The organism is Bacillus sp. LUNF1 (assembly GCF_011008975.1).
GTDB classification, from domain to species: Bacteria; Bacillota; Bacilli; order Bacillales; family Bacillaceae; genus Bacillus; species Bacillus velezensis.
On sequence record NZ_CP048876.1, the window covers coordinates 1,839,651 to 1,897,321 of the forward strand.

Annotated in this window: 56 protein-coding genes (1 of these 56 only partly in view); 37 read left to right on the plus strand and 19 right to left on the minus strand. The window is 44.4% G+C overall.

The genetic code is table 11. The features are described 5' to 3' along the window. Window positions 1–25: 25 nt before the first annotated feature. Window positions 26–175, plus strand: a complete 150-nt coding sequence (locus G4O42_RS08945) for a hypothetical protein (protein WP_007410334.1) — start codon at window positions 26–28, stop codon at window positions 173–175. Further along, window positions 162–992, plus strand: coding sequence for a prohibitin family protein (locus G4O42_RS08950; protein ID WP_007611716.1), 831 nt, complete (start codon window positions 162–164; stop codon window positions 990–992). The genes G4O42_RS08945 and G4O42_RS08950 overlap by 14 nt, the downstream gene beginning before the upstream one ends. A 27-nt stretch (window positions 993–1,019) precedes the next feature. Here G4O42_RS08950 and G4O42_RS08955 read toward each other — a convergent pair whose 3' ends face one another. Further along, a complete protein-coding gene (locus tag G4O42_RS08955; RefSeq protein WP_003154009.1) occupies window positions 1,020–1,469 on the minus strand; it encodes a YndM family protein in 450 nt (149 codons plus the stop codon). Between the two features lie 153 nt (window positions 1,470–1,622). On the opposite strand from G4O42_RS08955, the gene G4O42_RS08960 reads away from it, so the two are divergent. After that, entirely contained in the window at window positions 1,623–2,051 is a 429-nt protein-coding gene (locus tag G4O42_RS08960) for a hypothetical protein (RefSeq protein ID WP_032875041.1), read from the plus strand. Between the two features lie 338 nt (window positions 2,052–2,389). On the opposite strand, the gene lexA is transcribed toward G4O42_RS08960, so the two are convergent. Next, a complete protein-coding gene (lexA, locus tag G4O42_RS08965; RefSeq protein WP_007611720.1) occupies window positions 2,390–3,010 on the minus strand; it encodes a transcriptional repressor LexA in 621 nt (206 codons plus the stop codon). A 156-nt stretch (window positions 3,011–3,166) separates the two neighbouring features. Here lexA and yneA point away from each other — a divergent pair, with 156 nt between their 5' ends. From yneA to G4O42_RS08995, 6 genes are all read left to right on the plus strand, one after another. After that, a complete protein-coding gene (gene yneA / locus G4O42_RS08970) occupies window positions 3,167–3,478 on the plus strand; it encodes a cell division suppressor protein YneA (RefSeq protein ID WP_003154001.1) in 312 nt (103 codons plus the stop codon). 15 nt (window positions 3,479–3,493) lie between these two features. Next, the gene (locus G4O42_RS08975; protein WP_003153998.1) at window positions 3,494–4,144 is read left to right on the plus strand and encodes a YneB family resolvase-like protein; all 651 of its coding nucleotides are present in this window, start codon (window positions 3,494–3,496) and stop codon (window positions 4,142–4,144) included. Between the two features lie 68 nt (window positions 4,145–4,212). Then, on the plus strand, window positions 4,213–4,446 hold the full coding sequence (locus tag G4O42_RS08980; protein ID WP_003153997.1) for a DUF896 domain-containing protein: 234 nt from the start codon (window positions 4,213–4,215) through the stop codon (window positions 4,444–4,446). A gap of 165 nt (window positions 4,447–4,611) precedes the next feature. After that, on the plus strand, window positions 4,612–6,615 hold the full coding sequence (tkt, locus tag G4O42_RS08985; protein ID WP_032875043.1) for a transketolase: 2,004 nt from the start codon (window positions 4,612–4,614) through the stop codon (window positions 6,613–6,615). 151 nt (window positions 6,616–6,766) lie between these two features. Further along, window positions 6,767–7,213, plus strand: coding sequence for a sporulation inhibitor of replication protein SirA (gene sirA / locus G4O42_RS08990; RefSeq protein ID WP_003153995.1), 447 nt, complete (start codon window positions 6,767–6,769; stop codon window positions 7,211–7,213). Window positions 7,214–7,298: 85 nt separating this feature from the next. Then, a complete protein-coding gene (locus G4O42_RS08995; protein ID WP_003153994.1) occupies window positions 7,299–7,517 on the plus strand; it encodes a YneF family protein in 219 nt (72 codons plus the stop codon). A gap of 73 nt (window positions 7,518–7,590) precedes the next feature. Here the strand turns inward: G4O42_RS08995 and G4O42_RS09000 are convergent, their stop codons facing one another. Next, entirely contained in the window at window positions 7,591–7,764 is a 174-nt protein-coding gene (locus G4O42_RS09000) for an aspartyl-phosphate phosphatase Spo0E family protein (RefSeq protein ID WP_012117647.1), read from the minus strand. Window positions 7,765–7,965: 201 nt separating this feature from the next. On the opposite strand from G4O42_RS09000, the gene G4O42_RS09005 reads away from it, so the two are divergent. From G4O42_RS09005 to G4O42_RS09015, 3 genes are all read left to right on the plus strand, one after another. Then, window positions 7,966–8,673 (plus strand): cytochrome c biogenesis protein CcdA, encoded by a 708-nt coding sequence (locus G4O42_RS09005; RefSeq protein ID WP_087920767.1) that lies wholly within the window; start codon window positions 7,966–7,968, stop codon window positions 8,671–8,673. Window positions 8,674–8,757: 84 nt separating this feature from the next. Then, on the plus strand, window positions 8,758–9,120 hold the full coding sequence (locus G4O42_RS09010) for a response regulator (protein ID WP_032875045.1): 363 nt from the start codon (window positions 8,758–8,760) through the stop codon (window positions 9,118–9,120). 79 nt (window positions 9,121–9,199) lie between these two features. Beyond that, on the plus strand, window positions 9,200–9,691 hold the full coding sequence (locus G4O42_RS09015; protein ID WP_007611735.1) for a CcdC family protein: 492 nt from the start codon (window positions 9,200–9,202) through the stop codon (window positions 9,689–9,691). Window positions 9,692–9,718: 27 nt separating this feature from the next. Here G4O42_RS09015 and G4O42_RS09020 read toward each other — a convergent pair whose 3' ends face one another. From G4O42_RS09020 to sspO, 4 genes are all read right to left on the minus strand, one after another. Next, window positions 9,719–10,147 (minus strand): DUF2621 domain-containing protein, encoded by a 429-nt coding sequence (locus tag G4O42_RS09020; RefSeq protein WP_007410325.1) that lies wholly within the window; start codon window positions 10,145–10,147, stop codon window positions 9,719–9,721. A gap of 233 nt (window positions 10,148–10,380) precedes the next feature. After that, the gene (locus tag G4O42_RS09025) at window positions 10,381–10,752 is read right to left on the minus strand and encodes an Hsp20/alpha crystallin family protein (RefSeq protein WP_007410324.1); all 372 of its coding nucleotides are present in this window, start codon (window positions 10,750–10,752) and stop codon (window positions 10,381–10,383) included. Between the two features lie 95 nt (window positions 10,753–10,847). Then, window positions 10,848–10,994, minus strand: a complete 147-nt coding sequence (locus G4O42_RS09030; protein WP_003153984.1) for a small acid-soluble spore protein P — start codon at window positions 10,992–10,994, stop codon at window positions 10,848–10,850. A gap of 30 nt (window positions 10,995–11,024) precedes the next feature. Next, a complete protein-coding gene (gene sspO / locus G4O42_RS09035; protein ID WP_032875047.1) occupies window positions 11,025–11,171 on the minus strand; it encodes an acid-soluble spore protein SspO in 147 nt (48 codons plus the stop codon). 231 nt (window positions 11,172–11,402) lie between these two features. On the opposite strand from sspO, the gene acnA reads away from it, so the two are divergent. The 7 genes from acnA (at window position 11,403) to G4O42_RS09070 (ending at window position 16,199) form a co-directional block, all read left to right on the plus strand. Continuing rightward, window positions 11,403–14,129 carry an aconitate hydratase AcnA gene (acnA, locus tag G4O42_RS09040; protein ID WP_032875049.1) on the plus strand — a complete coding sequence of 909 codons (2,727 nt, stop codon included), beginning with the start codon at window positions 11,403–11,405 and terminating at the stop codon, window positions 14,127–14,129. A 61-nt stretch (window positions 14,130–14,190) separates the two neighbouring features. Beyond that, complete coding sequence (locus tag G4O42_RS09045; protein WP_032875051.1) at window positions 14,191–14,700, plus strand: TlpA family protein disulfide reductase; 510 nt, start codon at window positions 14,191–14,193, stop codon at window positions 14,698–14,700. Between the two features lie 78 nt (window positions 14,701–14,778). Continuing rightward, on the plus strand, window positions 14,779–14,904 hold the full coding sequence (locus G4O42_RS09050) for an FbpB family small basic protein (RefSeq protein ID WP_012117651.1): 126 nt from the start codon (window positions 14,779–14,781) through the stop codon (window positions 14,902–14,904). A 63-nt stretch (window positions 14,905–14,967) separates the two neighbouring features. After that, the gene (locus G4O42_RS09055) at window positions 14,968–15,114 is read left to right on the plus strand and encodes an acid-soluble spore protein N (RefSeq protein WP_003153977.1); all 147 of its coding nucleotides are present in this window, start codon (window positions 14,968–14,970) and stop codon (window positions 15,112–15,114) included. 24 nt (window positions 15,115–15,138) lie between these two features. Next, window positions 15,139–15,381 (plus strand): small acid-soluble spore protein Tlp, encoded by a 243-nt coding sequence (gene tlp / locus G4O42_RS09060; RefSeq protein ID WP_032875053.1) that lies wholly within the window; start codon window positions 15,139–15,141, stop codon window positions 15,379–15,381. An 86-nt stretch (window positions 15,382–15,467) separates the two neighbouring features. Then, the gene (locus G4O42_RS09065) at window positions 15,468–15,884 is read left to right on the plus strand and encodes a YbgC/FadM family acyl-CoA thioesterase (RefSeq protein ID WP_003153973.1); all 417 of its coding nucleotides are present in this window, start codon (window positions 15,468–15,470) and stop codon (window positions 15,882–15,884) included. A gap of 15 nt (window positions 15,885–15,899) precedes the next feature. Then, the gene (locus G4O42_RS09070; RefSeq protein ID WP_007611759.1) at window positions 15,900–16,199 is read left to right on the plus strand and encodes a hypothetical protein; all 300 of its coding nucleotides are present in this window, start codon (window positions 15,900–15,902) and stop codon (window positions 16,197–16,199) included. Window positions 16,200–16,230: 31 nt separating this feature from the next. Here the strand turns inward: G4O42_RS09070 and G4O42_RS09075 are convergent, their stop codons facing one another. Both G4O42_RS09075 and plsY read right to left on the minus strand, forming a co-directional pair. After that, complete coding sequence (locus G4O42_RS09075) at window positions 16,231–16,518, minus strand: HesB/YadR/YfhF family protein (RefSeq protein ID WP_007410318.1); 288 nt, start codon at window positions 16,516–16,518, stop codon at window positions 16,231–16,233. Between the two features lie 88 nt (window positions 16,519–16,606). Further along, a complete protein-coding gene (plsY, locus tag G4O42_RS09080) occupies window positions 16,607–17,188 on the minus strand; it encodes a glycerol-3-phosphate 1-O-acyltransferase PlsY (RefSeq protein WP_032875054.1) in 582 nt (193 codons plus the stop codon). Between the two features lie 152 nt (window positions 17,189–17,340). Here plsY and G4O42_RS09085 point away from each other — a divergent pair, with 152 nt between their 5' ends. From G4O42_RS09085 to parC, 3 genes are all read left to right on the plus strand, one after another. After that, the gene (locus tag G4O42_RS09085) at window positions 17,341–17,748 is read left to right on the plus strand and encodes a CoA-binding protein (protein ID WP_007410316.1); all 408 of its coding nucleotides are present in this window, start codon (window positions 17,341–17,343) and stop codon (window positions 17,746–17,748) included. A gap of 423 nt (window positions 17,749–18,171) precedes the next feature. After that, entirely contained in the window at window positions 18,172–20,139 is a 1,968-nt protein-coding gene (parE, locus tag G4O42_RS09090) for a DNA topoisomerase IV subunit B (protein ID WP_032875055.1), read from the plus strand. A 2-nt stretch (window positions 20,140–20,141) separates the two neighbouring features. After that, on the plus strand, window positions 20,142–22,565 hold the full coding sequence (gene parC / locus G4O42_RS09095; protein WP_032875056.1) for a DNA topoisomerase IV subunit A: 2,424 nt from the start codon (window positions 20,142–20,144) through the stop codon (window positions 22,563–22,565). A 53-nt stretch (window positions 22,566–22,618) separates the two neighbouring features. On the opposite strand, the gene G4O42_RS20090 is transcribed toward parC, so the two are convergent. After that, on the minus strand, window positions 22,619–22,744 hold the full coding sequence (locus G4O42_RS20090) for a hypothetical protein (RefSeq protein ID WP_007410313.1): 126 nt from the start codon (window positions 22,742–22,744) through the stop codon (window positions 22,619–22,621). A 24-nt stretch (window positions 22,745–22,768) separates the two neighbouring features. After that, the gene (locus G4O42_RS09100; RefSeq protein WP_003153956.1) at window positions 22,769–23,122 is read right to left on the minus strand and encodes a hypothetical protein; all 354 of its coding nucleotides are present in this window, start codon (window positions 23,120–23,122) and stop codon (window positions 22,769–22,771) included. A 376-nt stretch (window positions 23,123–23,498) separates the two neighbouring features. Between G4O42_RS09100 and G4O42_RS09105 the strand changes: the two genes are divergently transcribed. The 14 genes from G4O42_RS09105 (at window position 23,499) to G4O42_RS09165 (ending at window position 36,617) form a co-directional block, all read left to right on the plus strand. Continuing rightward, the gene (locus G4O42_RS09105; protein ID WP_007410311.1) at window positions 23,499–24,917 is read left to right on the plus strand and encodes an alanine/glycine:cation symporter family protein; all 1,419 of its coding nucleotides are present in this window, start codon (window positions 23,499–23,501) and stop codon (window positions 24,915–24,917) included. A 203-nt stretch (window positions 24,918–25,120) separates the two neighbouring features. Then, window positions 25,121–26,077 carry a sugar kinase gene (locus G4O42_RS09110; RefSeq protein ID WP_032875057.1) on the plus strand — a complete coding sequence of 319 codons (957 nt, stop codon included), beginning with the start codon at window positions 25,121–25,123 and terminating at the stop codon, window positions 26,075–26,077. Between the two features lie 29 nt (window positions 26,078–26,106). Beyond that, window positions 26,107–27,126 (plus strand): zinc-binding alcohol dehydrogenase family protein, encoded by a 1,020-nt coding sequence (locus G4O42_RS09115; RefSeq protein ID WP_032875058.1) that lies wholly within the window; start codon window positions 26,107–26,109, stop codon window positions 27,124–27,126. Window positions 27,127–27,139: 13 nt separating this feature from the next. Then, on the plus strand, window positions 27,140–27,775 hold the full coding sequence (locus tag G4O42_RS09120) for a bifunctional 2-keto-4-hydroxyglutarate aldolase/2-keto-3-deoxy-6-phosphogluconate aldolase (RefSeq protein ID WP_014418028.1): 636 nt from the start codon (window positions 27,140–27,142) through the stop codon (window positions 27,773–27,775). A gap of 1 nt (window position 27,776) precedes the next feature. Further along, on the plus strand, window positions 27,777–28,853 hold the full coding sequence (uxuA, locus tag G4O42_RS09125; RefSeq protein ID WP_032875059.1) for a mannonate dehydratase: 1,077 nt from the start codon (window positions 27,777–27,779) through the stop codon (window positions 28,851–28,853). After that, the gene (locus G4O42_RS09130) at window positions 28,850–29,686 is read left to right on the plus strand and encodes an SDR family oxidoreductase (protein WP_032875060.1); all 837 of its coding nucleotides are present in this window, start codon (window positions 28,850–28,852) and stop codon (window positions 29,684–29,686) included. Before uxuA ends, G4O42_RS09130 begins: the two co-directional genes overlap by 4 nt. 83 nt (window positions 29,687–29,769) lie before the next feature. Beyond that, on the plus strand, window positions 29,770–30,771 hold the full coding sequence (locus tag G4O42_RS09135) for a substrate-binding domain-containing protein (RefSeq protein ID WP_032875062.1): 1,002 nt from the start codon (window positions 29,770–29,772) through the stop codon (window positions 30,769–30,771). 77 nt (window positions 30,772–30,848) lie between these two features. After that, the gene (locus tag G4O42_RS09140) at window positions 30,849–32,120 is read left to right on the plus strand and encodes an MFS transporter (protein ID WP_029325933.1); all 1,272 of its coding nucleotides are present in this window, start codon (window positions 30,849–30,851) and stop codon (window positions 32,118–32,120) included. Between the two features lie 118 nt (window positions 32,121–32,238). Beyond that, window positions 32,239–33,054 (plus strand): hypothetical protein, encoded by an 816-nt coding sequence (locus G4O42_RS09145; RefSeq protein ID WP_032875064.1) that lies wholly within the window; start codon window positions 32,239–32,241, stop codon window positions 33,052–33,054. Then, window positions 33,051–33,659, plus strand: coding sequence for a DUF4166 domain-containing protein (locus G4O42_RS09150; RefSeq protein WP_032875066.1), 609 nt, complete (start codon window positions 33,051–33,053; stop codon window positions 33,657–33,659). The genes G4O42_RS09145 and G4O42_RS09150 overlap by 4 nt, the downstream gene beginning before the upstream one ends. Continuing rightward, window positions 33,653–35,281, plus strand: a complete 1,629-nt coding sequence (locus G4O42_RS09155; protein WP_032875068.1) for a YndJ family protein — start codon at window positions 33,653–33,655, stop codon at window positions 35,279–35,281. Before G4O42_RS09150 ends, G4O42_RS09155 begins: the two co-directional genes overlap by 7 nt. A gap of 180 nt (window positions 35,282–35,461) precedes the next feature. Next, entirely contained in the window at window positions 35,462–35,722 is a 261-nt protein-coding gene (locus G4O42_RS19820) for an MFS transporter (protein ID WP_032875070.1), read from the plus strand. Beyond that, on the plus strand, window positions 35,685–36,203 hold the full coding sequence (locus G4O42_RS19980; RefSeq protein WP_223204439.1) for an MFS transporter: 519 nt from the start codon (window positions 35,685–35,687) through the stop codon (window positions 36,201–36,203). The genes G4O42_RS19820 and G4O42_RS19980 overlap by 38 nt, the downstream gene beginning before the upstream one ends. Window positions 36,204–36,347: 144 nt before the next feature. Next, window positions 36,348–36,617: a hypothetical protein gene (locus G4O42_RS09165; protein WP_014418037.1), complete on the plus strand. Its 270-nt coding sequence runs from the start codon at window positions 36,348–36,350 to the stop codon at window positions 36,615–36,617. A gap of 269 nt (window positions 36,618–36,886) precedes the next feature. Here G4O42_RS09165 and G4O42_RS09170 read toward each other — a convergent pair whose 3' ends face one another. Beyond that, window positions 36,887–38,023, minus strand: a complete 1,137-nt coding sequence (locus tag G4O42_RS09170) for an alpha/beta hydrolase (protein WP_032875073.1) — start codon at window positions 38,021–38,023, stop codon at window positions 36,887–36,889. 244 nt (window positions 38,024–38,267) lie between these two features. Continuing rightward, window positions 38,268–39,767: a cellulase family glycosylhydrolase gene (locus G4O42_RS09175; RefSeq protein ID WP_032875077.1), complete on the minus strand. Its 1,500-nt coding sequence runs from the start codon at window positions 39,765–39,767 to the stop codon at window positions 38,268–38,270. A 460-nt stretch (window positions 39,768–40,227) separates the two neighbouring features. Here G4O42_RS09175 and G4O42_RS09180 point away from each other — a divergent pair, with 460 nt between their 5' ends. Further along, a complete protein-coding gene (locus tag G4O42_RS09180; RefSeq protein WP_032875078.1) occupies window positions 40,228–40,539 on the plus strand; it encodes a magnetosome magnetite crystal formation protein family in 312 nt (103 codons plus the stop codon). Between the two features lie 47 nt (window positions 40,540–40,586). Here G4O42_RS09180 and G4O42_RS09185 read toward each other — a convergent pair whose 3' ends face one another. The 6 genes from G4O42_RS09185 to G4O42_RS09210 all read right to left on the minus strand — a co-directional run. Then, the gene (locus tag G4O42_RS09185; RefSeq protein WP_032875079.1) at window positions 40,587–41,987 is read right to left on the minus strand and encodes a sensor histidine kinase; all 1,401 of its coding nucleotides are present in this window, start codon (window positions 41,985–41,987) and stop codon (window positions 40,587–40,589) included. A gap of 2 nt (window positions 41,988–41,989) precedes the next feature. Next, complete coding sequence (locus G4O42_RS09190; RefSeq protein ID WP_032875080.1) at window positions 41,990–42,697, minus strand: response regulator transcription factor; 708 nt, start codon at window positions 42,695–42,697, stop codon at window positions 41,990–41,992. A 143-nt stretch (window positions 42,698–42,840) separates the two neighbouring features. Further along, window positions 42,841–44,112 carry a glucuronoarabinoxylan endo-1,4-beta-xylanase XynC gene (gene xynC, locus G4O42_RS09195; RefSeq protein WP_032875082.1) on the minus strand — a complete coding sequence of 424 codons (1,272 nt, stop codon included), beginning with the start codon at window positions 44,110–44,112 and terminating at the stop codon, window positions 42,841–42,843. Between the two features lie 51 nt (window positions 44,113–44,163). Further along, window positions 44,164–45,702, minus strand: a complete 1,539-nt coding sequence (locus tag G4O42_RS09200) for a glycoside hydrolase family 43 protein (RefSeq protein WP_032875084.1) — start codon at window positions 45,700–45,702, stop codon at window positions 44,164–44,166. Window positions 45,703–46,026: 324 nt separating this feature from the next. Continuing rightward, window positions 46,027–53,877: a non-ribosomal peptide synthetase gene (locus tag G4O42_RS09205; protein WP_032875086.1), complete on the minus strand. Its 7,851-nt coding sequence runs from the start codon at window positions 53,875–53,877 to the stop codon at window positions 46,027–46,029. 88 nt (window positions 53,878–53,965) lie between these two features. Next, window positions 53,966–57,671 carry the end of a non-ribosomal peptide synthase/polyketide synthase gene (locus tag G4O42_RS09210; protein ID WP_032875088.1) on the minus strand. The gene runs 12,380 nt beyond the window's last position, so the window shows 3,706 of its 16,086 coding nt (coding positions 12,381–16,086); the start codon falls outside the window, past its right edge; its stop codon occupies window positions 53,966–53,968.

Consider the following 57,671-nt stretch of genomic DNA (forward strand, 5'->3'; position numbering starts at 1 on the left):
AGGATGAAAGAAAAGAGGTGGGCAAATGAAAGTGATGATCGGGTCTATCATTCTTCTTGTCATCATCGGATTCGGTTTATGGCTGATGCTTAGTCCAATCTTTAAACAAGTGGGAAGCGGAGCCAAAAAATTCAAAAAGTCATGGGAGGAAGAAGATCAGCATGAGCGAAAATAAGCGCGGAAACACAAAAAAAATTCTCGGCGGTGTGATTATAGGTGCAGCCCTTTTAATTGCGGGCGTTACAGCGTCACTATTCATTGAAAAAATACCGAACGGTTATGTCGGGGTTGTATACTCACCGAATGGCGGGGTAAAATCCGACACATTGGACCAAGGCTGGCACTTAGTCGGATTATTTAATAAAGTAACGGAATATCCGGTGCGTATGCAGACAGTGAATAATGAAAATATAAAAGTGGCAACCTCAGACGGTAAAAATATAGAAATGGATATCGCTTACAACTATGTCGTGCAGCCTGATAAAGTAGTCGATCTGTTTAACAAATTCGGCGCGGTAGACGTTGAAACGATTGAAAATACATATTTAAAAACAAGGCTGTGGGATGCGGCGCGAAAATCAATCAGCAAATACTCGGTTATTGACACATACGGGCAAAAATCTGCAGAAGCCGCTGCTGATGTCCAAAAACGGTTTGCTGATGATATGAAGAGTCTTGGATTTTTAATTGACGATCTGACGCTTGGCGTACCGAAGCCGGATAAAGCCACACAGGAAGCTATCGATGCAAGGGTGAAGTCTTCACAGGAACTTGAACGGACACAAACTGAAATTAAAATAGCCGAAGCCGAAGCGAAAAAGAAAAAAATTGAAGCGGAAGGGATCGCTGATTACAACCAAATCATAAAGAAATCAATGTCAGATGAAATGATCAAATATAAATGGATTGAAAAATGGGACGGAAAAACGCCGAAAGCGACAGGCACAGACTCACTGCTGCAGCTGCCGCTGGACGATCAGAAGCAAAAATAAAAAGAGAAGGAGGCGAATGCCTCCTTTTTATGTTTTTTCCTGAGGGTCTTTTTCCGGCACTAATTCTTCAGACGCCTCGGTTTGATAGCTCCATAGCGTGCTATCCGTCTCTGTTGTGTCCTGATAATCTTCGGGAAGTACATATTGCTGCAAATACCGGTGAAAAAATGCCTCAAAAACAGAAATGCAAAGTGCAGAGATAACCGATGCCGCGGCAGGCGAGACATTAAATCCGCCAATATTCATAAGGAATATCCATAATATAATGAATGAAATTCCGAAATCAGCTGCAACGGCTGTGAAATTGCTTGTTCTCGGCAGAATCATGCAATCACCCGCAAAATAAGTGATTAAACTTAAGATCACTGTAATAAACAGAACGTTTAAAAAGGTTACTTGGTACATAAGATCCAGAACAATGTACAGTAAAGCAAGTGTGAGCGCCGTTTTAGAAGCGAAAGCAATTACGTGTTTCATTTGAACCACCTTCGTTATTTCGTTTAGTCTTCATTGTAAGCAATCCGCAAATTTTTAAACTGGTATATAGTGGTTATAAAGTATACGTTTTAATAAAATGTGAATAGACATCACAGGATTCGCAAGTTAAAATATGTAAAAAGGGGGATGCAAATGAAAAAATACTGGATATGTATTGCTGTTTTTTTATTATGTTTTAGCGGAATACACTCAGCTAAAGCGGCTACCACTGAATTTGGATCAAAAACAAGCTTCACTTTGGAGGGAAATGCAAAAGAGTTTCATATTGAAAATCCGGGGGCTGTAGCTGCCGACGATTACTTTTTAGGATATAAGTTCACCATAATGAACAACTCTTCGTGCGGTTTAAGCATGAAACTCCAGCGGATGGCGCTGAACGGAAATTTTTATACATTAAGCTCTAAAACCTACAGCGGCAGCTGGTTAAACCTCAGTGCCCAGGATAAAAAATCAATTGATCCGTATCACAAATACAGGATTCTGGTTGAAAGTTCTTCAAACGTCTGTGGCCCCGTCTATATTAAAGGGTTATACGGTGTAGAATATTATCATTTTGATTGAAAATAGATACTCGCTAAAGGCAGCGGGTTTTTTTATATTTAAATATAACTTATCGTACTATGTACTAAATATTCATATATAAATTTTGATGCACCCGCCCAAAAAAAAGATAAACAAAAGCAAATTCATCACGCACTAATATACAAAGTTGAAAAATGGATGAAAAGTTTCTCAAGGGAAACATTATTAGTTGACTTCAAAAGTGTGATGTCGGATAATAAGAATGTAAGTTTTTCCTCCTTAGCAGATTCGTTTCTTAAGCCAGGGCGAATCTGCTTTTTTTATGCAAAAAAACCCCTTACAGAGGGGTTTTTTACGATAAATGAAGTTTAATAGAATTAATGTACGGCTCTGAATACGCCGATAACTTTCCCCAAAATGCTTACGTTTTGCAGGATAATCGGCTCCATCGTCGGATTTTCCGGCTGCAGCCGCACATAATTGTCTTCTTTATAGAAGCGCTTGACCGTCGCTTCATCATCTTCGGTCATAGCTACGACGATTTCTCCGTTATTGGCCGTGTTCTGCTGTTTGACGATGACGTAATCTTTGTCAAAAATGCCGGCGTCGATCATACTTTCTCCCATGATTTCTAACATAAAGACATGTTCGCCCGGAGGAACCATCCGGTCAGGAAGCGGAAAATACTCGTCGATATTTTCAACAGCCGTAATCGGAATACCCGCCGTCACTTTCCCGATGACCGGAACGTTTACGACCTGGCTTTTCGGAATTTGGACTTCTTCTTCATCCAATACCTCAATCGCCCTCGGTTTAGTAGGGTCCCGTCTGATCAGGCCTTTTGTCTCCAGCCGCGCCAAATGGCCGTGCACGGTTGAACTGGAAGCCAGTCCTACTGCTTCTCCTATCTCTCTTACAGAAGGCGGATATCCTTTCGTTTTTACCTCTTCTTTAATAAAACGCAGGATATCAAGCTGCCTTTTTGATAGCTTCGTCATATTTCGCACCTCAAAACGTCGATTTTAAGTAGATTATAGCATGATTTTCCTGACAGTACAAACATAGGTTCGAAAAAAACGATTGACAGAAACGTTTGTTCGTATATACTGAAAGGTATAAAAAGCGAACAAACATTCTTATCGGAGGTTGTTTACATGGCGAAAGAATCTATTATATTTGTCGGGCTGTTTACTGCAATTTTAAGTGCCGCTATTTTACTTGTCTCATGTGCGGGGAATGATCAGTCCCTCAGCCAATATGTTAAAATAAAGGTTCAGGACGGCGATACACTCTGGTCACTTGCGGATCATGTAGCAGAAAAGAAACACATTAATAAAGAAGATTTCATTGAGTGGGTGACGGAGAATAATCATCTCCAAACTGCTGATATAAAGCCCGGAGACGAGCTTATTCTTCCGGTTAAGAAAAAGCATCCGGCCGTATATCAGCTGGCCATTGTCAATTAGAGAGGAAAGAGAGAAATGAAGGCGCTCATTTATGCCCGCGTAAGCACAAACAAAGAACAGCAGCAAACATCATTAAAAAGACAGGAAGAGGAGCTCAGTGAGATCGCTGCTGCAAACGGCATGGAAGTCGTGAAAGTCATTTCTGAGAAAGCCAGCGGTTACGAAATGGACCGCGACGGAGTATTTGAAATGCTTGATGAAATTAAAAAATCACATATTGACGCGATATTGGTGCAGGACGAAACGAGATTGGGAAGAGGAAACGCCAAGATTGCGCTTTTGCATTGTATTTACAGGGAGAATGTGAAAATATATACGACGGCTCATAAAGGTGAACTGGAGCTTTCTGAAGCTGATTCGATGGTACTCGAAATCGTCAGTATTGTTGAGGAATATCAAAGGAAAATTCACAATATGAAAATCCGGCGGGGAATGAAAAGAGCCGTAAAAAACGGCTACAAACCTGAACGGAATCTGAAAAACAGGCATGAAAACAGCGGAAAAGAAAAAAAAGAGGTTCCGGTTTCGGAAATTATCAGGCTGAGAGCCAACAAGCTTACCTTTGCAGAAATCGCAGCGACCTTAAGGGGATTCGGCTATGACGTGTCCAAAGCCACGGTTCACCGGCGGTTTCAGGAATATACCGCAGACACAGAAGGCAGCTGACGCGCATCAGTTGTAAAAAAGACTGCGTTTTAGTAGTATATAATCAACACGCACCAAAGGAGCTTATTATGATTTCTAAAGAAAAAATCGCAAGAATTAACGAATTGGCTCAAAAAGCTAAATCAAACACGATAACGGATGAGGAAAAAGCTGAACAGCAAAAGCTTCGCCAGGAGTATTTGAAAGGATTCCGCTCCTCAATGAAAAATACGTTAAAGAGCGTAAAAGTGATTGATCCGGAAGGCAACGATGTCACCCCTGAAAAATTAAAAAGAGAACAACAGAAAAATAATCTTCATTAAACAGAAAGAATACGGCAATACGTATTCTTTTTTCGTATATACTAATATCAGGATGTGTTTACGACAATTTTCAACAAGTTTATCTCAAATTTAAGCTGAAAGAGTTGAGAAAAAGTCAGCATCGCTTTATGATGAAAAGGTACAACAATATGGAAGGGGATTATAATGGATACAATTGAAAAGAAATCAGTTGCCACCATTCGTACACTATCTATAGACGCAATTGAAAAAGCGAATTCCGGACATCCGGGCATGCCGATGGGAGCTGCTCCGATGGCATACACGCTGTGGACGAAATTTATGAATGTAAATCCGCAGAATCCGGGCTGGTTTAACCGCGACCGCTTTGTTTTATCAGCAGGCCACGGTTCAATGCTTTTATACAGCATGCTGCATTTAAGCGGATATGACCTCAGCATTGAAGACTTGAAACAGTTCCGTCAATGGGGAAGCAAAACACCGGGACATCCGGAGTTCGGACACACAGCCGGAGTAGACGCAACGACCGGGCCGCTTGGACAGGGTATTGCAATGGCAGTGGGAATGGCAATTGCAGAACGCCATCTGGCTGAGACATATAACCGTGATTCTTTCAACGTAGTTGATCATTATACATACAGTATTTGCGGAGACGGTGATTTAATGGAAGGCATTTCTTCCGAAGCCGCTTCTCTTGCAGGCCATCTTGAATTAGGCCGCCTGATCGTATTATACGATTCTAATGACATTTCTTTAGACGGCGATTTAGACCGTTCTTTCTCTGAAAATGTAAAGCAGCGTTTTGAAGCAATGAACTGGGAAGTTCTTTATGTTGAGGACGGAAACAACATCGCTGAATTGACGGCTGCAATTGAAAAAGCGCGCCAGAATGATAAAAAACCGACTTTGATTGAAGTGAAAACCACGATCGGTTTCGGTTCTCCAAACCGCGCGGGCACATCCGGCGTTCACGGCGCTCCGTTAGGACTAGAAGAGAGCAAGCTGACAAAAGAAGCGTATGCTTGGACGTTTGAAGAAGATTTTTATGTTCCGGAAGAAGTATACGGGCATTTCAATAAAGCGGTAAAAGAAGCCGGCTCGAAAAAAGAACAGGAATGGAATGAACTGTTCGCGGCTTATAAAGAAAAATATCCTGAGCTTGCTGAACAGCTGTCACTCGGCATGAAAGGCGAGCTTCCTAAAGACTGGGATCAGGAAGTTCCCGTTTATGAAAAAGGCAGCAGCCTTGCTTCCCGCGCATCTTCAGGTGAGGTGCTGAACGGGATCGCTAAGAAAATTCCTTTCTTTGTCGGGGGATCTGCTGACCTTGCGGGTTCAAATAAAACGACAATCAAAAATGGAGGAGACTTCACGGCCAAAGACTACGCCGGGAAAAACTTCTGGTTCGGTGTCCGTGAATTTGCGATGGGCGCTGCATTAAACGGAATGGCGCTTCACGGCGGCCTTCGCGTATTCGGCGGCACATTCTTTGTGTTCTCTGATTATTTAAGACCTGCCATTCGTCTGGCGTCATTGATGGGTCTTCCCGTCACTTATGTATTCACACATGACAGTATTGCCGTAGGAGAGGACGGGCCGACTCACGAACCGATTGAGCAGCTTGCTTCTTTACGCGCACTTCCTAACCTTTCTGTGATCAGACCTGCTGACGGAAATGAAACCGCAGCTGCATGGAAGGTTGCCGTTCAAAGCCAAGATCATCCGACAGCTCTTGTATTGACACGCCAAAACCTGCCGACGATTGATCAGCAGGCTGAAGAAGCGTATGCGGGCGTGGAAAAAGGGGCTTATATCGTTTCCAAAGCCCAAACGGAATCACCAGCCGCTCTTCTTTTAGCGACAGGTTCTGAAGTCGGACTTGCGATCGAAGCTCAAGCGAAACTGGCTGAAGAAAACATTCACGTATCTGTAGTCAGCATGCCGAGCTGGGACCGCTTTGAAAAACAATCGGCCGAGTACAAAAACAGCGTGCTTCCTCCGAATGTGACGAAACGTCTTGCGATCGAAATGGGTTCAAGCTTCGGATGGGGCAAATTTACCGGTCTTGAAGGAGACGTTCTCGCAATTGACCGTTTCGGTGCTTCAGCTCCGGGAGAAACAATTATGAAAGAATACGGGTTTACTGCAGAAAACGTGGTTGACCGCGTGAAAAAACTTTTAAACAAATAACGAGACAAAAGAGGATGAGTCAAATCATCCTCTTTTTCCTGATTATGCGACAAAAATAGAAGGGGCGGCATAACAGTAATAGACAATTCTTTTTTTTCTCCTTTTGTATAATAGAAAGCAATAACGAAGCGCTGTAAAAGGGGATGAGGAAATGGAACGTCATTACTATACGCACCTGATAAAGGATGAGTTTGCGAACCACTACTTCGGGCGGGAAACGGCTATGTTTGAGTTGTTTCGAGACTATCATTGGACAGACCTGACACCCCAGGAATATCAAATGACAGAAAAGCAAGTTCAATATATAACGGAACCGATTCCGGTGATACATATGCATCAGCGTCTCCAGCTGCATTTAAACCGAATGAGTTACAGCCGTTTGGATTCCATTTACCGGCTTACACTGCCCGGAGAAAAGGGCCGCGCCACCTTCATGATGAAAGACAGTTTAATTGAGATTGCAGCTTCGGGAGATTATGAGGCGGAAACGATTTTCTTTGAGATTCTGCGTAAAATCAGCCCCTGTTTTCTTGCAATGGATTTCAAGACACGGCGCTACGGGTGGTTAAATCCGGTCAGAGAAAGAAATTTTGTCTAAAAACGAGGAAAAAGAGATGTAAATGTTGTATAATAGCCTTTGGTTTAGTACACTTTAAACTAGACAACATGAAGGAGGAAATAAAATGACTTTATGGGTTGGCATCCTAGTGGGCGTTGTCGCATTGCTCATAGGTGTTGCACTCGGGTTTTTTATTGCTCGTAAATATATGATGAGCTATTTGAAAAAGAATCCGCCTATTAATGAACAAATGTTACGCATGATGATGATGCAAATGGGAATGAAACCTTCTCAAAAGAAAATTAATCAAATGATGAAAGCCATGAATAATCAAGCGAAATAATACGTACAGATTATGATATAGAGATACATGGTTATAAAAATAAAAAACCCGGAGAGGGTTTTTTATTTTGGCGTCATGTTTCACCCCAACTGCCGGTGTGCAGTTCTTTTTGGTATTGTATGAGAAGGTGGTCAAGCTCCTGGCTGAGTTCTATCGTAATGTTTGATGTCATTCCGTTTGTCATGACGATTTTAAGCAGCTCTGCCCGTTTTTTTTCAATTTCATTTAATAGATGCTCTCTAATCACAGGGATATATCCTTTCATACATAAATCTTTCACCTGAGTCGCTATTATTATATCCACATTTATACTGTTTTTCAAATAAGAAGGAGTATAATATCTCGATGTCAAATTAAATTATATAAGCTTTTTCTATAAAAAGTAATCCTTCTCGGGAAAGTGTTAAAAAAATGAAATGATTTTGTCATAACTCGAAGGGAGTGTGTCATCGTGAGTTTTAATTACTTTCTGACGTTTGGGGCCGGATTTCTGTCTTTCATTTCTCCATGCTGCCTGCCGTTGTATCCCGCTTTTTTGTCTTACATAACTGGTGTCAGTATGGACGAGGTGAAAACAGAAAAGGTGATGCTGCAAAAGCGCGGCCTCGTGCATACACTTTGTTTTTTGCTTGGTTTCTCCGTGATTTTTATCGCATTGGGATATGGAACTTCGTTTATCGGCAGTTTTTTTACCCAATATCATGAAGCGATCCGCCAGTTTGGCGCTATCATGCTGATTCTTTTCGGGCTGGTTACTGCCGGTGTGTTTCAGCCGAAATTCATGATGAAAGAGCGGCGCATTCACTTTAAGCGCCGTCCGGAGGGGTTTATCGGTTCGGTTCTGATCGGTCTTGCGTTTGCAGCCGGCTGGTCGCCGTGCAGCGGGCCTATTTTAGGAGCCGTGTTTTCGCTGGCCAATACAAATCCTTCTTCAGCAGTGCCGTATATGTTTTTATATGTTCTCGGATTTGCGATTCCTTTTCTTGTTCTTTCATTTTTTATTACCAGAATGAATTGGATTCGCAAGCATCAGCTGCTTATCATGAAAATCGGCGGCATTCTTATGATTCTGATCGGAGTTATGCTGTTTTTTAACTGGATGAGCTACATTCTGATCGTTCTGTCAAATCTTTTCGGAGGATTTACGGGTCTGTAACGGATTAATAACTTTTGAACTATTATATACCCTTTTGTTTTTGGTACAATAAGACTAGTTAATGTTAAATATGTGGAGGGGAATATGACACGAGTTTTAGTTGTAGATGACGCCAAGTTCATGAGGGTGAAAATCAGAGAGATTCTGGAATCGGCGAATTTCACAGTGGCCGGGGAAGCGGCTGACGGTGAGGAAGCTCTGGCAGTATATCAAAAAATCCGTCCCGACCTGGTGACTATGGATATTACCATGCCGGTCAAAAACGGTATACAGGCGCTGCAGGATATTTTAGCTTTTGACCCGAAAGCCCGGATCATCATGTGCACCGCCATGCGGCAGCAGCGGATCGTTCTGGAAGCGATTGAATTAGGCGCTAAAGACTTTATCGTTAAACCGTTTGAAGCATCTAAAGTGCTGGAGGCCGTAGGCCGGGTAACGGGAACGTAAACGTGTTCTCTTTTCAAATTGGTTTTTTTTATGTTTTTGGAGTATAGTATATAGTATCAAACTCCGTGCAAGCAAAGGAATGATAAAGATGATGATTATAATTTCATCCGTTATTGCAGCGGCCATGGCAATTTCCGTGATGATCGTCAGGATTAAATCCTCCGACAAGCCCGCTTCACCTAAAAAAATAATTCTCCCGCCGATTTTCATGAGTACGGGAGCGCTTATGTTCCTTTTTCCGATTTTCAGAGTGACGGGCGAAGAATTTTTGGAGGCCATTACGCTGGGCGTGATCTTCTCTATTTTTCTGATTAAAACATCTAAATTTGAGATTAAAAATAATGAAATCTATTTAAAACGGTCAAAAGCGTTTGTGTTTATCCTGATTGGTTTGCTGGTTATCAGAATCGCTATGAAATCCATTTTGAGCACGACGATTGATTACGGAGCTTTAAGCGGAATGTTTTGGATTCTTGCTTTCGGAATGATTGTCCCGTGGCGCATCGCGATGTTTTTGTCTTACCGCAAACTTTCGAATGAACTGAAGACCGCTGATATTCAGATGAATTAAAACCTTTCCGTCCGCCGGAAAGGTTTTTTATTTGAGCAGGGCTTGATAAGGAGTAAGATCAATCTGTTTTTCACGGAGATGCTTTTTTAAAAATTGATGATCCCGCTTAGGAGTGGCCAGTATGTAACCCCTGATGATTAAATCACGGTTTATTTGTTCAGCTTCCTCCGCTAAGGAAAGTTCACCGATTTTTCCGGCGATTTTCGCTTTGGCTACATCCCGAAAGAGCTCCGGCACGGGGGCGACCAATTCATCCAAAAACGCCTTGTCACCCTCATTCCATAAGTGCCTGCTTTTTTCAATATAATAGTCCTGCCAATCCAGTTCTGACCGGCCGTCTTCTTTCGGTAAGCGTTTTAAAAATTTTCGAAACATAAAAAACCCGCCGATAGACAGCAATCCGATCATCACGATGACCCAAAATAAAATAAACCACATAAACCAGCCTTCCAGCATTGTTCTATCACCTCCTTACTTTAACCATATTGTAAACGAAGACAGAATAGAAGAACACATGAAAAAAAGAATAGAAAAAATGATAGATGTCCAGTCATTCCGGTTGCTAGAACATATTCTATCGTATAGTGATTCTGCTATTTGGCCATGGGAGATTCACTTTGAGGGTATATGACTGATATGACCGGACAAAAAAGCCGCTTCCATTGAGGGATGAAAGCGGCTTTTTTATGTTATAGAGGAAATTGAAAGGAAAAAGAGGCAGGAGTCTCATTTGGCTCCTTGTTCATGGAGACGGTCAGAATATGGTTGGTGAAATCAGTGAAAATATGTTTGTCATTCAGATAAAAAGGAAGCATCATTTGTTTGTTTAACGTCCGTTCAAGCGTTTTAACAGAGAGCATAAACTCATTTCCCGAAAGAGTGACGGTTATCGCTTGCACCTGTTTCAGCGCCGTCAGGTCGGCTTCAATGATATATTGACGGCTTGTTTCATATAGATCGATCGGCAGCGTCTCGTCATACCAAGCATACGGGTCCTCGTAAAACTGCCGCAGCCATTCTTCCGTATCATCAAATTCTTCAGCGTTTTTTGAGTGATTCATGGAAGCATCCCTCCATATTAAAAAGCCTTGCTATAACGTATGCAGAAGCTTTGAATGGGTGAATGGCACAAAAAAAACAGACACCGTGGTCTGTTTTACATATCGTGGCTTGTATTATGTTTTTGTCTTGTATGGTTGCGGTTTTTCACTTTTTTGCTTCCGCTCAGCGGTTCCGGCTGGCCGGGGTTATGGCCCTTCGGAGCATTTTTATGCATATCTTTACTCGTATTTTTATTTGTCAAGTTAAAGCCTCCTTTTTTAAGGTGTTCCGGCTATTGGTTTGTTTTTCTTTTTTTATTGTTCTGCCGTTCTTCTTCCGTCAGGACGAGCTGGTCATTTTCTATATAGCCCGCGCCTTTGCCTTGGCTTTTCGCATCATTCATGCCGTTCATTACATGATTGGCTTTCCGTTTTACCATGATCATCACCTCAACATTAATATGGCTCTTTACAGCCCGTTGTATGAGGCGGAAAATCGGACAAAATTTACCGACAATCATGCTGATAAGACGATCTTATTGTATTTAATAAAAACATTGATATTTACTTATGTATGATTTTATACTAAGATGAAATTGTGAGAAAATTGTGATGGAATGTGAACATTCATCTAAAGAACGATCTTGATCATTGAAGGGGGATTTTGGAGAATGACAAATCAGCAAAAAGTCGCAACACAAGACGTTTTCCAAGCAAGAAAAACATTTTCTTCAAATGGAAAAACATACAACTACTATTCATTAAAAGCATTGGAAGACGCAGGGGTCGGCAATGTTTCAAAACTTCCTTATTCTATTAAGGTTCTTTTGGAATCCGTTTTGCGTCAGGTAGACGGACGCGTCATTACAAAAGAACATGTTGAAAATTTAGCAAGATGGGGTACTGCTGAATTAAAAGATATCGATGTGCCGTTTAAACCGTCACGGGTTATTCTACAGGACTTTACCGGTGTTCCGGCCGTAGTTGACCTGGCATCTTTAAGAAAAGCCATGGCCTCTGTCGGCGGAGACCCTGATAAAATCAATCCTGAAATTCCGGTTGACCTGGTCATTGACCACTCCGTACAAGTCGACAAAGCCGGTACGGAAGACGCGTTAGCCATTAATATGGACTTAGAATTCGAAAGAAATGCAGAACGTTATAAATTTTTAAGCTGGGCAAAGAAAGCGTTTAACAATTATCAGGCGGTTCCGCCTGCAACAGGTATCGTTCACCAGGTAAACCTTGAGTTTTTGGCAAGTGTCGTTCATACGAAAGAGGAAGACGGAGAACTTGTGACATATCCTGATACTCTGGTGGGAACAGATTCCCATACAACAATGATTAACGGAATCGGCGTCCTCGGCTGGGGTGTCGGCGGTATTGAGGCGGAAGCGGGAATGCTCGGCCAGCCTTCATATTTCCCTGTTCCTGAGGTCATCGGCGCGAAACTTGTCGGAAAATTGCCTAACGGAACGACGGCGACTGACTTGGCGCTCAAAGTCACTCAAGTGCTGCGCGAAAAAGGCGTAGTCAATAAATTTGTTGAATTCTTCGGACCTGGTGTTGCTGAGCTTCCGCTTGCGGATCGTGCGACTATTGCCAATATGGCGCCGGAATACGGAGCGACTTGCGGATTCTTCCCGGTTGACGAGGAAGCACTTTCTTACCTGCGTCTGACCGGCCGTGAAGAAGAGCAGATCGATATTGTGGAAGCATACTGCCGCAACAACGGTTTATTCTATACGCCTGACGCGGAAGAGCCGATTTTTACAGACGTTGTGGAAATTGATCTGTCAAAAATCGAAGCGAACCTTTCAGGACCGAAACGTCCGCAGGATTTAATCCCGCTTTCCGTTATGCAGGAAACGTTTAAAAAACATCTTGTCAGCCCGGCCGGCAACCAAGGATTCGGAGCGGATGCTGCTGAAGAGAACAAAGAAATTTCATTTAAACTTAACAGCGGTGAAGATGCGGTTATGAAAACAGGGGCGATTGCAATCGCCGCTATTACAAGCTGTACGAATACATCAAACCCTTTTGTATTAATCGGTGCCGGATTGGTAGCCAAAAAAGCGGTAGAATTAGGCTTGAAAGTGCCGAATTATGTTAAAACATCACTTGCACCGGGGTCTAAGGTTGTTACTGGATACTTAGTCAACTCAGGCCTGCTTCCTTACATGAAGGAGCTCGGCTTTAACCTCGTAGGGTATGGCTGTACGACATGTATCGGGAACTCCGGCCCGCTTTCTCCAGAGATTGAAGAAGCGGTTGCTAAAAATGATCTCTTGATCACTTCTGTCTTGTCGGGTAACAGAAACTTTGAAGGACGGATCCATCCGCTTGTCAAAGGAAACTACCTTGCGTCACCTCCGCTTGTTGTTGCATACGCATTAGCGGGCACTGTCAATATCAACCTGAAAACGGATCCGATCGGTGTCGGAAATGACGGACAAAATGTTTATTTCGATGACATCTGGCCGTCCATGGATGAAATCAATTCTCTCGTCAAACAGACTGTTACGCCGGAATTATTCCGCAAAGAGTATGAAACGGTATTTGACGACAACCAGCGCTGGAACGAAATCGAAACGACGGATGAAGCGCTGTACAAGTGGGATCAGGATTCCACTTACATTCAAAACCCGCCGTTCTTTGAGGAAATGTCTGTAGAGCCGGGAAAAGTTGAGCCTTTAAGAGGACTTCGCGTTGTCGGCAAATTCGGCGATTCCGTGACGACTGACCACATTTCTCCGGCCGGAGCGATCGGAAAAGACACACCGGCGGGCAAATACCTGCAGGAAAAAGGCGTTTCTCCTCGTGACTTTAACTCTTACGGCTCACGCCGCGGAAACCATGAAGTCATGATGAGAGGAACATTCGCCAATATCCGCATTAAAAACCAAATCGCACCGGGTACAGAAGGCGGATACACAACACATTGGCCTACCGGGAAAGTGACATCTATTTATGATGCCTGCATGCGGTATAAAGAAGATAAAACGGGCCTTGTCGTCCTGGCCGGAAAAGATTACGGAATGGGCTCTTCACGTGACTGGGCTGCAAAAGGAACAAACCTGCTCGGCATCAGAACAGTCATTGCCGAAAGCTTTGAAAGAATTCACAGAAGCAACCTCGTCTTTATGGGTGTGCTGCCGCTCCAGTTCAAACAGGGTGAAAACGCGGATACACTCGGCTTAACCGGTAAGGAAGTCATCGAGGTGGATGTTGATGAATCTGTACGTCCGCGTGACTTGCTGACTGTCAGAGCAATCAGTGAAGATGGTACGGTAAAAACATTTGAAGTCGTTGTCCGTTTTGACAGTGAAGTGGAAATTGATTACTATCGCCACGGCGGCATTTTACAAATGGTGCTTCGCGATAAAATGAAACAGTAGCAGAATGAACAAAGGAGAGAAAGCAGTCTGCTTTCTCTCTTTTTATGCGGGAGGCCTTAAGATGCTTGCGAAATGGCTGGGCGGAATATTACTAATCGGGTTGTTAGTGTATGCGGGCTGGAACATTTATTCTGTACAAAAAAGTCCGAAAGAAGGGACAGAAGAAGGGATGAAAGCCCCTGACTTTACACTTGATACATTGTCAGGAAAAAGCATCTCCCTTTCTGATTATAAAGGAAAAAAAGTGCTCCTCAATTTCTGGGCGACGTGGTGCAAGCCGTGCCGAATGGAAATGCCCGATATGCAGGAGCTGCAGAAAGAATATCCTGATATTGCGGTAGCAGCCGTTAATTTTACATCATCTGAAAAAAATATACAGGCTGTTAAATCATTTGCTGATCATTATCAGCTGACCTTTCCTATTCTGATTGACAAAAGCGGAATTAACGGAGATTTCAACGTGCTTTCTTATCCGACAACATACATATTAGACGAAAAAGGAACCATTTTGCACATTCGCGTAGGCACGATGACAAAAAAAGAAATGAAAGAAAAACTGGATCTCAAATAGAGGTTCAGTTTTTTTATTGTGAAGGGCTTAGGTTTTGAAAAATTGGAAAAAATGAATGAAAACACGGAGGTGAGAAGATTGAAAAAAATGCGAAAACGTTCTTTTCATGAATTGGTTATGGAAAATAAACGTGAGCTGATGACCAATACGGAATATTTGAATCAGCTTGAAGAAAAGCTGGAGCAGCGGTTCAAACAAAAATAACCTTTAATTTGCAGTCATGTTTGCACCTCCTTTTGCAAAATATACTCTTAAGGAGGGATGAACATGGGCATAAACAAGAAAGACGGCCAGCCGCAATACGCTCCGAGCCACTTAGGGACAAAACCCGTTAAATATAAACGCAACAAAGGGGAAAAGTTTCATGACAAGTCAAACGGACATCCGATTGTCATGCAGACGAAAGGCGAATAACATCATCAAAGGAGAGCAGACATTATGACAAACAATTATCAAAAACCGAATCCGGATGACCGCTCCGATAACGTTGAAAAGCTGCAGGATATGGTCCAGAATACAATTGAAAATATAGAAGAAGCCAAAGAATCAATGGAATTTGCGACAGATGAGGAAAAACAGCGCATTCAAGAGAAGAATGCCAGACGCAATGAAAGCATTGAATCGTTCCGCAGTGAAATCCAGGATGAATCGGCTTCAAGAGAAAACGGCTATCAATCATAATAAAAACCAGGGAAACCTGGTTTTTTTCTCTTTCCGGCTCGTTGTGATAAAATGGGGCTAATCTGATAATAAGGGAGCAGAGAACGTTGCATGTGTCAAAAAAAGAAATAGAAGTGCGTTATGCGGAAACAGATCAAATGGGCATCGTCTATCATGCCAATTACTTAGTCTGGATGGAGGTCGGCAGAACGGCGCTGATTAAGGAACTCGGATTCCTTTACAAGGATATGGAAGATAGAGGAGTGCTGTCCCCTGTATTGGATATCAGCATTTCTTATAAAAAGCCGCTCCGCTACGGAGAAACGGCTGTCGTACATACTTGGATTGAAGAATATAACGGATTTAAAACCGTTTACGGCTACCACATCTATAATCCGGATCAAGAACTTGCCATCAAAGCGACATCCTCCCATATATGCGTTGATAAAGAGAGCTTCAAACCGATTCAGTTTCGCAAAGCTTTTCCTGATTGGCATGCCGCTTACGAAAAGGCAAAAAAATAAGGAGCGGCTGCAGTTATGGCATTTGGAATTACGCGTAAGGAACTGGAAAGGTGGAAGCGGGATGTATCGGAAGGGAAAATCGCTTTTTTAACGCATTACTGGCTGGACGACCGCTTTCCGGAGGCTAAGACCGTGACGAAGGCCGGTTCAAGCGATCTCAATAAGCTGATCAGATGGGGAGCGGAGTATGGGCTGAAGCCGGAGTGGATTCACCATAAAAATGAATTTCCCCACTTTGACCTGCTCGGTGATACGCAAAGAAGCATATTAGAAAAAGAACGTCTGACTGATCATCTCAAAAGGTTCAGGCTGTAAAAAAAAGAACGCATCCGCTGCGTTCTTTTTTTTACACGTAATCAAATACCGGCTCTTCCGCCTGATCTGAATATGTGACTGACAAATCATGATTATCAAAGTACCATAAGTCGCTTTCTTCAATAAAAAAGGTAATGCCTTCAACTTCCGTGCTGGTGCCGATGTTCATCGGCCGGTCTTTTAAAATGCCGAGAGAAAAGCCTTTCTGAACGTTGCTGCATCCCCCGTAACGGACAAAGAAACGGACATGGTCGCCTGTTTCCAGATCGAGCTCTTCTTTGTACCAATCCAGCGCGCCTTTCGTTACTTTCATGTTCATCCGGAACACTCCCTTTTTGTTTCTCATATAAAGAAATTATCTCTATTATAAACGCATATGGCATTTTGATGTCAAAATTGAAGTTTCATCAAAACCATTTGATCTTCGGTTCTGTTTTGTTTATAATCCGTTTGATGTTTGCCCTGTGTCTGTAGATAACAAACGCGGTCAAAAGCGTCACTACGATTAATAAATAAGGGTCTTTTACAAACAGACAGTAAATAATCGTATAAATCCCTGTTAACATTGAAGACAGAGAAACAAATTTCGTAAGGAATAAAAATACGAAAAATACTGCAACCATCGTAACGAATAACAGCGGAGCATAAAACAGCAGGACGCCCCCTGATGTGGCTACGGCTTTGCCTCCTTTAAACTTTGCGAACACGGGGAATACATGGCCGATCACTGCTGCCACCCCTGCGAGAAGAGGATGAATGGGGATGTGCAGTAAATATGGGAGCGCCGCGGCCAGGGTGCCTTTTAAAATATCGGCTGCGACGACGACAGATCCCGCTTTAACGCCAAGCGTGCGAAAAGCATTTGTAGCGCCCAAATTGCCGCTTCCGTGTTCTCTAATATCGATCCCTTTCGCAAGTTTGCCTACGATTAAACCTGACGGGATGCTGCCTATTACATAGGCCAAAATAATCAATAAAGCAATCAACATCTACATTTCTCCTTTTCAATGTCCCTTCACTCTATTTTAACACGAGTTGTTACCGTCTGATGACAAGTTTTTTTGAGAATTAAGCTGACAAAGCGCTTTTTTTGATTCCGGCAAAGCGGTCATGTACAATATATCAAAAGGAGATGGTAAAGATGCAAAATCCTTCAAAATCAGAGATTAAAGAAATTCTGGACCGGAGCAAACGGATCGCAGTCGTCGGGCTGTCAGACCGTCCCGACCGGACTTCTTACATGGTTTCCAAAGCGATGCAGGATGAAGGGTATGAAATTATTCCCGTCAATCCAACGATTGATGAGGCGCTTGGCGTTAAAGCCGTCGCTTCATTAAAAGACGTGGAAGGACCGATTGATATCGTGAATGTATTCAGACGCTCTGAGCAGCTTCCCGGCGTCGCTGAAGAATTTTTACAGACGGACGCTCCCGTTTTTTGGGCGCAGCAGGGTCTTGCAAATGAAGAAGCGTATCGCATGATTACAGACAAAGGACGGACGGCTGTTATGGATTTATGTATAAAAGTCGCCCGCGCTGTTATAAAATAGGAACAAAAAAGGCAAAAATCCTTGGCAAATCAGGGGTTTTTGCTTTTTTATTGAAAGAATACTCTTTGCGTATGATGATGAAACAGATACAATAAAGCATGAACAGCTTTTTTAGAAACCCCTTTATACAGGGGTTTACAGTCTGTTTGCGATGGCCCGCATAAAGCTATATAATAGAAAGCGAACTCATGTTCTTATCCGCCGAAAAGGGCACCAAAAAGATGAAAAGCCGTTCGAATGTATGTCTTGCGGCCTAAAAAACGAGCCATTCGCTTAAATATGTTGCGAAATCAAGCATATTGGTTATAATTGTGAGTCCGAGGAGAATTGGACCGAAGCTTGCGCATACTGAAAAACAAAGACATGAAAACATTTAAAAAAGAGAATGATTAAGAGCAGGTTTTTTGAAAGGGGTTTGTACGTTTGGCTAGAAAACAGCAATTTGATTACAACGAAGATGCCATACAGGTGCTTGAAGGCCTGGAAGCCGTCAGAAAACGACCGGGAATGTACATCGGTTCGACGGACGCACGCGGCCTGCACCATCTGGTATATGAGATCGTCGACAATTCCGTCGATGAAGTTCTTGCCGGCTACGGAGATCATATTATCGTAACGATACATAAGGACAACAGCATCTCTGTACAGGACAGAGGACGCGGAATGCCGACCGGGATGCATAAGCTCGGAAAGCCGACGCCGGAAGTTATTTTCACCGTGCTGCATGCCGGGGGGAAATTCGGACAGGGCGGCTATAAAACAAGCGGCGGTCTGCATGGTGTCGGCGCATCTGTCGTAAACGCATTATCGGAGTGGCTGACAGTTACTATTGAGCGTGACGGATATGTTTATAAACAGCGGTTTGAAAACGGCGGCAAGCCCGTGACTTCACTTGAAAAAATCGGAACGACCAAAAAAACGGGAACGCTTACCCATTTTAAACCTGATCCGTCAATGTTCAGCGCAACGGTTTATAATTTTGACACGCTGTCAGAACGTCTGCGCGAATCGGCTTTCTTGTTAAAAGGTTTGAAAATAGAATTAATTGATGAACGGAACGGCGTAAAAGAAGTATTTTATTATGAGAACGGAATTGAAGCATTTGTCGCTTATTTAAACGAGGAAAAAGACGCTTTATGCGAAGTGGTTTCCTTTGAAGGCGAGCATCATGACATTGAAGTCGATTTCGCGTTTCAGTTTAATGACGGGTATTCAGAAAATATGCTGTCATTCGTTAATAACGTCAGAACAAAGGACGGCGGCACCCACGAATCAGGAGCCAAAACGGCAATGACAAGAGCGTTTAACGAGTATGCGCGAAAGGTCGCCCTTTTAAAAGAGAAAGACAAGAACCTTGAAGGCTCCGATATCAGGGAAGGTTTGTCCGCAATTATTTCCGTGCGTATCCCGGAGGAACTGCTGCAATTTGAAGGCCAGACGAAAGGGAAGCTTGGCACAAGTGAGGCGAGATCCGCCGCGGACGCCGTCATTTCCGAGAATCTTGCTTATTTCTTGGAAGAAAACCGCGATACGGCAACCCTGCTTGTCAAAAAAGCGATTAAAGCCAGCCAGGCCCGTGAAGCAGCCCGTAAAGCGAGAGAAGAAGCGAGAAGCGGCAAAAAGCGCAAAAAATCAGAAGCGACGCTGAGCGGAAAACTCACACCGGCCGGTTCCAGAAATCCGGCGAAGAATGAATTGTATCTTGTGGAAGGAGACTCTGCGGGAGGTTCTGCAAAACAGGGAAGAGACCGGAAATTCCAAGCCGTGCTGCCCCTTCGCGGAAAGGTCATCAACACAGAGAAAGCAAAGCTTGCAGACATCTTCAAAAATGAAGAAATCAATACGATTATTCATGCGATCGGAGGCGGTGTCGGCGCAGATTTTGAGATAGACGACATCAACTATGACAAGATCATTATCATGACGGACGCGGATACCGACGGCGCGCACATTCAAGTCTTGCTGTTAACGTTTTTCTACCGCTATATGAAACCTTTAATCGAGCACGGAAAAGTCTTTATCGCCCTTCCGCCTCTTTACAAAGTGAGCAAAGGAAGCGGTAAGAAAGAGATTATTGAATATGCTTGGTCCGACGAAGAAATGGACGGCGTTTTAAAGAAAGTCGGCAAAGGGTATACCATCCAGCGCTATAAAGGTCTGGGAGAAATGAACGCAGACCAGCTCTGGGAAACGACGATGAATCCCGAATCGCGAACGCTCGTCAGAGTCAAGATCGACGATGCGGCACGGGTAGAGCGCCGCGTAACGACATTAATGGGAGACAAAGTAGAACCGAGAAGAAAATGGATTGAAAAGAATGTTGCCTTCGGATTAGATGAGGAAAGCAATATTTTAGAAAATGAAAACTTGTCGGTCGCTGAGGAGGTTTAATAGTGGCACAGCCAGAATTATTTCATGATTTACCGTTAGAAGAAGTAATCGGCGACCGTTTCGGACGCTACAGTAAATACATTATTCAAGACAGGGCGCTGCCCGACGCCCGTGACGGTTTAAAGCCGGTGCAGCGGAGAATTTTATACGCCATGCACGCAGACGGAAATACATTCGATAAAAATTTCCGTAAAGCGGCAAAAACGGTCGGAAACGTTATCGGTAATTATCATCCGCACGGTGATAGTTCCGTTTATGAAGCGATGGTGCGGATGAGCCAGGATTGGAAAGTGCGGAATGTGCTGATTGAGATGCACGGCAACAACGGAAGCATTGACGGTGATCCGCCGGCTGCCATGCGTTATACGGAAGCGAGATTATCTTCTATCGCGTCAGAGCTTTTGCGTGATATTGATAAAAATACGGTTGAATTCGTTCCGAACTTTGATGACACTAGTAAAGAACCGGTTGTTTTGCCCGCCATGTTCCCTAACTTGCTTGTCAACGGATCAACCGGGATTTCAGCGGGCTATGCGACTGATATTCCCCCTCATCATCTGGGTGAGGTCATTGATGCCGTCATTAAACGGATTGAATCTCCGGATTGCACCGTCGATGACTTGATGCAGGTGATTAAAGGGCCTGACTTTCCGACAGGAGGCATTATTCAAGGAGTCGACGGCATTCGGAAGGCTTATGAAACCGGTAAAGGCAAAATTATTATCCGCGGCAAGGCTGAAGTGGAATCCGTAAGAGGCGGACGGGAGCAGATCGTCATTACAGAAATTCCGTTTGAAGTAAACAAAGCCAATCTCGTAAAGAAAATGGACGAATACCGCATAGACAAAAAAGTCGAAGGCATTTCTGAAGTCCGGGATGAAACTGACCGCACGGGGCTTCGGGTGGTCGTTGAGTTAAAGAAAGAAGCCGATGCAAAAGGCATTTTGAACTTCTTATATAAAAACACTGATCTGCAGACAACATATAACTTTAATATGGTCGCCATACATAACCGCCGGCCGATGCTGATGAGTCTTACGGCCATCCTGGATGCGTATATTTCCCATCAGAAGGAAGTGGTGACAAACCGCTCCGTCTTTGAATTGCAAAAAGCAAAAGAGCGGCACCACATCGTTGAAGGATTGATGAAGGCACTGTCTGTGTTAGATGAGGTCATAGCCGTCATCCGGGCAAGCAGCGACAAGAAAGATGCGAAGCAAAACTTAATGTCTAAATTCGCATTTACGGAGCCGCAGGCCGAAGCTATCGTATCCTTGCAGCTGTATCGTCTGACAAACACGGATATTACGGCGTTAAAAGAGGAAGCGGAAGAGCTCAGCAAGAAAATTCAGGAGCTCGAAGCCATTTTAAGTCATGATAAAAAGCTGTTAAAAGTCATTACAAGCAGCCTGAAAAAATTGAAAAAGACCTATGCTGACAGCAGACGGTCTGTCATTGAAGAAAAGATTGAGGAAATTAAAATCAATCTTGAAGTCATGGTTGCCTCTGAGGACGTATATGTGACAGTCACAAAAGACGGCTATGTAAAACGAACAAGCCAGCGGTCATTTGCCGCTTCTAACGGCCAGGATTTCGGTATGAAGGATACTGACAGGCTGATTCACCAATTTGAAATGAATACAACGGATGTTCTCCTGCTCTTTACCAATAAGGGAAGCTATGTTTATTGTCCGGTTCACCAGCTTCCTGATATCAGGTGGAAAGACATGGGGCAGCACGTAACGAACATCATCACGATTGACCGTGATGAAACCATCGTGAAAGCTATACCGGTAAAAGAATTTGATCCATCTTCATATTTATTATTTATGACGAAAAACGGCATGGTGAAAAGAACTGAAATGACGCATTACAAAGCGCAGCGTTACTCGAAAGCGCTTGTTGCCCTTAACCTTAAAGGGGACGACGAGCTGATTGATGTTCATGTCACAGACGGCGGCAGCCAGCTGTTTATCGCCACCCGCCTCGGGTACGGTTTATGGTTCGGTGAAGATGAAGTAAATGTAGTCGGTGCCCGTGCGGCCGGCGTAAAGGGCATAAATTTAAAAGACGGTGATACCGTCGTATCAGGGCAAATCCTGCATGAGACAGATTCGCTTATCCTCGTCACACAGCGGGGAGCAATCAAGCGGATGAACCTATCTGAATTCGAAAAAACATCCAGAGCGAAGCGCGGTGTCATCATGCTGCGTGAACTTAAAAAGAACCCGCATCGTGTTGTCGGCGTATTCGCGTGCGCTTTGGCCGACATGATCGCTGCGGAAACAGAAAAAGGCGAGAGAATCGAAATCGCCGTGAAGTCCTTGCGGGCGAATGACCGATACAGCAACGGTTCCTTCTTTACCGATGAAGATGAGACAGGGCCGGTAACAGATGTATGGCGTATACCCGCGTCTGATGTTTAAAAGTAAAAATAAAATAAAAAAAACCTCCGCTCATTGAGCGGAGGTTTTATTATTTAGCTTTCATGGTTGCCGAATAAGTCAGTGATAGCGTGAATGACTTCGATTCCCTGCCATACAAATAAATTCAATGCGGTGAATGAAAACAACCCTAAAATCACCATTCGTAAGATAAACAACATGTTTAACAACCTCCTCATTTTATGTTACATAGATAGGCGATGTTGAACATGAAGCTCATCGAAATACGAGGACTGATAAAATTTAGCGATTAAAAAGCTTTTCTTTCGCTGTCTTCTCCGGGAAGCGGGGCGTCTCCTGTCTGATATCACGATCAGTGAGACAGAAGCGGCAAAAAGCGCCGTCAAGATATATGAGCCCGTCAGCGATTTTTTCTCATCATCAGCATTTTGGCCGGCCTTCATTTCGTGCATTTCCTGCTGGTCGGCTACCGCTTTAAAATGATGAGCAGTATCAAACGCATGGGGAATGGAGAGCAAATGAAAGCTTGCAATCGCTAAAAATAAAATAGAAGCTTTTAAAAACAAGATTTTTTTCAAATGTTCTCCCCCCTTCATAAGTCTGAATATTTTTATTATAATACCCTAATTTAAATGTAAAGTAAACATATTTATTAAATTTAAAAAATTATTATCCTGGTTAAGTATATACCATTCCATCCATCTTTTCATCTCTTTTTTCTTAAAGACCTATTTGTTATGATATGCACGCATTCCTTATGACGTGACAACATTTTTCGGGCTGTAAGATAAAAAACGGGGCATGACAGCAAAAGACGTGATGAAGAAACCGAAACATTTTCTTAAAAAAACTTCTCAACCACTGTTGTTGTGATATAATAATACTCGTTGTGTTAAAAGATCTAACATATGCAGCAAAAATGACAGTAAAAGATATGTAAAAGGGAGGTTAAACATGGAGGCTTTCATCAGTGAAATCATAAATGTTCCAAATGATTTTATTTGGAAGTATCTTGTTTATATTTTAGTCGGGATCGGATTGTACTTTACGTTCCGTTTTCGCTTTATTCAATTCCAATACTTTATTGAAATGTTCAGAATCGTCGGGGAGAAGCCGCAAGGAAATAAAGGAGTATCTTCAATGCAGGCATTCTTTATCTCAGCCGCTTCTCGTGTCGGAACCGGAAACTTGACCGGCGTCGCGCTGGCGATTGCAACAGGCGGTCCCGGCGCAGTATTTTGGATGTGGATCGTAGCGATTGTCGGTATGGCTTCCAGCTTTGTGGAAAGCACCTTGGCGCAGCTGTATAAAGTGCGTTCCGGTGACGAATTCCGCGGCGGTCCGGCATATTACATGGCAAAGGGACTGGGCGCCCGCTGGCTCGGTATTTTATTTGCCGTATTGATTACCGTTTCTTTCGGACTTATCTTTAACGCCGTGCAGTCAAATACGATTTCTGTCGCGTTTGACGAAGCATTCCATGTGAATAAAACAGTTATCGCAATCATTTTAGCTGTATTAACGGCTTTCATTATATTCGGCGGTCTGAAACGTGTTGTTTCCGTTTCGCAATTAATCGTTCCGGTCATGGCGGGTATGTATATTCTGATCGCGCTGTATGTCGTGATTGTAAATATTACAGCGGTACCTGAGCTGTTTGTTACGATTGTGAAAAATGCGTTCGGTCTTGAACAGATCGTCGGCGGAAGCTTAGGAAGCATCATTATTATCGGAGCGCAGCGCGGCCTGTTTTCTAACGAAGCGGGTATGGGAAGCGCGCCGAATGCCGCAGCGGCTGCACATGTGTCGCATCCGGCTAAGCAGGGATTAATTCAGACGCTCGGCGTATTTTTTGATACATTTATCGTTTGTACATCGACTGCTTTTATCATTTTATTGTACAGCTTTACGCCTAAAGGCGACGGCATCCAAGTGACACAAGCCGCACTGCAGCACCACCTCGGCGGCTGGGCCCCGACATTTATTGCGATTGCGATGTTTTTATTCGCATTCAGTTCAGTTGTCGGCAACTATTACTATGGTGAAACGAATATTGAATTTATTAAAACAAGCAAAACATGGCTTAATATTTACCGCGTATTCGTGGTAGTGATGGTGGTATACGGATGTTTGGCTGACTTCCAGATCGTCTGGGACATGGCAAACTTGTTTATGGGACTCTTGGCTCTCATTAACTTAGTGGCAATCTTACTGCTGAGTAATGTAGCCTACAAGATCTATAAGGATTATGCCGCTCAGCGCAAAAAAGGTCTTGATCCTGTATTCAAAGCCGAGAATACGCCGGAGCTCAAGCATATTGAAACATGGGCGGAAGAAGAAGGTACAAGCCCTGAACGTAAGACTGCTAACTAAGGAAACGTGCATACAATTTTCAAAAAACCCCTTACATTTTGTTGTGAGGGGTTTTTTCATGTGAAAAACCGGGTTATTTTTACCGAAAATAGATTTTTTTGAATTTACTGTATTTTTCTCTTGTGTGTGTAAGGGTTTTCATATAAAGTTTTACTAAACCGGTTTATCAAACCGATTTAGTCTTAAAAGAAAGGAGTATTGATGTGGCTTCTGATTATGGCATTTTTACGATCGGTGATGCGATGATCACCTTAAATCCCGCAAGCACAGGGCCTTTGCGTTTTGTTACCCATTTTGAACGAAAAGCAGGAGGAGCTGAACTGAATTTTGCGATTGCATGCGCCAGGTTGAATCTGCACTCAAAGTGGGTCAGCAGACTGGGGAAGGATGAGTTCGGCAGAGTGATTTATCAGTTTGCCAGAGGAGAAGGAATTGATGTGACTGACGTCTCCTATGTTGAAGGCTTTCCTACATCTTTAAATGTCAAAGAGATCAGAAATGACGGTTCAGGCAAGACGTTTTATTACCGTTTCAATTCACCAATTCTGACTCTTGCACCGGAAGATATAACAGAGAATATGTTTGACGGCATTCACATCGTTCATCTTACCGGTGTGTTCCTCGCGCTTGATAAGAAAAACCTTGAAATTGCTGAAAGGGTGCTTTCCATCGCCAAAGCAAGAAAGATTCCCGTATCTTTTGATCCGAATATCAGGCTGAAGCTGTGGACGATTGAGGAGGCGCGTGCGGCATTTCATCAAATCTTTCCGCATACTGATATTCTTCTGGCGGGCCGGGACGAAATGAAACAGCTGACAGGTATAGGGGAAAATGAAGCATTAGCCCGGTTTGCAGAGACCTATTCAATCAGTCAGCTCGTCATAAAAGACGGTGAAGCAGGTTCTGCGCTGTATCATGATCATAAGTGGGTTCACAAAGAGGCTTTCCCGGTTGCGCCTGTTGACACGGTAGGAGCGGGTGACGGCTTTAATGCCGGCTACCTGTACAGTTATCTGCATGGTTTTGAACCGGAAAAACGCCTGGAGTTTGCCAATGCGGTCGGTGCGCTCGTCACCACAGTTTCCGGTGACAATGAAGGGCTTCCCTATCTAGAAGAGGTTCTGTCATTTGTAAACAAAGAGACTGTGATTGAACGGTAGCAAGCACAACTTAAAAAGCGGGTGAGAAAATGAAAGCGGTTCTAGTACGGAAAGCATTTGATCTGGTAGTGACGGAATGTGAGAAACCGTCTGTTGTCCATGCGGATGATGTTCTTGTCAAGGTGAAGCGGGTCGGAATTTGCGGATCAGATTTGCATATTTATCATGGGACAAATCCGTTAGCGTCCCTGCCGAGAGTAATCGGACATGAAGTCACAGGGGAAGTCGCAAAGACCGGTTCTCATGTCCGGCGTTTCAAGCCGGGTGACCGGGTAGTGGTTGAACCGATATCTTATTGCGGAACATGCTATGCCTGCCGGAAAGGACGTCCGAACGTCTGCAAAGCGCTTTCGGTGTTCGGCGTTCATGAAGATGGCGGGATGCGGGAATATATCGTGGTTCCGGAAAAGCAGCTGCATGCCGTTTCGCCCGATCTGCCCTGGGAGGAAGCGGTCATGGCAGAACCATATACGATCGGCGCCCAGGCCGTTTGGAGAGGCCGTGTCGAGAAGGAAGATACCGTTTTGGTTCAGGGAGCGGGACCGATCGGAATCTGCATATTAAAAATGGCAAAGTTCAAAGGCGCTTCCGTCATGATAACCGACTTGAATGAGGAACGCTTGGCATTCGCTGAAAAAAACGGTGCGGACGTTACCGTCAACGCGCAAAAAGAAGATCCCGTTTTGCGGGTGAACGAATGGACAGAAAATGAAGGCGCCAATGTTGTCATTGATGCCGTCTGTCTCCCCTCAACGTTTGAAACGTCCATTGACGCGGTTTCTCCGGCCGGTCATGTGGTTGTGCTTGGTTTTGATGAGAGGACTGCCGGCATTTCTCAGCTTCCGATCACAAAAAAGGAAGTCACGATAACCGGTTCAAGATTGCAGACGAATCAGTTTCCGTACATTACAGACTTACTGAATAAAGGCCTGTTAACGCACGGCGGTCTTATTACACATACATTTTCAGCAGATGACGTCCATCAAGCATTTCAGTTGATCGAACAGCACCCGGGCAAGGTGGGAAAAGCAATCATTACGTTTGATTAAAGGAGGAGCGAGAATGCTGCCTAAGTACGCTATTTACGAAAAACTTCTGCATGCACAAGTGGTGGCTGTCATAAGGGGACAAAACAGCCAAGAGGCGCTTGAAGTTTCAAGAGCGGCCATTTCAGGAGGTATCAGCGCCATTGAGCTTACATACACAACTCCTGAAGTGGAAGATGTCTTTAAGGAACTCCGGCATCAAGATATTCTTCTTGGAGCCGGCTCTGTAATGGATACAGAAACGGCGAGACACGCCATTTTATCAGGCGCCTCATTTATCGTCAGCTCTCATTTTGTAAAAGAGATAGCATCTCTATGCAACCAGTACAGCGTACCGTATCTTCCGGGATGCATGAGCGTGTCTGATATGGCTTTGGCGCTCGAAGCCGGATGTGATGTGGTAAAGCTGTTCCCCGCTAATTCGTTTGACCCTTCATTTATCAAGTCGGTCAACGGTCCTCTGCCGAATGTCCGCATTATGCCGACCGGGGGCATCTCATTAAACAGCATGAATGACTGGCTCTCTGCCGGAGCGGTCGCGGTCGGTGTGGGAAGCGACTTGACAAAAGCATATCAAAAGGGCGGCTATGAAGCTGCCGTATCCCTCAGCAAAGAATACGTCTGCCGAAAAAACGAATATACGGGGGTGTAACATGAATATCACGTTTCGCTGGTATGGCCAAGGTAATGATACGGTGACTCTTGAACATGTCAGACAAATTCCCGGGGTCAAAGGCATCGTCTGGGCTCTTCACCAGAAGCCCGCGGGCGAAGTATGGGAAAAGGAGGACATTGAAGCGGAAGTCAGAGTCATTCAATCCTATGGGTTTCATGCAGAGGTCGTGGAAAGCGTGAATGTTCATGAAGCCATTAAACTTGGTCATGAAGAACGCGGACAATATATTGAACACTATAAACAGACCATTCGCAATCTGTCCGAATTCGGCGTGAAAGTCATCTGTTACAATTTCATGCCGATATTTGACTGGACGCGTACCGATATGTTCCGCGCGCTGGAGGATGGGTCAACCGCACTGTTTTTTGAAAAAGCGAAAGTGGAAAGTCTCCCTCCGGAGGAACTCATCCGCACGGTTGAAGAATCTTCTGATTTGACGCTTCCCGGGTGGGAGCCGGAGAAAATGGCCCGGATCAAGGAACTGTTTGAGGCCTATCAAACGGTCGGTGAAAAACAGCTTTGGGCCAATCTTGAGTTCTTTTTACACGAAATTCTTCCTGTAGCGGAGGAACACGGCATTCAAATGGCCATTCATCCGGATGATCCGCCCTGGTCAATTTTTGGCCTGCCCCGTATTATCACCGGTGAGAAAAGTTATGAAAAGCTGCGAGAGATTTCAGATTCACCCGCCAATTGTATTACGTTATGCACGGGTTCGATGGGAGCGGATCCCGCCAATGATATGGTGAAGATCGCCAAACACTATGCGGGAGCTGCGCCGTTTGCCCATATACGAAATGTGAAAATCTGCGATAACGGTGATTTTACGGAAACTTCGCATCTTACCAGTGATGGGTCCATTGATATTACCGCTGTGGTAAAAGAATTGCACGGCCAAGACTATAAAGGATATGTACGGCCTGATCACGGCCGTCATATCTGGGGCGAACAATGCCGGCCGGGTTATGGTTTATATGATCGTGCCTTAGGAATTATGTACTTGAACGGACTGTGGGATGCGTTCTCGTCTCATGAGAAAGGGGTGAAGAGATGAAACCGATTCATGAACGTTTATCAGGAAGAACCGCTGTCATAACAGGCGGGAGCGGTGTTCTCTGTTCAGCAATGGCAAAGGAGCTTTCACGGCAGGGGATGAAAATTGCGATCGTCAGCCGGAATGCTGATAAAGCAGAGCGTGCGGCGGGCGAGATTGCTGACGCTGGAGGAACCGCGGTTTCTGTACCGGCTGATGTTTCAGCCCGTGATTCGCTCGAAAAGGCAAAAGACGAGATTATCAGCCGGTTCGGTTCTGTCAATCTTTTAATTAACGGAGCCGGGGGAAACCACCCTAATGCGATCACTGCCAGCGAGACGTATGAAGAGGATGAGCAGGGCACATCCTTTTTTGATATGGACGAAACGGGGGTTTCCAGCGTATTTTCAACCAACTTTACCGGTGCATTTCTGGCATCGCAAGTGTTTGGAAAAGACCTTTTGAAGGCGGAATGTCCCACGATTATTAATATTTCTTCTATGAGTGCGTATACACCGATGACAAAGGTGCCTGCCTACAGCGCGGCCAAGGCGGCGATTCAGAATTTTACGATGTGGATGGCTGTTCATTTCGCAAAAAAAGGGATGCGGGTGAATGCCATCGCTCCGGGTTTCTTTTTGACAGCGCAAAACCGTGAGTTGTTATTACAGGAAGATGGAAGTCTGACAGACCGATCCAATAAGATTATGGCACATACACCGATGAAACGTTTCGGGAAACCGGAAGACCTTCTGGGAACGCTCCTGTGGCTTTCGGATGATTCATGCTCAGGCTTTGTCACAGGGGTCACCGTTCCCGTCGACGGAGGTTTTATGGCTTATTCCGGAGTGTGACAGAACCCATGTCCCAGTCAGATTGTAAACTATTTACTTCTGACTTATACTAGTGAAAAATGAAGACAGACGGGGATGAGTCTATGAAAACCATTACAATTTCTGATGTGGCGAAATATGCAAACGTATCTAAAAGCACCGTATCTCAATTTTTAAATCAGCGCTATGACTATATGAGCGAGAAAACGAAACAAAAAATAGAAGCGGCCATTCAAGAGCTGAACTATCAGCCGAATTTCGTCGCCCGCAGCTTAAAACAGAAATCAACATTTACAGTAGGTGTGGTGGTGGCTAATATTCTTCACACCTTTTCCACTCAGGTCATCAGGGCGGTGGAAGACTATTTTCATGAACAAGGATTTCATATTATTGTCTGCAATGCGGATGATGAACCGGAAAAAGAAAAGAAATATATTGAAATGCTGCGGGCCAAGCAGGTGGACGGAATTATTATTTTTCCGACGGGCGAAAATCTCTCTTTATATGAAAAGATGAAACGCGATACGTTTCCGGTCGTGTTTATGGACAGAACCATTGAAGAACTCGGGATTCCGACAGTGATGCTTGATAATCATCATGCAGCCGGTCTTGCCGTTGACCGGTTTATCGAAAGCGGCATTAAGAGAATCGCGATTATTACGACGTCCATTATTCGGGAAATCAGTCCGAGGGTAGAAAGGATTGAAGGGTATAAGAAGGCGCTTGACCGCCACGGAATGATGGTGCGGAACGAATATATCAAAACAGCCGATGCGGCTGATATTTCCAATGTTTTGTCAGAGCTATTCTCACTTCAGGAGCCTCCGAAAGCGATATTGGCGGCAAACGATATCGTTCTTGTTGAGGTGCTGAAGTATATGAAGGAGCATGATATGACAATTCCGGATAAGGCAGCCGTCATCGGAATTGATGAAGTTCCTTTTGCGGGTTTTTTTACTCCTCCGATTACGACGATCGTCCAGCCTGCGGCAGAAATGGCGCGAAAAGCGGGAAGCCTTCTTCTTCGCCAGATACAAGAAAAAGATGGCGGTGAAAAACGGATTCACCGCTATAAACCGGCGCTGCTCGCAAGGCAATCCGGATAACCGGTTTCATTGCATAAACCGGTTTACTCCGGCAATTTAAATGTCTGAATATTATGAAATGATGAGAGGGGGATTTTATGTTCTCAAAGGATAGATTCCCTATTATTCTTCTATTATTTTCTGCCGGGGTGATTAACTATTTAGACCGCTCAGCGCTGTCTATTGCAGCGCCGTTCATACAGCAGGATCTCACATTGTCGGCAACCCAAATGGGGCTGATTTTCAGCAGTTTTTCTGTCGGATACGCTGTGTTTAACTTTCTCGGCGGTGTTGCATCTGACCGGTACGGGGCTAAATTGACATTGTGTACGGCGATGATCGTTTGGTCTCTTTTCAGCGGAGCGGTTGCGCTTGCTTTCGGATTTGTAAGTCTTTTGATTATCCGTGTTTTATTCGGTATGGGGGAGGGGCCGCTGTCGGCTGCCATAAGCAAAATGGTCAACAATTGGTTTCCTCCGTCTCAGCGCGCCACGGTCATCGGCCTGACAAACAGCGGAACGCCGCTCGGCGGAGCGATCTCCGGCCCGATTGTCGGGATGATTGCTGTGGCGTTCAGCTGGAAGGTTTCCTTTGTCCTGATCATGATCATCGGTTTAGTCTGGGCGGTCATCTGGTTTAAATTTGTCAAAGAACGGCCGGCGCCGACGGAAGACGCTCCGGCAATGAAAGCGGAGATTCAGTCGCATGAGCAGCATATCCCGATGACCTTTTATTTGAAACAAAAAACGATTCTCTTCACGGCTTTTGCCTTTTTCGCCTACAACTACATTTTATTTTTCTTCTTAACATGGTTTCCGAGCTATCTGGTGAAAGAACGCGGTTTAAGTGTTGAATTTATGAGCGTGGTGACTGTTATTCCTTGGATTCTTGGATTTATCGGTTTGGCGGCAGGCGGAATGATTTCTGATTATGTATTCAAAAAAACCGCCGGAAAAGGGGTTTTGTTCTCACGGAAAGTCATTCTTGTCACTTGTCTGTTCGCTTCCGCTGTACTGATCGGATTTGCCGGACTTGTTACCACTACCGTAAGTGCCGTTATTCTCGTTGCTTTATCAGTTTTCTTTTTATATATAACGGGCTCTATCTATTGGGCGGTGATTCATGATGTGGTTGATCAAAGGAATGTCGGGTCAGTCGGCGGCTTTATGCATTTTCTTGCAAACACGGCCGGTATTATCGGGCCTGCTTTAACCGGCTTTATCGCGGACAAAAGCGGATCATTCTCCGGGGCGTTTTTGCTTGCAGGCGGATTAGCCGTTTTGGCCTCGGCTGCGGTAATCTGTTTCGTGCGTCCGATTATCATTCAACCCGCTTCTAAAGATAAAAAAGACACGATACCTTATTCATAAGTCATCAAAGCCACTGAGGCTGTCCTGCCGATAACGGGATGGCCTTTTCGTTCTGCCGCTTGATCTGTTCCTATGATAATATAGGAATTGTTTACAAAAGAAGGGGAGAGGAGGGGGCATGAAACAGAAGCCGATATATGTCGAAATCAATATTGCATCTGATATAGAAACGCTTTGGGAATATACGCAAAACCCGCATCTTCATAAGGAATGGGATCTGCGTTTTTCTGACATTACATATCTTCATAGGCTGCCAGATGAACCGCAGAGGTTTCTATATGAAACACGAATCGGTTTTGGGCTGAAGGTATCCGGCACGGGCGAATCAATAGGTGACATAAGGCCTCGCTCGTCAGAAAGAGTGTCTTCGCTCGCTTTTGCCTCTGATCATCCGCTGGCACTTATAAAAGAAGGCAGGGGCTACTGGAAGTATATAGAGCGGGATAACGGCCAAATCGCATTTTTGACTCAATATCAATATGAAACGGCCCGCGGTCTGCCGGGAAGTTGGATAGACCGGTTTTTATTTCGTCCTCTGCTAAGCTGGGCTACCGCATGGAGTTTTGATGCGTTGCGGCTTTGGATAGAACAAAACAGACATCCGAAGATATCAGTCCGTTCCGGGTTTGTCTATGTCTTTATGTGTCTCGTATTCAGTCTGTATTGGTTTTTTCAAGGATTTCATGATGGCTGTGCCGATGCAGAGATCGTGAGGGGAGCGCTGGAGACAGGGTTAGGGGTATTATGGCTGCTTCCCATGCGGAGAAAGTGGCTGATTCACGCCGGGCAGTCAGTCTTCTTTTGTGTAACGGCACTGTTATATTCCGGCGGCGGATTCGTGATCTCATTAGGAGTGCTTACGATAGCCGGCATGATTCTTAAGCTCAAGCTGCCGAGCGCCTGGCATACAAAACGAAAGAGAGAAGTGAAATGACGGATTCAATGTATGAAAAAGCGATTACTCATTATCAATCACTGCACCCGATGCTGCAGAAACGGTACAGATTTGACGAATCACGCACGTTTTGCGGAGAAGGCGTTATGTCAGAAATAAAGGGAGGTTCTTTTCTTGTCAGAATGCTTTTAAAGACAGGTGTTTTTTTCAGATGTTTTTTCTCAGAGAGGGGAAACGATATCCCTTTCACTATCGAAAACAAAAACAGGCAAAGTGGCGTGGAATGGAATCGTACCTTTTTCTTTAAAAGCAAAACGCGTTTTTTTGATGCAGTCATGGAATATGATGAGCGGGAAAACAGAATTCTTGATTACTTCGGAAAACCCCGCATCCTACTGTCTGAACTGCATTTAGAAGCGTCTTCAGACGGAGGGCTTGTTATTACATCCGGAAGGCAGTGGCTCCTGATAGGCGGAAAGAAAATCCCGCTTCCGGCATGGCTGTGCGGCAGTTCAACCGTTTATGAGGCTTATGATGAGGAAATGAATTGCTTCAAAATAAAGGTTCATGTGAAAAATCGGATACTCGGCACGCTTTTCTCTTACCGGGGGACTTTCCGGGAAACAGAGGGAGAAACATGCTGAAGCGTTATCTCATGGTAAGCGTGATTTGCTTTTTGGGATTTGCGGCGGCTGAAGCTCCGCATATATCAGCTGCTGAGACGTTTGTTTTATTTTCCGTACTTTTTTTCGTTCCTGCTGTATTCGATTTTGCTTTTCGGCCGTCAAAGACCTTAGAGAATGTGTTGTTACGGAGTTATCCTGTTGCCGCTATATGTGCGGCGCTTGCGCTTGTCACAGGCTTCAGTTTTTTTGCCTTTGTGTGGCTCATTTATACGCTTGGGCTGGCACTGTATGCTGTCCGGCGGCTGACGAAAACAAATATTCACAGAACAGAAGAGATATCTGTTATGGCGGGTTTCATTTATTTGGCCGGGGGCGGATTCTGGTTCTTCGCATATGTCCTTGAGATTCCCGTCATGAATTTCGGCCCGCTTATCGTTCTGCTGACGGCGGTGCACTTTCACTATTCCGCTTTCCTCATTCCGATCTTTAACGGATTGCTCGGCAGGATCATACGGGAGAAACGCGAACTTTACCAGTGGAGCACGGTCATTATTTTGATTTCGCCGATCCTTATTGCCTTGGGGATTACATTTTCAAAGACACTTGATGTGATTGCTGTCGCCCTGTATCTGGCGGGTCTGTATGTAAATGCATATCTCGTCTTTACGGGGCCGTTTGTTACGAAAACAGGAAGGGTCTTGATCAGGAGTTCTTCGGCTGTGTTAATGATCACAATTGCTTTTTCTTTGATATATTCGTACGGTGTCTACCGCGAGGAGGCAACGCTCACGATCAGCCAGATGATTTGGATTCACGGGGCCGTCAATGCATTCGGCGTTATCCTGCCGGCTTTGGCGGGGTGGAGGTTGGAAAATCCGAGACCGTTTGATGAGGGCAGTGAAAGAACGTTCAGCCGTATTTACGGGAAGAGAACGATAGGCAAAGAATTTTTGACTGATATTCATGCAGCAAATGACATCCATTATACCGGCCTTCTGGATCAGCTGAGAGAACTGCATTCTGAAGACTTTTCAACTGAAAAACTGGCGCCGGCCGTTATTTCCTTTTATGAAGAGACAATTGATTATGACATCATGGCAAAAGTGACGTGGAGCAGATGGTTTCGTCCATTCGCGCGCATGTACGAGCCGTTCAGCAGAAGAGCGGGGCAGATTCACCTGTCCATGAATCCGGATTGGTATATCATGCACAGTGATATTATAGGAGTTGACTCTGACAAAGATGGCAGAAAAAATGTCCGTGCGTGGATCAGAACAAATGAAAAGCAGGAAACCGTTTTTACTGCGCTGTATTCAGCGTACAGGTCAAAAGGGGAAGGATACATGAATATCTCTCTTCCGCTGCCGTACGGCCAAATGACGGGCATTTTAAAACCTTATGCGCGTAAGCAGAATCTTATTTTGACAAGCAGACGGCGAAAAAGCGGAGCGGGTGATGAAGGGATTTATCTGCAGACGAAATGGGGGGCGTGTCATCTTCCGCTGGCAGAGACATTTCTTATTTCAGCCCAGAGCGAAACCAGCCTGAAGGCCGTTCATCATATGTGGCTGTTCGGACTGAAATTTTTAACTGTGCATTATCGGATCACTCACGCTTCCGCAGGTAACCGAAGCAAGTAACAAGCTGCAGAGCCGTCTGATCATCAGGCGGATTTTTCTCATCTACATGGGTTATATTCACCATTTTATTTGCGAGCTATTTTGCGGCGGATGACACGAAAGGAGTCATCCGCTGGATCTCATTTATTCTCGTGTTAGCTCAGCTGTCCGGGATGACATGAGCGGTTATGTTGTCAGTGAATGAGGATAGGACGCAGCCTCGGTCTTGCCAGTCTTTGCCTGTCTTTCATGATTCGCGAAATGAAAACGACCGCAAAGATACCTGTTACATTGAGCGGTATGGTGAAGGCAGCCGGGCATATGTCCTTGCTGAAAATCTCGTTTTTATCCATTTTAGCCCGTGACATGATTTTTACGAAAATGTTTGGCTTCACAACGGCATATGCGCTGCGTATAGGTGTCAGTGAGAAAGAAATCAGCTTGTTGTCTTTTCGTTTATGACTCCCCCCGCACTGGCTCCGCTAGTGATAGGAACGTTAGTTCGCAGGTGCGGAAACTGGGTAACATTAAAGCTGTTTTATTTACTCGCAGCCGTTTTTATTTTTATCATTCCTTTTACCATCAGCCCGATGGCGCTTTATGTGGTTCAGATTTTAATAGGTTTTTCACTCACATTATCTTTCCTTTGCTGCTTGGAATGTCGATTGAGTCTGTTCCGGCAGACATGAGAGCAACATCGATGGGGGCGTACCAGGCGCTTTATGCACTCGGTATTTTCGGAGGACCTTTGGTCGAGGGATTTTTTAACGATTGGCTGGGGCTCAGGGCCGGATTTTATTTCGCGGCAGTGCTCGGGCTGGCGGCTGTCATACTTGCTCAGCTCATATGTGAGGAGCCGATGCGAAAAAATCGTCGGAGTATTACCAGACATGATTTTATTTTTGTGTACGCTTTCAAAAAAGAAGAGATCTTATTCGGATAAAATTCATGACAATATATGTATTTTTAGTGAAAATAAGTATCTGATCTACAAAATATGACAAATTCCCTTTGTACAAGATGGTAAAATCAGATTACCTGCTAAGTGAGAAAGCAGCAGGCAATAAATCACAAGGGGGCAATATTAATGTTAAAAAGTAAAATTAAAAAAATAGCCGGTGCGGCTGTAATTGCTGGAGCATTATTGGTTTCTGTGTCGCCAGCAAAAGCAGAAACTCTTCCGGGATTGATCTGGGTCATGGACAAATATACTGACGCTTTTAAATTCGACATGTTTATTAAAAACGGAAATGAAAAATGGGTTTATGTTTACACAAGATTATCCGATGGCAAAGTTGATGTGGAAGAAGTAAAGTGTGAAACAATTTATAAAGATCGATGCTATGTAAAGCAGTAAGAAATAAATACAAATCGTAATACATCCTATTTTTTTAATTCTGTCTCATCAACTAAGTATACTTAAGATAACGAGACAGAATTTTCATCAAAGATTTAACTTCCTAGAATATATATTATGTAAACTAGAAATTGTGAAGAGAATATAAAAGTGGATTCATATTATAAGAGCGTCCCCTTTTTGTAAGGTAATATTAAAAAACCTCCACGTCCTTAATAAATTAAATTGGTCATAAAGGTTTTTCAGTTTGAGTATTTTAATCGGTTATGTCACTTGTTGCTGGTCTTCTTGATCAAGTCCACGCCATCGTATGCCAGACTTTCCACACTTGCAGCCTTCTGCAGTATATAATGATCAAAAAAGTTCTTCGTATAGTCTGTAACAAGATTTCGCATCTCCATGGCATCCCGTTCGCCTCTAAGTTCCTCATTCACACTGGTAAACACGATGTCGCAGTAATCTAAATGCGCAGCACGATCAACAGAGAAATAATAGGTATCCATGCTATTGTTAGCGCCAATGATCGCATTCATGTTATAGTTCGGTTCAGAAAACAGCAGCAAAAAGGGTTTCTTAAGGTCGCTGCCCTGAAGGCCGAACGCTCCGCTATCTAAGCCAATCCCGCAGGCGAACCGGTCGTCGTCCCGGCAAACAATCGCCGTCGTAGCCCCTCCATAAGAATGTCCGACTATGCCCATACCGATGTCAAGCAACAATCTGCCCTTAAAGATGGAATTCAGCTCTCCAGAGTCCAATTTGACAAGATAATCGGCTGCATACCTTACATCTTCTGCCTGTAATTCACTATACTCTGTTAACTTGTCAAGTATCGGCAGTGTAAGCACGTTTTGGCACATCTCAATGGCAGTTTCATCGTCAGGACGCATCTCCATCTTACCAGCCAACGCCATCATCTCCGGATCTTCAGAAAACGCCATAATAATTTCCGAAAAATCCTTTGATATATTAAACAGGCGCCCATCTTTACGCTTATACATCGTGCTATTCTGATGGCCGATGCTTACCACAACATATCCCATGCTTGCCAAGTCTGTACAGATCACTGTACCCCATTCTGGAGAACAGCCCCCGCCGCAAACATAAAATAACACCGGATAGCGTTTTTCCATCCCGGAGAGAGCAAGGCCATCGTAACATTGGGTCTTGATATCTATAGTGTAAGCATCCTTCAACGCAGTGAGAAGCGGCTGCTCATCAAGCATTTCGCAGACTTCAGGAAACATGTACGCTGATGTAGTCTTCCCTTCGCTGCTGTCGGACGGATAGTACACAAACGCCGTCAGTTCTCTTTTTGTATGATCTGGTGCCGTGTACTCAAAATCCATCTGGCTTCGGCCGACAGTATAGCCGCCAATTGGCTCTGGAAACGCGTCATACCTTTTCATTCTCTTGTTCCCCCTTAAGTAATAAAAGTGGCGGATGTGAAATACATACATTGCGCTACAAACGTTTTTCATTACATCATATGTTCAGTGAATCATAGCTACTCCTTGGCTTTCTTGAGATTGCTAACAACATTTGTACAGGCCCATATACTGTTTCAGAGTTTCATCCGCCACGTAAACCTCCATGTATTGCTGTTTAAGATGATAAAAGCGGACATCGTTGCTGATGTCCGCCTAAAGCTTACTAATTGGGTTCTGTTCCCCAAATCAGTTTTCCTTGATGATATAATGTGATTTTTTTCGTTGTTTTAAACGTATTTGATTGGAAAAAGGAATAATCGCCGCTTTGTGCATAATTGCTCCAGTCATCGTTGTGAAGACGAAGCTGAATATTCCCTGTGCTTGCTCCCGGTGACAGTGTTCCTTTTTTAAACCCCAGTTCCAGATAGGTATCTGCGCCTTGCTTAGGTTTATGCAGCGTCACAAACTTGTGGGTCAGATTGCTGCATCCAATCTGCGCGTAGTCACAGTCAAAGTTTTGGCCTTTGTTTTTCGCGTTATACCAGTAACGGGCAGTGACATCTTTTAAATCAACCGTCGTATTCCCGTTATTTTTTATGTGAAGCTGCGGGCGGATTTGGTTGCTGTTCACACTCCCATCCCCTGCTTTGTATTGTACAGAAACGCCTTTTTCCTGTGTGGGATTATCTTGTGCTGGCGTTTCAGGGGCGTCCTTCGTTGAATCTTTGTTGCTGCGAATGTTTTCTCTTACGAAGGTTCCTGAAGCAGTTAAATCTGACAGCGGCCAGCCGCCTGTTTTAGATGCTCCAGGCTTTAACGCTGAGGATGATTCCTGCTTATCAGAAAGATTCCAGTTCACCCAGCTGATTTTCTTGCTGTCGAGATAATTCAGCCATTCCCGCGACTGGTCAAGGAATACACCGCCATTTCCAGACGCGTCGCTTGTTCCCCATTCCGTCACGAAAATAGGCGCTCCTTTACTGAGTGCATAGTTTGCTTTATCCCGTAAAGATTGGCCGTGTGTGCCGGCATAAAAATGAAGCGCGTACATGACGTTTGCATCTTTTAGCTGGTCATCGGCAGCATCATTCACATCCTGGCTCCATGTACCGGTTCCGACAATGATGGGATTGTCGGGGTCATTTTTGCGGATAACGGAAATCACTTCTTCCGCATACGGTTTAATATCACGCTTCCAGTTCACGTCACCGTTTGGTTCATTTGCAATTTCATAAATGACGTTTGGCGTGTTTCCGTAAAGACTTGACATTTCCTTGAAAAATTCTTTCGCCTTCTCTTTATTTTGGTTTGGGTTGCCGTCATTTAAGATATGCCAGTCAATGATGACATATATCCCAAGTTCTTTTGCCGCTTCAACCGCTTCTTTTACTTTATTTTTCACGGACGGGTTGTCAATATAACCGCCGTCTGCCGTATACATTGCCGCGCGGAAAACGGTGATGCCCCAATCGTCTCTCAGCCATTTTAAGCTGTCTTTATTGACGAAATCGCCATACCATTGCAATCCATGTGAACTGATCCCTTTCAGTTGTACCGCTTTGCCGTCTTGGTTTACAAGTTGTGTACCTTTTATGCTAAGCTGACCATTCTTGGCTACTGGCGTTTTTGTCCCTGCTGCTGATGCCGGCGAAGGCAGCAAGCCGCCCATTGTCAATACCGCAATCAATAAACACGTAATAAAAATAGAAATTGACCGTTTCATATCTGATCTTTTCCTCCTTCGCATCATTTTGGCTCTTTCTTATGAGCTCGAACTCATTGTAAAAATCTTTCTCATGATTGTCTATCAACCTAATTTCTTGTTTTTTGGGAGGTGTAAAAGCCTGTCAATTTGCTCTATCTCTATTGAATAAGACACACCTGACACATATAGTACAAAGAAAACCGGACTGAATCGGGACTTTACACGTCATTTTTCAATCGAATCGAAAAATTAAATGTATTTCCAACGTAGACACGCTGAATGTGATGAGTCTCAATATGGCATTGAATCTTATGTTTGCTGTAAGAAGACGAGCCCTTGCCCGTCCTTGTTAATTTAAGGTTGATGTAAGGTTCGGATTAATACGGGTTAAGGTTGGAGTTGTACAATAAGATTGTACTTCAGTGAGGGATTCAGCCAGAAGAATTCCCCCTTCAATAAATCATAGAGGTGAAAAGGTTTGAGAGAAAATAGAATTTTGTCTTCATTATGTTACTTCAGTATATTTTTTGCGCCATTTCTGTTTCCGATTATCGTCTATTTCTTAGGTCAGGACGATGTGAAATATCATGCGAAAAAATCTTTATGGACGCATCTGATTCCTTATTTGATTTTTGTAATTGGCATCATCGCTTCAGGTTTACTTGGTATGAATGACATCAGGCACGCCGGGCCTTTCCTGCTTGCGACGTATGCTGTTACATTCCTTGTGGCGATCTACTTTTTCATTTGGAACATTGTCAAAGGAATCAAAGTGTTTTCGGAGCAATAGGAAAAAAAGGTTCTGTTATTGATCACAGAACCTTTTTTGTATAGCCATTATGATAATTGTATATCTATCGTTGTCCCTTCTCCCGCGGTGCTTTGAATGGTGATGTCCCCTCCGTGCTTTTGGATAATATCCTTTGCTATGGCCATTCCAAGACCAGAGCCTGCATGCGTCGTTCCTGTATTTGTGCCCCTGTAATAGCGATCAAACACTTTCTCCAGCTCCTCTTCTTCTATCCCTTTGCCGTTGTCCTTAATTGTCACATGAGTTCGTTCTTTTTGTTCAAGCTGTACAACGATCTTCACATCGGGATCATTGTGAACGAGGGCATTTAAAATGAGATTCGTGACCGCTCTCCGAATCAATATCGCATCAAGGTTCAGCATCAGCTTTTCCAGGTTCGTTTGAAGTTCAATGGACTTATCCGCATATCTAGAATCGTTTAACATATCAATTAACGTTTCCCGCAGCAGCGATACAAGGTTTACCCGTTCTGTATGTAACATCACATCGTTGTTTTTCAGCCTTGTCGTTAAATTTAAATCTTCCATCACATCTTTCATATAGAGGGATTTACTCTCAATGATCTGGGCGTACTCTCTGATCTGTTCGACTGTGAGATGGTAATTTGGATCTTGGATGATTTCTGCATAGCCTTGAATAGATGCTAATGGTGTTTTAATGTCATGAGAAATATGACTGATCCACTCTTCACGCATTTGCTCTAATTTATCTTTTTCTTTTTTGCTTGAAGATAGTTGTTCCGATAAATGATTGACATTATAGAAGACATCTTTATAAATGCCTTTGGATTTTATTTTGATCGTATAATCTCCATTAGCTAACCGCTGGATTCCTTGAATGACACGGCCGAGCGGTTTTGTGAGCTGCCGGCTGAATAGATAGCCAATGAGTAACGCGATCAATGCATCTATTGATAATAATATGATGGTCCCTGCATTGAACTTCGTCACAAATTCCTTGGTATCATATGAGAGGACATATTTTCCGAGAGAGGGATTTTTAAACCCTATAAAGTAACTGTACTCCTTGCCGTTTACTTTTTTTCCGCCGGCGTAAATGGTTGATAATAATCGTTCATCCTTATATTTATGTAAATTTACAATTTCAATAGGCGTATATTTTTCCTTCAGTCCTTTAGGTTCTCTATCATGATAAACATCCTGTCCGTTTTCATCTAATATTTGAATCCATGCATTCTGCTCTTTTAAAGCTTTTTGGCCCTCTTTGTTTACTGTGATACCATTGTTCGATAACGTGACATATTGTCGGAATGATCTTGTGAAAGTTTCCGGTGTGCTTTCTTCGTCATGTTGGCTGTTCGCCTGGAAAACGAGCAAAAACATAAAAATAAATAAATTAATGAAGACTGTAATGATGGTCACGATAATGACAGAGACCATATACCTGCCTGTTAATCGCCAATTCATCCTTACGCATCCTTTACAGCAAATTTGTAGCCTAACCCTTTCACAGTGACGAGAAAGTCTGGTTTTGATGGGATGTTTTCTATTTTCTCACGGAGCCTGCGTATATGAACCATCACCGTGTTGTCAGAACCGAAGAAATCTTCTCCCCATACAGCTTGATAGAGTGTTTCTTTACTGATCACCCGATTGGGATGCTGCAGAAAATAGGTCATAAGCATAAGTTCTTTAGGTGTTAACTCAATAGCCGCTCCATTTTTGGTGAGCTCGGCTTGTTGTTGGTTTAATTCAAATGGCCCTTTTTTTATCACGGTTCCGGTTTGAGAAGGCTGTAAGTAAGAGACCCGTCTCAGCTGCGCTTTGACCCGATATGCAACTTCCTTAGGGCTGAAGGGTTTTGTAATGTAGTCGTCCCCGCCGATGGCAAGTCCTACAATTTTATCCGTTTCCTCCCCCTTTGCAGACAAAAAGATAATCGGAACGTGTGAAATGTCTCTTATTTGCTTGCAGATATCATAGCCTTCACCGTCTGGCAGCATGATATCCAATATCACAAGATCGGGATTTTCTTGATGAAATTGAGCCAATCCGTCACGGGCAGTCGAAGCGGTGATCACGCGATCAATGCCTTCTCTTATTAATACGGTTTTGATCAGTTCCAAAATTTCTTTTTCGTCGTCTATGATTAATACTTTGCTGTGAAGCCGTGACATATATTGATCACTCCTTGAAGTCATTGTCATTATTATACCCAATGTCTGTGCATCGTTAAAAAAATCAACACTTCTATCCCACAGAAAATAAGCCAATTTTCTTTTTCAAGTAAGAAAATTGGCTTATTGCGATGCTGATGCCTTTAACGCTTTACAACAAATGTTGTCACGCTTTGAGCCGGAAGATGGGCCCAAAAATGATTGTCTGTTACTTTGAGATCCGTTCCAGGTTGAAGATTGCTGCTGCTGCTCGTGGTCCATCTGGATACTTGCGAAGCAGTTCCATTCTGCAACACAAAGTTTTGGTTGACTCCTGTGTTATTTTTATTAATGGCAACAATCACGACTTTATTGTCTCCTTTATAGGCTGACACGTAAACATTCGGTTCAGGATTTTTCGTTGCATCAATCCTTACATAGCCAGGGCGCACAAATTTTGAGAAATGAGCCATATTGTATCCGCGTTTGCTGATCATTCCATCTTCTTTCATAGGGCCGTATGATCTGCGGATGTACCACCACACATAAGCTTGAAAATCTCCCTCTACCATTGAATGGTGAATATGCTCTGAAACACCTAAAGCCTCAGGCCAGCGATCCGCTGAATTGTTGTCACTATTCGGATAGTATACCTCCGTCATCCATAGCTCTTTCCCTCCTCCTTTTTGTTTGAAAAGAGGATAAGGAAACTGACTGACCTGAGTGCCGTACAGGTGGGTTCCGAGGATATCCATATTCCTAAGCGCCTGCGGATCGTTCAAAATGGGGTCCGATATATTTTTCAGGTATTGAAATGATTCCGGCGCAATCACGCGGGCATTAATGGAACCGGCATTCTCTCTCATGAAACGCAGGATTTCTTGGGGCGTCCACCATGTCCATTCGTGAGCGTAATCAGGCTCGTTTTGCATAGAAATCGCATACAGATTCACACCATTACTCTTCATGAAATTAACGAAATCGTTAAGATGCTGCGCGTATGCGGCGTACTTATCGTATCTCAGCCGCTTAGCTGATGTGTCACCATTATGATTGAAAGTCTCAACCATATCGTTTGGCGGATTCCAAGGGGAAGCAAAGACGATTGCTCCATGTTTGATCGCACTCTTTGCAGTCTCCACTTCCTTGTACCAATTGTTTCTATTTTCATCTACATGAATTCTTAAGACCGAAAAACCTAACTGATTCTGTCCATTGCCAAAAGCGGTCTCCCGTTGGGCTGCAGTCAAGTCTCCAATCCAAGCCGGGTGGTTCATTCCTCCAAAACCGCGAATCACTTGTCTATCTGCAGATATATTAACTGTTGCATCACTTGCTGCTGAAACTTCAGTAACTCCCGGTCCTAAGAGCATGACGGACATCATTGTGAAACATACCAATAATACACAAATTGATTTTTTTACGCTCGACATCATTTTTTCCTCTCTTTCATATGTCTTTTATGGACTTAGAAAACGTATCTTTGCTTATCTTTGTGTAAACTGCCAGTAATCAACGTTAAACAAGTTTCCTGTATCAGTTCCCGTAAATACAAAGAATACGTTGTGAACACCTGTTGCGCCGCTTATCGCAGTTTCTATTTCTCTCCAGGATTGCGTTCCGCCTGTGGAAGGGACATTCAAGGTTCCGACAAGCTTACCGTTTGCACTGTCTAGCCGCACTTCTATTTTCCCGCCAAGAGCGGACGCTACATTTGCTTTAAACGTCCTGGCGCCGCCTGAGCCGAAGTCTGCATTTCCAACAGCAATCCAGTCTCCGTTATGAATGTTTGTGACATGTTGATTATTGACCGGCCCGCCGGGCGCTGAGGATGCCTCTGTCAAAATCCGTCCGTTCCAGGCAAACGTTTCCGCTTCTACCCGGTTATATGGATTCAAGTTGGATAGCTGTTTGACACCTGCAAAATTTGCCGCTACCTCTTGCAGGGAGCCATCTGGATTATGCACAAGCTTATTAATATGGGGAGAACGGTATCCTTTGCCGGCTCCGTAAAGAGCGGAGCTGACAGTTTGAGTATGATACACCACATACCACTCGTTTTTAAAATTGAAAACAGCATGGTGATTGTTCCCGCCGCCTCCGAAAAATGCTCCCGGATTTTTCAGAAAGTGCCCTCTATACGAAAAGAAACCCATGGGACTTGAGCTGGTCATATAGCCGATCTCACCTGGAGGTTTATCGGCGGGGTGCGCGCCCCCGAAATTGATACAATAGGAATAGTAATATTTTCCGTTATACTTATGCATCCCTGAGTCTTCAAACATAAAAGGCGCATCAATGGTCGATGCACTTCCAGCAACACTGGTCATATCAGGACCTAATTTCATGACTCTTGCTGTTTTAGGATTGGCCCATTGCCCCTGCGATGGATTTGAACCGCCCGGAACGCCTCCGCCGGCATATAGGTAACCGGTACCGTCATCATCTACGAATACTGCAGGATCAAAAAGCCATACAACACCGGACATTCCTGGCGTATTTGGCGTTACAAGCGGTTTTCCGATCGGATCTGTCCATGGGCCGGTCGGGCTGTCTGCGGTGAGAACCCCGATACCTCCGCCGCCGTTTGCGAAATAAAGGAAAAATTTATCCTTACCATTGATCTTTTTCACCGCGGCTGACGGGGCCCATGATGCTCCTGCCCATTTGGCAATCCCCCGGCCGCCATTCGCCCCATTGGCACCCGCTGCGGGAATCGCTCCGTGATCTGTCCAGTTCACCATATCCGCTGAAGATATGACGGATATTTTATTCAAATTGGCAAATGAATTATCCTTAATCGTTCCGTCGCTATTATATTCATAGTCATCGCTTGACATATAGATGTAGACTCTTCCGTTATAGGTCAGCGCAAACGGATCTGCTCCCAAATGATGGTCTATAAGCGGATTTGAATTCCCAACATGTTTTGCAATTGGAGTGCTGGCAGCATACGCAGACTTCCCAGTGAAGCAACTCAATAATAAAGCAAGGACCCATAGGCATACCCAACATTTTTTATACATAACTTAACGCTCCTCCTTTTTCTTTAAATTTAGGGAACTTTTACCATTTGAGAACAAATTGCAGTACCGGCAGTAAAAAGCAGACTCCGCAGTTAAGCGACTCAATAATAGAGCTAGTACCTATAAACATACGCTACACTTTTTTCTAATAACTTGACATCCTCCTTTTTCCTTAAAATGTATGATGATTTTTTTACCATTTGATGACAACTGGTCATGGAGAACGGCTCTGGAGTAAGCCTTGCGAACACAGGAGTATGACTCTCGCCTTTTTAATAAAAACGCCGCTGAGTGCCAGGCCAGCGGCGTTTTACACTTGATCATTTACATTTTGTCAAACTTTGCGTCTCCCGCAAACGATCCCATTGACAGTTGTTCTTCAAGAACAAGTCCGTGATGATGCCGTTCTTCAATCCTTTTGATAATAGATCGAATTGTATCCGTATTTTCTTCAATATTGTGAGGGTCAAAGATCGTCACATGGTCTCCTTTTAATTTGTACTCAAGGTAATGCTGGGCGGTTGATTGCTTCCATCCTCTATCGGTCAACTCGCCGCATAGAAAATGATGAATGTTGGCGTTCACCGCGCCGGAATTGATCAGTTTATTGTGATATGTGAGATAGCTTCTGATTTTATCCTTAATGGAAGGAATGGTTAATAATTCTCTATAATAATCCGGAATGATATCCAGATTCCGATGAATGATCTCTTCGGTTTCCTCTTCCGAAAAATAATTCACCGAAACGGCTCTTTTAGAATCAAGCATCATAATGTCCGATACGATGCGTCCGCGCTTCTCCAAGGCTTTGGCAACCTCAAAAGCCAAATTCGACCCCGAGGAGTAACCAAGTAAAACAAAGGGCCCTTGTTCCTGAATGCCTATCATGCTTTCTGCATACCGGTCAACGATCTCTTGCTCGTAAGACGGCTCTTCTAGGAAATCAGCGGCATAGACGGTGCAGCGGCCGTCAAGTCTTTTCGCCATTTCATTATAGACCAGCCCGTATCCGATTAAAGGCGGGAAACAGAACACAGGGATTGAACCGTTCTGATTCATCTTGACGAATACGTTATCCGTCTTGGACTCGAAAACTGCCGCTTGAATGGCGCGTGCCATTGTTTCGATGGTAGGAAAATCGTATACGGCTTGATAATGCATTTTGATTCCCATACGGTCGTTGATTTGATGAATAACTTGCAATACTTTGAGCGAATGGCCGCCAACATCAAAGAAGTTATCTTTAATTCCCGGGTCGCTGAGAGCTAAAATGTTCTTCCAAATCTCGGCCAGCTGCTTTTCAATTAACGTTCCGGGCGCTTCGTATTCGGTTCCGGTAAGCCTATTTCCCTCAGGAGTCGGCAAAGCTTTTCGATCGATTTTTCCATTTGCGGTTATCGGCATCTTCTCCATTTGGACAAAGTAAGCCGGTATCATATAAGCGGGCAGTTTGTTCAGTAAATGACGCTTCAGCTGCGCCGTATTTACTGACCCGTCACCTGACAAGTAGGCGCACAGCTGCTTTGAGCCCTCTTCTTCAATCGCGATAACGACCGCTTCTTTGACTGCATCGAGTTGTAATAAAGATGCTTCGATCTCGCCGAGTTCTATCCGGTAGCCTCGGATTTTCACTTGATGATCGATTCGTCCCAAATACTCGATATTACCATCGGGCAGCCATCTTGCCAAGTCGCCTGTCCGGTACATCCGCTTCCCTGCTTCAAATGGGTGAGCCGCAAACTTCTCAGCCGTCAGCTCCGGGCGGTTCAAATAGCCCCGTGCGAGCCCGTCTCCGGCGATACACAGCTCTCCTGCCACACCGAGCGGTTGAAAATATTCCGATTGGGGGTGTACGATATACAATTGAATGTTGGAAATCGGTTTACCTATCGGAACTGAGTTAAGCGTTTCTCCCGCTTCGCATTCAAAATACGATACATCGATCGTCGCTTCGGTCGGCCCGTATAAATTGATGATTTGAGCCTCACCCGCCGGTGTGATCAAGCGATGAAACCCGGCAACGTGCGCAGGCGTCAAAGCCTCGCCGCTTGCAAATACATATTTTAATGATGCCAGCTTTCTCTTTAATTCCTCGTCGGATTTCTGCTCCATGGACTCAAGAAAAGCATGCAGCATCGCAGGCACAAAATGCATAACGGTGACATTTTTCTGCGCAATCGTATCTAAGATGACGTCAGGGTTCTTTTCCCCTCCGTTTGGAAGCAATACCGCTTTAGAACCAGTCATCGACCACCAGAACAACTCCCACACCGATACATCAAAGGTGATTGGGGTTTTTTGCAGAATGACATCCTGCTTATCCAGCGGGTAATGTTCCTGCATCCAAACGAGACGGTTGATTACGGATCGGTGTTCCACCATAACCCCTTTCGGTCGGCCTGTTGATCCCGAAGTATAGATAACATAAGCTAAGTGATTCGGTCCGGCCGTCTGTTTCAAGTTTGAACCATCTTCCCAAGAGAATCGCGGATCTTCCAGGTCAAGCACTTTTCCCGTAAAAGGCACGCTTTTCCTCAAGTGACTCTGTACTAACAACAGCTTCGTATCCGAATCCTCCAATATATAGTGAATCCGTTCTTCCGGATAGCTCGGATCGATTGGCACATACGCGCCGCCGGCTTTTAAGATTCCGAAGAGTCCTACGATCATTTCCAAGGAACGTTCGGCCATAATCCCGACCGGCTGATCCGGCTGCACGCCTTCTGATTGCAATGTCCGGGCAAGTTGATTGGCTCTTTCATTCAGTTCCTGGTATGTCAGCTGGCTTTCCCCGTATACGACAGCCGTTTGATCAGGCGTACGCTGTGCTTGTTCCTCAAGCAATTTATGAAGCGTCTTTTCCTTTGGATAATCTGCTTCCGTATCATTAAATGCCTCTATAAGGAGCGAACGTTCATCCCCCGTAAGTATATCCAAGTCTTGGACGCGAATCGCCTGACTGTTCACCATCTGCTTAATGATTTGTATAAAATGCTCTTCCATCCGCTTGACACTTGCATGATCATAGACGTTGCTATTGTATACAAAATGAATGTCGATTTCTCCCGCGGGCATGACAATGAAATTGAAATCATAATGGGTATGCTCTTCCATATGGAAATTGATAATGTCCAGCGCGTCACGATTCGGTTTCATATGCTCCATTTGTTTCTCGACCGGATAATTTTCAAATACCATGATATGACTGATCAGCTGCTGCTTTTGTTCGGTTTGAGCCTGAATTTCATACAACGGAAATGTATCATACGCCTGAGAAGCCAATGCCTGCTCCTGGCTCATTTTCAACACTTGTTCCACAGTCATTTCAGGCTGAGCGGTAATACGTACGGGAATGGTGTTGATAAATAAACCGACCATGGATTCAATACCCGGAATTTCTGCCGGGCGGCCGGATACAACCGACCCGAAAACGACATCCTGACTGTTGTTGTATCTTTGCAGCAATAGTCCCCACGCACTTTGAATGAATGTATTCACGGTGACGTGATGCTTGCTTGCAGTCTGTCTGATTTCTTCTGACAGCTGTTTTCCGAGCCGGCTTGCAAGCCTTTGTTTTTGATATCCTTTGCCTTGGTTTGAATCGGTTTTTTTCAGCAAAGCGGTTTGTCCTTCATAACCATCCAAATATTTCTGCCAATAGGCTGAAGCGTGCTTATGATCCTGGTTTTCCAGCCATTCGATATATCGGCTGTACGGAGTGACGGCTTCCCGCTCCGCTTTTCTTCTATCAAGAATCGCATAATAGGTTTCAAATACTTCATTCGTAATAAGAGGCAGACACCAGCCATCCATTAAAATATGATGGAAGCTCCATATCAACCGGACTTGGTCATCCTCTGTACGAAGGATTGATACGCGCATTAACGCATCTTGGGTAAGGTCGAATCCTCTTGCCTTATCTTTTTGTACAAAGCCGGCAATGAACTCGTTTCGTTGTTTATTCTTCATGCTTCGAATATCTTCAACAGTTATTTCGATCGGTTTTTTTCGGAATACGATCTGCAAAGGCTGATCTTTCCATTCCGTATAAAAATGAGTCCGGAGAATCTCATGTCTTTCCGCCAGCTGCGACAAACTCATTGTAAATGCCTCGATATCCAAGTCGCCTTTGAGATCAAAAGCGGCTTGTTCAAAGTAAGCTCTGGAAGCCGAATCGATTAAACTATGGAACAGCATACCTTTCTGCATGGGAGTTAAAGGATATATATTTTCAATGTCGCCGATATGCTGTGTTTGCTGAACAAATTGATCTAATTCCTCGATTGTTATGTCCTTCAGCGAGATATCGCTTGGCGTCAGGTGAATGTCTTCTTGAGCTGCGCAATGTTCGATGACTTCTTTTAGGCTGTTCTTTAAGAGAGCTGCGCATGTTTCCATTGTTTCTCTTCGATATTGTTTACCGCTGTAACTGATGGCCAATGACAGCCGGCCGTCTGAGATCATGCCGTTAATGTCAAGCGTATAGGCAATGGGATGTCTGTCACTTGCAATTTTCCCTCCGGAGTAAGGAGATACCTCGATTCCTCCATTTTCGAAATCTTGATCAAATTGTCCTAGGTAATTGAAGCTGATTTCCGGATGTCCGGTCCATTCTGATGCCTTCGGGTGATCGGACAAATATTTCATCAGTCCATATCCTATTCCTTTTTGGGGAATCTGACGCAGCTGTTCTTTCACCGTCCTAATCCGCTGGGAGATGTCCCGGTCCGCCTGGATTTGAAGAGAAACCGGGTATTGGGTTGTGAACCAGCCCACCGTACGTGAAATATCAACGTCTTGAAAAATAGATTCCCTGCCGTGTCCTTCCAGATGAACATGAATTTCTTCATGCTCCGTCCAGCGATGAACAGCCATTCCGAGTCCGGTCAGCAATAAATCATTAATGTCAGTCGTATAGGCCCGGTTCGATTTTTTTAATAAACGCTCGGTTTCTTCCTCTGTCCATTGGACGATGATCGTTTCCCGGTCTTCGGCCAGACCGGTCTCCTGCTCATTGTCCTTTGGCAATTTGTGTTGCGAGATATGTTTCTGCTCAAGCCAATATTGATTTTCCGCTTCAAATTCCGGACTTTCTGCATAACGTTTCAATCGTTCAGCCCATAACAGATAGGAATCCGTCTTCTTAGGGAGCGTGATCGCTTCTCCGTTTTGGAGCTGCTCATAAGCTGACATTATATCCTCAAGTAAAATCCTCCACGATACGCCATCTACAACCAGATGATGAATCGCAATCAGCAAATGATCGCCATCTTGACATTGAAACAATCCCAGTCTCATGAGCGGACCATCGGCTAGATGGATGGATTGCTGAATGTCATTGGCTATCGTTTCAATCGTTTCGGCTGGGTTGTTTTCTTCGAGTAAAGAGAACACGTCGAGGCTGAATAATTCTCCTTCACTGATCCCGCGGGTTCTGGCTTCGTATTCATGATCTCCTTGAACATAGACCATGCGCAAAGCATCGTGATGCTCGGCCATCTTCTTCATGACTTTCTGAAGCTTCGATTCGTCCAACCCCTCTTTAAAATAAAGCGTGACAGATTGATTATAATGGTGCGGATCAGGGTATTGCCGGGCGAAAAACCAATGCTGAATCGGCGTCAATAAGGTACGGCCTTTGATTTCCCCTTGTTCTGCGATTCGGGTAACGGGCTCAATAAAAGGAGCAAGCCCGGAGATCGTCGGGTGTTTGAACAAGTGTTTGATGTCAAGCTTATACCCGGCTTGATATAAGCTTGAGGTCACCTGAATCGACTTAATCGAATCTCCTCCCAGCTCAAAGAAATGATCATCGATTCCGACCTGTTCTGCGCCTAATACCGATTCCCACACCCTGGCCAGTATCTTTTCCAATTCTGTCCGCGGAGCTGTATAGGGATTGCCAGTGAGATTTCCCGTTGGAGCAGGCAGCGCCTGGCGATCTATTTTTCCGTTGGAAGTAAGCGGCATCGCTTCCAGCTGTACAAAATAAGCAGGGATCATATAGGACGGAAGCTGCCGGGACAGGTGCTCCTGAATTTCGCCTGCGGTTAAAGAATGCTGTGCGGTATAATAGGCGCACAAGGATGTTTCCCCGTTGGTTTCTTGTGCCATAACGAGAGCTTCTTGAATCGGCGGTATTTGGAAAAATGCGGATTCGACTTCCCCGATTTCAATGCGGTAACCGCGGATTTTCACCTGGTGGTCGATCCGGCCTAAATATTCGATATTTCCGTCCGGGAGTCGCCTTGCTAAATCTCCCGTCCGGTACATTTTCACCTCTGGCACAAAGGGGTGCTGCAAAAATCTTTCCGCTGTTAATTCCGCTCTGTTCAAGTATCCTCTGGCGATGCCGTCCCCGCTGATATAGATTTCTCCCGGGACGCCGGCCGGCACCGGCTTCATGCTCTTATCCAGCACGAAAATGTTCATGTTGTCTGCGGCGGTTCCGATCGGCACTGATTCCCGTCTGTCGTTTTGCGGATCAAAGGAATAAATCATACAGCCGACGACTGTCTCTGTAGGCCCGTATTCGTTAAAAATTTTGATTTTTCCGCCGAATTTCCCGCTGATGCTTCGGGCGAGCCGCGTGCTTAAATTGTCACCGCCGACAATGAATTTCCGAATGGTGCACTCAGCAGGGATATTCATCTCTTTCAATAACTGCAGGTGCGCCGGGGTCAGCTTGATAATATCCGTCCTTGAATCCTGAATAATGCAATCAAGCAAGGCAGCACTGTTTTCTCCTCCGTAGACAATAATGGAATTTCCTGTAACAAGCGGAGTGAAAACAGACGTTATCGTCAGATCAAAAGCGATGGACGAATATAGGGGAAAGTTGGTTTTTTCCCCTTTGACATAGACCCGGCGGGCCCACCAAATATAATTGGTTAAGCCCTGGTGCTCAATTGCCACTCCTTTAGGCTTGCCTGTGGAGCCTGACGTATAAATGACATAAGCCAAATCCTTCGTACTGCTGATCGGTTCCAGGTCAGAGCCGTCTTCGTGGTAAGAGTTTTCTTGATCGAGGAAAACCATTGTGCCCGCAAGTTCCAACTGTTTTTGAAGATGGCTCTGCGTCAGGATGATATCAGCTTGGGAGTCTTCTACTATATACTGTATGCGATGCTTCGGGTAATCCGGATCAATTGGCACATAGGCCCCTCCCGCTTTTAAAACGGCCAGTATTCCCACGACCAATTCGATCTCATGTTCGCAAATAATCGCAGTGAGCCGGTCCGTCTTTACCCCCTTTTTCCTTAACGTTCGGGCTAATTGATTGGCACGTTCATTGAGCTGGCGATATGTGAATTGCTTTTCTCCGCAAATAACGGCTGCTTGATCCGGTGTTCGTTTCATCTGTTCTTCGAATAACTGATAAACCGTCTTATCCCGCGGATATTCAGTTTTCGCAGTTTGATTGTCAACGAGAAGTGTATGTGTCTCCGATTCTGGCAAAATATTCACTTGGCCGAGGGGGAGGTCAGGCTGAAATAATATGACAGAAAATATCCGGTTTAAATGTCCGAGCACCTGCATCATATACTGACGGTCATAGACTTGTTCATTAAAACATAACTTTAGGTCAATCAAGTCTTCACCCATAGCAAACTGAAATAAAGCATCTGCAGCAGCCGTTTCTATGAAACCATCAGAATGAATTTGCTCTAGTGAAACGACTGTATGGATGATCGGCAAATGATTTGCATTGTAGTTCAGCCTCAGCTGTCCGGCCATTTTATCAAAGGGAACGTCCTGATATAAGATCGCTTCGTCCAGCGTATGTTTCAATTCATGGAAAATTGATTTAAACGTACTGCCGGAATTGATATGCTGTTTGATTAACATGAGCTGGTCTGAACGAAGATCTTCATCAGTTTCGTCTTCAAAGGTTGGAACCCCTGTAATCACGCCCTCTTCCCCCGTGTATTTGTATAAAAGGGATTCAATTCCGATCAGGAGAACCAGATAGACGGCCATTGGCGTTTGGTTCGTCATCGTCAGGATGCGCTGTGATACATCCGCACTCAATGAACTGTGAATACAGTCAGATCCGCTTGTTATATCACGCTTTACTGTTGAGTCGGACACTTGAAACGAAGGGAATGCACTGGGACGGTCTTCCGTGTGAAACATTCGGCCCCAGAACAACTCCTGTTGTTTGAATTCTGACATTCATATCCCTCCAGTTGGTTTCATTCCTGTTTTCAGGCGGCTGGCGGCAGCCGCGGCATTCATGCCGGGACAGCCGCTGCCCCTGTGATTAGAAATCCAATTTGATTGTGCTTGCGAGATGTTTACTTTTGTTTACTTTTTCGCTTAATTGAATGTCTTTTAAAGGAATGGATGGGTTTCTCATAATCGCCGAAAGGATCATGACGTAATCCTTGTCCAATACAGCAATGGTTTTCTTTTTAAATAGTTTTGTACAGTAATCAAAACTGCCCTGAATCTCATCTTGATCTATTAAGAAGTTCAGCTGTAAATCAAACTTGGCTGCCGTCTCCGTTTGTTCATAAGGTCTGACTGCGAGAGAGTCCACTTCAATATCCGTTTGTTCGGTATTTTGCAGGACAAACATCGTATCAAACAATGGATTGCGGCTTAAGTCCCGTTTCACACCCAGTTTTTCAACTAATTCTTCAAAAGGATACTCTTGATGTTCAAAAGCCTTCAGCATGGTTTCTTTCGTTTCCGTTATATAATCCAAAAATGTCCTTTCTGCCATCGGAGCGGTGCGGATGGCTAATGTATTGACAAACATTCCGATAATGGGTTCCAAATCCGCATGCGGTCTCCCCGCAATAGGGGTGCCGACGACGATATCATCCTGACCGCTGTATTTTGCCAGCAGTATGGAATAGGCCGAGAACAAAATCATGTAAGCGGTCGTTCCAGTCAATTCTTCCAGCTGCTTTATCCCTTGGGTGACAGTCTTATCGAGCGTAAAATTGTGCCTTTTCCCATCAAAGCTTCTAACCGGCGGTCTCGCAAAATCTTTCGGAAGCTCGAATGACGGGAGCTCTTCATGAAATACACCAAGCCAATACTCTTCCTGCTTCTTGATTCGTTCTCTTTGCTCTTTTTGATGTTTCCATTCCGTAAAGTCTTTGTACTGAATACGGAGCGGAGCTAACTCTTTTTCGTCATACATTTGAATCAGTTCTTCGACAAAAATATTCATGGAGGCGCCGTCCGTGATGATGTGGTGCATGTCAAACATAAAAATATTCAGGTCTTGTTCTAACTCGATGAGTCCGGCCCTAAGTAATGGAGCCTGGCTGAGATCGAACGGCCGCACGAAGGTGCGGAAACATTCCTCAACCTCGTCAGCTGTTGCCTTGTATCTTTCCATCGAAAACTCCACTTGCGGTTTGATCACCTGCACCGGTTCTCCGCGGACCATTTCAAAACCGGTACGCAGCGATTCATGACGCTGGATCAGTTTTTGGAAAGCGGTTTGCAGGCGATTCATGTCGAGTTTTCCTTCTAATGTAAGGATTCCCGGCATATTGTAGCTAAGTTCTCCGCCTTCTATTTGTGTTGACAGGTAAACCATCTTCTGCACGGAAGATACAGGATAGACATCTTTTGCTTTGGCTTTCGGAATGTAATCCGGCCCGTTGGTTTCAGCTCCTGCAATTACCTTTGCCATTTCCTCAACTGTCGGACATTGAAAGACTTCTCTTAATGAAATGTTTTTGCTGAATTGCTTATGAATTTTGGCGATGAGCGTCATCCCCCGCAACGAGTGGCCGCCCAAATCGAAAAAGTTATCTTTTACACCTATTTCTTTTACCTTTAAAACGTCTTGCCAGATGCATATCAGCTGCTCTTCCATATTCGTCCGCGGAGCAACGTAGTCGGTTCCCGTTTGCAAACCAGCTTCAGGCATCGGTAATGCTCTTCGATTTACTTTTCCATTGCCGGTTAGCGGCAGTTTCTCCAGCTGGATGAAGTATGAAGGGATCATGTATCCCGGTATTTGACCAGCAAGTTTTTCTTTCAGCTGACTGATCGAGAGTGATTGCTCCGCTGTAAAATAGGCATATAAATCACTTTGGCCATCGGTATTTTCTTTTGCTAGGACAACTGCTTCCTGTACGTGCTTGAGAAGAGCGGCCTCCACCTCACCGAGTTCAACCCGGTAACCGCGGATTTTGACCTGATGGTCCCTCCTTCCCGCATATTCAATGTTTCCGTCAGGAAGGTAACGGGCCAGATCGCCTGTTTTATACATCCGCTGATTCGAGTCATATGGGTGCGGAACAAAAGTTTCGAGCGTCAAAGACTCCCTGTTATGATAGCCTCTGGCCAGGCTCACTCCTGAAATACAAAGTTCACCGACGACTCCGACAGGCTGAAGCGTTCCGGCTTCATTCAAAATGAACATCTCCGTATTTGAAATCGGTTTGCCGATCGGCTGAAGCTCCTGATCTGTATTCGGATCAACGGTATACATGGTCACGACATGCGTCTCCGACGGACCGTAATGATTATGCAATGTGACTTGCTGGCGCGCCAGCATGTCACGCAGCATACTTGTTACGATGAGCTGTTCCCCCGCAGCGATGATGTGATCTACGCACTCGGCAAATGGTTCGAAATAGTGTTTCTCCGAGGCAAGAAGCTTAAGGAACGCTGTCGGAAGAAATGCTGTTTGTATCCCGTGCGTTCTGACAAAATCATTGAGCTGACGTATGTCACGTTTTGCCTCATTGCCGATGATAAAGAGTGTTCCTCCGCTTGAAAGCGCGGAGAACATTTCTTGATAGCAGACATCAAAGCTCATTGCGGCAAATTGCAGCACTCTGTCAAACTGCAGCTGCGTATGATCCTGCTCATAAGCGAGCAGATTCGTCATGGTCTTGTGCTCCAGCTGAACGCCTTTCGGCTGCCCCGTTGTGCCTGACGTGTAAATAACATACATTAAATCATTTTCCGAGCAGGAAAGATTAAGATTGTCTGCTCTGCCTTGATATATCATCGGATCATCAAGCAGAAGCACTTCTCCTTCAAAGAGCGGCGGAATAGCGGGACCTGCACAAGTCAAAAGCACGTCGGCACCGCTGTCTTTCAGCATAAAAGCCCGCCGTTTTTCGGGAAGCTCCGGATCGATAGGGAGAAATGCTGCGCCGGCCTTTAATATGGCTAAAATGCCGATGATCATATTTGCTGAGCGATCCGTGAGAACGGCAACCACCTGATCAGTGCCAACACCTTTATCTTGAAGGACGCGCGCCAGCTGATTAGAACGCTCATTCAGCTGACGATAAGTCAGCGTCTGATTTCCAAACATGATGGCTTCATGGTCCGGATTAAGCACAGCCTGCTGCTCAAAAAGCTGATGAACCGTAGTCGGAATACGTGTTTCTGCTGCAGTATCGTTAAAGAGCTGATGAATGTCTCTTTCCTCTTCCTGGGTCATTATATTCAGACGAGCCAGCTCGGCATCAGGCTGTTTAATAATCGAATCAATCAGCTTCACAAAATGCCCCATCATACGTTCGATCGTTTCCGGTTTAAACAGGGCCGTCAAGTATTCCATCGTGAACTGAATACCCGCCTCTTCTTCCACGGCAGTTAAAGTTAGATCAAATTTCGCCATCGTATGTCCGTTTGGATATGGTTTGAAAGTGACGTCACTTATCTCTAATTGTTCCTGCTCCGTGTTTTGAAGCACAAACATGGTGTCAAACAACGGATTACGGCTCAAGTCTCTGGCGATATTCAGTTGATCGATCAGCGCTTCGAACGGATAATCTTGATGTTCATAAGCTTTTAATGCATTCTCCTTCACCTCGGACAGATACTGAGAGAACGTCTTCCCTTTTTCAGGGTAATTTCTCATGGCCAATGTATTGACAAACATTCCGATAATCGGTTCCAAATCGGCGTGCGGTCTTCCCGCTATAGGACTGCCGACAATAATGTCTTCCTGGCCGCTGTATTTTGAAAGCAATAATGTA

Coding starts and splice junctions, on each gene's coding strand:
- G4O42_RS08960 (WP_032875041.1), top strand. CDS start 1,623: ATGAAAAAATACTGGATATGTATTGCTGTTTTTTTATTATGTTTTAGC.
- G4O42_RS09045 (WP_032875051.1), top strand. CDS start 14,191: ATGCTTGCGAAATGGCTGGGCGGAATATTACTAATCGGGTTGTTAGTG.
- G4O42_RS09175 (WP_032875077.1), bottom strand. CDS start 39,767: ATGAAACGGTCAATTTCTATTTTTATTACGTGTTTATTGATTGCGGTA.
- G4O42_RS20090 (WP_007410313.1), bottom strand. CDS start 22,744: ATGTTGTTTATCTTACGAATGGTGATTTTAGGGTTGTTTTCATTCACC.
- sirA (WP_003153995.1), top strand. CDS start 6,767: ATGGAACGTCATTACTATACGCACCTGATAAAGGATGAGTTTGCGAAC.
- G4O42_RS08945 (WP_007410334.1), top strand. CDS start 26: ATGAAAGTGATGATCGGGTCTATCATTCTTCTTGTCATCATCGGATTC.
- G4O42_RS09190 (WP_032875080.1), bottom strand. CDS start 42,697: ATGTCACGGCTTCACAGCAAAGTATTAATCATAGACGACGAAAAAGAA.
- G4O42_RS08995 (WP_003153994.1), top strand. CDS start 7,299: ATGACTTTATGGGTTGGCATCCTAGTGGGCGTTGTCGCATTGCTCATA.
- G4O42_RS09085 (WP_007410316.1), top strand. CDS start 17,341: ATGCAAAATCCTTCAAAATCAGAGATTAAAGAAATTCTGGACCGGAGC.
- G4O42_RS09145 (WP_032875064.1), top strand. CDS start 32,239: ATGAAACAGAAGCCGATATATGTCGAAATCAATATTGCATCTGATATA.
- G4O42_RS09020 (WP_007410325.1), bottom strand. CDS start 10,147: ATGCTGGAAGGCTGGTTTATGTGGTTTATTTTATTTTGGGTCATCGTG.
- G4O42_RS09135 (WP_032875062.1), top strand. CDS start 29,770: ATGAAAACCATTACAATTTCTGATGTGGCGAAATATGCAAACGTATCT.
- G4O42_RS08950 (WP_007611716.1), top strand. CDS start 162: ATGAGCGAAAATAAGCGCGGAAACACAAAAAAAATTCTCGGCGGTGTG.
- G4O42_RS09015 (WP_007611735.1), top strand. CDS start 9,200: ATGATAAAGATGATGATTATAATTTCATCCGTTATTGCAGCGGCCATG.
- G4O42_RS09075 (WP_007410318.1), bottom strand. CDS start 16,518: ATGAACATGAAAGTAACGAAAGGCGCGCTGGATTGGTACAAAGAAGAG.
- G4O42_RS09070 (WP_007611759.1), top strand. CDS start 15,900: ATGGCATTTGGAATTACGCGTAAGGAACTGGAAAGGTGGAAGCGGGAT.
- G4O42_RS08980 (WP_003153997.1), top strand. CDS start 4,213: ATGATTTCTAAAGAAAAAATCGCAAGAATTAACGAATTGGCTCAAAAA.
- G4O42_RS09105 (WP_007410311.1), top strand. CDS start 23,499: ATGGAGGCTTTCATCAGTGAAATCATAAATGTTCCAAATGATTTTATT.
- G4O42_RS19820 (WP_032875070.1), top strand. CDS start 35,462: ATGAGGATAGGACGCAGCCTCGGTCTTGCCAGTCTTTGCCTGTCTTTC.
- G4O42_RS09200 (WP_032875084.1), bottom strand. CDS start 45,702: ATGTATAAAAAATGTTGGGTATGCCTATGGGTCCTTGCTTTATTATTG.
- lexA (WP_007611720.1), bottom strand. CDS start 3,010: ATGACGAAGCTATCAAAAAGGCAGCTTGATATCCTGCGTTTTATTAAA.
- tkt (WP_032875043.1), top strand. CDS start 4,612: ATGGATACAATTGAAAAGAAATCAGTTGCCACCATTCGTACACTATCT.
- G4O42_RS08975 (WP_003153998.1), top strand. CDS start 3,494: ATGAAGGCGCTCATTTATGCCCGCGTAAGCACAAACAAAGAACAGCAG.
- G4O42_RS08955 (WP_003154009.1), bottom strand. CDS start 1,469: ATGAAACACGTAATTGCTTTCGCTTCTAAAACGGCGCTCACACTTGCT.
- G4O42_RS09120 (WP_014418028.1), top strand. CDS start 27,140: ATGCTGCCTAAGTACGCTATTTACGAAAAACTTCTGCATGCACAAGTG.
- G4O42_RS09165 (WP_014418037.1), top strand. CDS start 36,348: ATGTTAAAAAGTAAAATTAAAAAAATAGCCGGTGCGGCTGTAATTGCT.
- xynC (WP_032875082.1), bottom strand. CDS start 44,112: ATGATGTCGAGCGTAAAAAAATCAATTTGTGTATTATTGGTATGTTTC.
- sspO (WP_032875047.1), bottom strand. CDS start 11,171: ATGGTAAAACGGAAAGCCAATCATGTAATGAACGGCATGAATGATGCG.
- yneA (WP_003154001.1), top strand. CDS start 3,167: ATGGCGAAAGAATCTATTATATTTGTCGGGCTGTTTACTGCAATTTTA.
- G4O42_RS09205 (WP_032875086.1), bottom strand. CDS start 53,877: ATGTCAGAATTCAAACAACAGGAGTTGTTCTGGGGCCGAATGTTTCAC.
- G4O42_RS09115 (WP_032875058.1), top strand. CDS start 26,107: ATGAAAGCGGTTCTAGTACGGAAAGCATTTGATCTGGTAGTGACGGAA.
- uxuA (WP_032875059.1), top strand. CDS start 27,777: ATGAATATCACGTTTCGCTGGTATGGCCAAGGTAATGATACGGTGACT.
- G4O42_RS09130 (WP_032875060.1), top strand. CDS start 28,850: ATGAAACCGATTCATGAACGTTTATCAGGAAGAACCGCTGTCATAACA.
- G4O42_RS09170 (WP_032875073.1), bottom strand. CDS start 38,023: ATGAAAAGGTATGACGCGTTTCCAGAGCCAATTGGCGGCTATACTGTC.
- G4O42_RS09055 (WP_003153977.1), top strand. CDS start 14,968: ATGGGCATAAACAAGAAAGACGGCCAGCCGCAATACGCTCCGAGCCAC.
- tlp (WP_032875053.1), top strand. CDS start 15,139: ATGACAAACAATTATCAAAAACCGAATCCGGATGACCGCTCCGATAAC.
- acnA (WP_032875049.1), top strand. CDS start 11,403: ATGACAAATCAGCAAAAAGTCGCAACACAAGACGTTTTCCAAGCAAGA.
- G4O42_RS09025 (WP_007410324.1), bottom strand. CDS start 10,752: ATGAATCACTCAAAAAACGCTGAAGAATTTGATGATACGGAAGAATGG.
- G4O42_RS09155 (WP_032875068.1), top strand. CDS start 33,653: ATGCTGAAGCGTTATCTCATGGTAAGCGTGATTTGCTTTTTGGGATTT.
- G4O42_RS09010 (WP_032875045.1), top strand. CDS start 8,758: ATGACACGAGTTTTAGTTGTAGATGACGCCAAGTTCATGAGGGTGAAA.
- plsY (WP_032875054.1), bottom strand. CDS start 17,188: ATGTTGATTGCTTTATTGATTATTTTGGCCTATGTAATAGGCAGCATC.
- G4O42_RS09140 (WP_029325933.1), top strand. CDS start 30,849: ATGTTCTCAAAGGATAGATTCCCTATTATTCTTCTATTATTTTCTGCC.
- G4O42_RS09150 (WP_032875066.1), top strand. CDS start 33,051: ATGACGGATTCAATGTATGAAAAAGCGATTACTCATTATCAATCACTG.
- G4O42_RS09185 (WP_032875079.1), bottom strand. CDS start 41,987: ATGAATTGGCGATTAACAGGCAGGTATATGGTCTCTGTCATTATCGTG.